Annotated in this window: 42 protein-coding genes and 1 riboswitch (1 of these 43 only partly in view); of the genes, 30 read left to right on the plus strand and 12 right to left on the minus strand. The window is 71.5% G+C overall.

From position 1 onward, the window contains the following. From ACFVYA_RS15665 to ACFVYA_RS15700, 8 genes are all read right to left on the minus strand, one after another. Positions 1-993, minus strand: partial view of an MCE family protein gene (locus tag ACFVYA_RS15665; RefSeq protein WP_285989077.1) — the 5' portion only. 42 nt of this gene lie to the left of the window's left edge; 993 of the gene's 1,035 nt are visible here — the first part of the coding sequence; it begins with the start codon at positions 991-993; the stop codon falls past the left edge of the window. Beyond that, on the minus strand, positions 990-1,982 hold the full coding sequence (locus tag ACFVYA_RS15670) for an MCE family protein (protein ID WP_285989078.1): 993 nt from the start codon (positions 1,980-1,982) through the stop codon (positions 990-992). The genes ACFVYA_RS15665 and ACFVYA_RS15670 overlap by 4 nt, the downstream gene beginning before the upstream one ends. Continuing rightward, positions 1,979-2,983, minus strand: a complete 1,005-nt coding sequence (locus ACFVYA_RS15675; protein ID WP_387045507.1) for an MCE family protein — start codon at positions 2,981-2,983, stop codon at positions 1,979-1,981. Before ACFVYA_RS15675 ends, ACFVYA_RS15670 begins: the two co-directional genes overlap by 4 nt. Continuing rightward, positions 2,980-4,254 carry an MCE family protein gene (locus tag ACFVYA_RS15680; protein ID WP_387045510.1) on the minus strand — a complete coding sequence of 425 codons (1,275 nt, stop codon included), beginning with the start codon at positions 4,252-4,254 and terminating at the stop codon, positions 2,980-2,982. The genes ACFVYA_RS15675 and ACFVYA_RS15680 overlap by 4 nt, the downstream gene beginning before the upstream one ends. Further along, entirely contained in the window at positions 4,251-5,102 is an 852-nt protein-coding gene (locus ACFVYA_RS15685; RefSeq protein ID WP_387045512.1) for an MlaE family ABC transporter permease, read from the minus strand. The genes ACFVYA_RS15680 and ACFVYA_RS15685 overlap by 4 nt, the downstream gene beginning before the upstream one ends. Before the next feature lies 1 nt (position 5,103). After that, on the minus strand, positions 5,104-5,898 hold the full coding sequence (locus tag ACFVYA_RS15690) for an ABC transporter permease (RefSeq protein ID WP_285989082.1): 795 nt from the start codon (positions 5,896-5,898) through the stop codon (positions 5,104-5,106). A gap of 475 nt (positions 5,899-6,373) precedes the next feature. After that, a complete protein-coding gene (locus tag ACFVYA_RS15695) occupies positions 6,374-7,366 on the minus strand; it encodes an LLM class flavin-dependent oxidoreductase (protein WP_387045515.1) in 993 nt (330 codons plus the stop codon). Between the two features lie 8 nt (positions 7,367-7,374). Next, positions 7,375-8,754: an FAD-dependent monooxygenase gene (locus tag ACFVYA_RS15700; RefSeq protein ID WP_387045517.1), complete on the minus strand. Its 1,380-nt coding sequence runs from the start codon at positions 8,752-8,754 to the stop codon at positions 7,375-7,377. 57 nt (positions 8,755-8,811) lie between these two features. Here ACFVYA_RS15700 and ACFVYA_RS15705 point away from each other — a divergent pair, with 57 nt between their 5' ends. From ACFVYA_RS15705 to ACFVYA_RS15715, 3 genes are all read left to right on the plus strand, one after another. Then, positions 8,812-9,015, plus strand: a complete 204-nt coding sequence (locus ACFVYA_RS15705) for a helix-turn-helix domain-containing protein (protein WP_013223678.1) — start codon at positions 8,812-8,814, stop codon at positions 9,013-9,015. Beyond that, positions 9,012-9,488: a Clp protease N-terminal domain-containing protein gene (locus tag ACFVYA_RS15710; protein ID WP_387045520.1), complete on the plus strand. Its 477-nt coding sequence runs from the start codon at positions 9,012-9,014 to the stop codon at positions 9,486-9,488. The genes ACFVYA_RS15705 and ACFVYA_RS15710 overlap by 4 nt, the downstream gene beginning before the upstream one ends. 76 nt (positions 9,489-9,564) lie before the next feature. Beyond that, positions 9,565-13,353 carry a hypothetical protein gene (locus ACFVYA_RS15715; RefSeq protein WP_387045579.1) on the plus strand — a complete coding sequence of 1,263 codons (3,789 nt, stop codon included), beginning with the start codon at positions 9,565-9,567 and terminating at the stop codon, positions 13,351-13,353. A gap of 192 nt (positions 13,354-13,545) precedes the next feature. Here the strand turns inward: ACFVYA_RS15715 and ACFVYA_RS15720 are convergent, their stop codons facing one another. Continuing rightward, positions 13,546-15,660 (minus strand): HelD family protein, encoded by a 2,115-nt coding sequence (locus ACFVYA_RS15720; protein WP_387045523.1) that lies wholly within the window; start codon positions 15,658-15,660, stop codon positions 13,546-13,548. Positions 15,661-15,784: 124 nt separating this feature from the next. On the opposite strand from ACFVYA_RS15720, the gene rsmD reads away from it, so the two are divergent. The 14 genes from rsmD (at position 15,785) to ACFVYA_RS15790 (ending at position 26,504) form a co-directional block, all read left to right on the plus strand. Further along, positions 15,785-16,345: a 16S rRNA (guanine(966)-N(2))-methyltransferase RsmD gene (gene rsmD, locus ACFVYA_RS15725; RefSeq protein WP_387045526.1), complete on the plus strand. Its 561-nt coding sequence runs from the start codon at positions 15,785-15,787 to the stop codon at positions 16,343-16,345. Positions 16,346-16,388: 43 nt separating this feature from the next. Further along, positions 16,389-16,874 carry a pantetheine-phosphate adenylyltransferase gene (gene coaD / locus ACFVYA_RS15730; protein ID WP_285989086.1) on the plus strand — a complete coding sequence of 162 codons (486 nt, stop codon included), beginning with the start codon at positions 16,389-16,391 and terminating at the stop codon, positions 16,872-16,874. A gap of 142 nt (positions 16,875-17,016) precedes the next feature. Further along, on the plus strand, positions 17,017-17,718 hold the full coding sequence (locus ACFVYA_RS15735) for a ribonuclease domain-containing protein (protein WP_285989087.1): 702 nt from the start codon (positions 17,017-17,019) through the stop codon (positions 17,716-17,718). A 63-nt stretch (positions 17,719-17,781) separates the two neighbouring features. After that, the gene (locus tag ACFVYA_RS15740; RefSeq protein WP_285989088.1) at positions 17,782-18,282 is read left to right on the plus strand and encodes a SigE family RNA polymerase sigma factor; all 501 of its coding nucleotides are present in this window, start codon (positions 17,782-17,784) and stop codon (positions 18,280-18,282) included. Further along, a complete protein-coding gene (locus tag ACFVYA_RS15745) occupies positions 18,282-18,995 on the plus strand; it encodes a hypothetical protein (protein WP_387045530.1) in 714 nt (237 codons plus the stop codon). Before ACFVYA_RS15740 ends, ACFVYA_RS15745 begins: the two co-directional genes overlap by 1 nt. Before the next feature lie 109 nt (positions 18,996-19,104). Beyond that, on the plus strand, positions 19,105-19,833 hold the full coding sequence (locus tag ACFVYA_RS15750) for a DivIVA domain-containing protein (RefSeq protein WP_013223687.1): 729 nt from the start codon (positions 19,105-19,107) through the stop codon (positions 19,831-19,833). Between the two features lie 248 nt (positions 19,834-20,081). Continuing rightward, on the plus strand, positions 20,082-20,675 hold the full coding sequence (locus tag ACFVYA_RS15755) for a YceD family protein (RefSeq protein WP_387045533.1): 594 nt from the start codon (positions 20,082-20,084) through the stop codon (positions 20,673-20,675). An 87-nt stretch (positions 20,676-20,762) separates the two neighbouring features. Further along, positions 20,763-20,945: a 50S ribosomal protein L32 gene (gene rpmF, locus ACFVYA_RS15760; protein ID WP_013223689.1), complete on the plus strand. Its 183-nt coding sequence runs from the start codon at positions 20,763-20,765 to the stop codon at positions 20,943-20,945. Between the two features lie 13 nt (positions 20,946-20,958). Next, on the plus strand, positions 20,959-21,708 hold the full coding sequence (gene rnc / locus ACFVYA_RS15765) for a ribonuclease III (RefSeq protein WP_285989091.1): 750 nt from the start codon (positions 20,959-20,961) through the stop codon (positions 21,706-21,708). A gap of 88 nt (positions 21,709-21,796) precedes the next feature. Continuing rightward, positions 21,797-23,152, plus strand: a complete 1,356-nt coding sequence (locus tag ACFVYA_RS15770; RefSeq protein ID WP_387045537.1) for a polysaccharide lyase 6 family protein — start codon at positions 21,797-21,799, stop codon at positions 23,150-23,152. 44 nt (positions 23,153-23,196) lie between these two features. Continuing rightward, positions 23,197-24,069, plus strand: a complete 873-nt coding sequence (gene mutM, locus ACFVYA_RS15775) for a bifunctional DNA-formamidopyrimidine glycosylase/DNA-(apurinic or apyrimidinic site) lyase (RefSeq protein WP_387045539.1) — start codon at positions 23,197-23,199, stop codon at positions 24,067-24,069. Between the two features lie 55 nt (positions 24,070-24,124). After that, on the plus strand, positions 24,125-24,559 hold the full coding sequence (locus ACFVYA_RS15780; RefSeq protein ID WP_285989094.1) for a helix-turn-helix domain-containing protein: 435 nt from the start codon (positions 24,125-24,127) through the stop codon (positions 24,557-24,559). Positions 24,560-24,762: 203 nt separating this feature from the next. Next, on the plus strand, positions 24,763-25,329 hold the full coding sequence (locus tag ACFVYA_RS15785; RefSeq protein WP_387045543.1) for a hypothetical protein: 567 nt from the start codon (positions 24,763-24,765) through the stop codon (positions 25,327-25,329). After that, on the plus strand, positions 25,326-26,504 hold the full coding sequence (locus ACFVYA_RS15790; protein ID WP_387045546.1) for an MAB_1171c family putative transporter: 1,179 nt from the start codon (positions 25,326-25,328) through the stop codon (positions 26,502-26,504). The genes ACFVYA_RS15785 and ACFVYA_RS15790 overlap by 4 nt, the downstream gene beginning before the upstream one ends. A 103-nt stretch (positions 26,505-26,607) precedes the next feature. Here the strand turns inward: ACFVYA_RS15790 and ACFVYA_RS15795 are convergent, their stop codons facing one another. Continuing rightward, positions 26,608-27,510: an SMP-30/gluconolactonase/LRE family protein gene (locus ACFVYA_RS15795; protein WP_387045549.1), complete on the minus strand. Its 903-nt coding sequence runs from the start codon at positions 27,508-27,510 to the stop codon at positions 26,608-26,610. 61 nt (positions 27,511-27,571) lie between these two features. Here ACFVYA_RS15795 and ACFVYA_RS15800 point away from each other — a divergent pair, with 61 nt between their 5' ends. The 4 genes from ACFVYA_RS15800 (at position 27,572) to ACFVYA_RS15815 (ending at position 30,693) form a co-directional block, all read left to right on the plus strand. Continuing rightward, complete coding sequence (locus ACFVYA_RS15800; protein WP_285989098.1) at positions 27,572-28,018, plus strand: Lrp/AsnC family transcriptional regulator; 447 nt, start codon at positions 27,572-27,574, stop codon at positions 28,016-28,018. A gap of 86 nt (positions 28,019-28,104) precedes the next feature. Further along, entirely contained in the window at positions 28,105-28,428 is a 324-nt protein-coding gene (locus tag ACFVYA_RS15805) for a PadR family transcriptional regulator (RefSeq protein WP_285989099.1), read from the plus strand. Then, on the plus strand, positions 28,425-29,627 hold the full coding sequence (locus tag ACFVYA_RS15810) for a DUF1700 domain-containing protein (RefSeq protein WP_387045554.1): 1,203 nt from the start codon (positions 28,425-28,427) through the stop codon (positions 29,625-29,627). Before ACFVYA_RS15805 ends, ACFVYA_RS15810 begins: the two co-directional genes overlap by 4 nt. 103 nt (positions 29,628-29,730) lie before the next feature. Beyond that, positions 29,731-30,693 carry an alpha/beta fold hydrolase gene (locus ACFVYA_RS15815; RefSeq protein WP_387045556.1) on the plus strand — a complete coding sequence of 321 codons (963 nt, stop codon included), beginning with the start codon at positions 29,731-29,733 and terminating at the stop codon, positions 30,691-30,693. A 144-nt stretch (positions 30,694-30,837) separates the two neighbouring features. On the opposite strand, the gene ACFVYA_RS15820 is transcribed toward ACFVYA_RS15815, so the two are convergent. After that, on the minus strand, positions 30,838-31,362 hold the full coding sequence (locus tag ACFVYA_RS15820; protein WP_285989102.1) for a general stress protein: 525 nt from the start codon (positions 31,360-31,362) through the stop codon (positions 30,838-30,840). Between the two features lie 210 nt (positions 31,363-31,572). On the opposite strand from ACFVYA_RS15820, the gene ACFVYA_RS15825 reads away from it, so the two are divergent. From ACFVYA_RS15825 to ACFVYA_RS15840, 4 genes are read left to right on the plus strand one after another with little or no spacing between them, the layout of a single operon-like run. Next, positions 31,573-32,937, plus strand: coding sequence for a glutamine synthetase family protein (locus tag ACFVYA_RS15825; protein WP_285989103.1), 1,365 nt, complete (start codon positions 31,573-31,575; stop codon positions 32,935-32,937). Next, complete coding sequence (locus tag ACFVYA_RS15830; protein ID WP_387045559.1) at positions 32,918-33,631, plus strand: gamma-glutamyl-gamma-aminobutyrate hydrolase family protein; 714 nt, start codon at positions 32,918-32,920, stop codon at positions 33,629-33,631. Before ACFVYA_RS15825 ends, ACFVYA_RS15830 begins: the two co-directional genes overlap by 20 nt. Further along, a complete protein-coding gene (locus ACFVYA_RS15835) occupies positions 33,631-34,995 on the plus strand; it encodes an aldehyde dehydrogenase family protein (RefSeq protein WP_387045562.1) in 1,365 nt (454 codons plus the stop codon). The genes ACFVYA_RS15830 and ACFVYA_RS15835 overlap by 1 nt, the downstream gene beginning before the upstream one ends. After that, positions 34,995-35,762, plus strand: coding sequence for a 3-oxoacyl-ACP reductase (locus ACFVYA_RS15840; RefSeq protein WP_285989106.1), 768 nt, complete (start codon positions 34,995-34,997; stop codon positions 35,760-35,762). Before ACFVYA_RS15835 ends, ACFVYA_RS15840 begins: the two co-directional genes overlap by 1 nt. On the opposite strand, the gene ACFVYA_RS15845 is transcribed toward ACFVYA_RS15840, so the two are convergent. Next, positions 35,759-35,956, minus strand: coding sequence for a hypothetical protein (locus ACFVYA_RS15845; RefSeq protein WP_387045565.1), 198 nt, complete (start codon positions 35,954-35,956; stop codon positions 35,759-35,761). The two genes, ACFVYA_RS15840 and ACFVYA_RS15845, sit on opposite strands and share 4 nt — an antisense overlap. Before the next feature lie 72 nt (positions 35,957-36,028). Here ACFVYA_RS15845 and ACFVYA_RS15850 point away from each other — a divergent pair, with 72 nt between their 5' ends. The 5 genes from ACFVYA_RS15850 (at position 36,029) to glyA (ending at position 43,226) form a co-directional block, all read left to right on the plus strand. Further along, positions 36,029-37,345 (plus strand): helix-turn-helix domain-containing protein, encoded by a 1,317-nt coding sequence (locus tag ACFVYA_RS15850; RefSeq protein ID WP_387045568.1) that lies wholly within the window; start codon positions 36,029-36,031, stop codon positions 37,343-37,345. 145 nt (positions 37,346-37,490) lie between these two features. Next, positions 37,491-37,589: riboswitch (glycine riboswitch) on the plus strand. 44 nt (positions 37,590-37,633) lie between these two features. After that, positions 37,634-40,465, plus strand: a complete 2,832-nt coding sequence (gene gcvP / locus ACFVYA_RS15855; protein WP_387045581.1) for an aminomethyl-transferring glycine dehydrogenase — start codon at positions 37,634-37,636, stop codon at positions 40,463-40,465. Positions 40,466-40,467: 2 nt separating this feature from the next. Then, positions 40,468-41,559, plus strand: a complete 1,092-nt coding sequence (gene gcvT / locus ACFVYA_RS15860) for a glycine cleavage system aminomethyltransferase GcvT (RefSeq protein ID WP_387045570.1) — start codon at positions 40,468-40,470, stop codon at positions 41,557-41,559. Between the two features lie 15 nt (positions 41,560-41,574). Further along, positions 41,575-41,952, plus strand: coding sequence for a glycine cleavage system protein GcvH (gcvH, locus tag ACFVYA_RS15865; protein WP_387045572.1), 378 nt, complete (start codon positions 41,575-41,577; stop codon positions 41,950-41,952). After that, on the plus strand, positions 41,952-43,226 hold the full coding sequence (glyA, locus tag ACFVYA_RS15870; protein ID WP_387045575.1) for a serine hydroxymethyltransferase: 1,275 nt from the start codon (positions 41,952-41,954) through the stop codon (positions 43,224-43,226). Before gcvH ends, glyA begins: the two co-directional genes overlap by 1 nt. Positions 43,227-43,295 lie beyond the last annotated feature (69 nt).

Below are 43,295 nucleotides of genomic sequence, written 5' to 3' on the forward strand. Positions count from 1 at the left end.
CAACGGCAGTGGCTGGAGGTAGTAGTCGAAGTTGCCGCGGCCGCGCAGCTGCCCGGTGGCCGGGTCGACCGCGTTGAGCACGTTGGTCACCGCGAGCGGGACGTCGTCGAGCGTTTCGGCCAGCGACGCGCGCTGCTCGACGAGGGTCCGCGTCGTCGTCACCAGGTTGTCCACATTGGCCTTGAGCGCGCCGCGGTTGTCGCGGATGAAGCCCTGGACGTCCGCGAGCGCGCGGCCGAGGCCGTCGAGGGCCTGCGCCAGCTCGCCGCTGTTGGCGGCGAGGGTGCCGGAGATCTGGGCCAGCTGCTGGTTGACGTTGCTCACCTGGCTGTCGTTGGTGGCCAGCATGGTGGTGAACTGCTGCAGTTCGCTGACCGTGCCGAAGAGGTCGCTCGAGTTGCCGGCCAGCGTGCGGGCCAGCTGGGCGAAGTTGCGGATGCTGTCGTTGACCGTGCGGCCGTTGCCCTGCAGGTTCTGCGCGCCGGTCTTCAGCAGGTCCGACAGCGCGCCCTGGGAGTTGGCGCCGTTCGGGCCGAGCGCCTTCGAGATCGTGTCGAGGCTGGCGTAGAGCTGGTCGAGCTCCACCGGGGTGGCCGTCCGCTGGATCGGGATCGTCGCGCCGTCCGGCAGCCGCGGCCCGCCGCGGGCCGGCTTGGCGAACTGCAGGTAGCGGTCGGCGACGACGCTGGGCGCGATCACCAGGAGCGTGGTGTCCTCGGCGACGCCGACCGAGCCGTCGATGCTCATGTCCACCTGCACCTGCTCGCCGCGCGGGGCGACCTGGTCGACCTGGCCGATCCGGACGCCGAGCACGCGCACGTCCGAACCGGGGTAGACGCCGACCGCGCGGCTGAAGAACGCCGTGACGTGGTGCTGCCCCGAGCCGGAGAACACCCACCACAGGGCGGCCGTGACGACGAGGGCGAGCAGCAGGGCGGCGGCGACGAAACGGCTCGCCAGTACGCCGGCGCGGGTTGTGGTCAGCACGCTCACTTGGCCCCTCCCGGGTTCTTCGGCGGGGTGCAGGGGTCGTGGTTCTCGGGCAGCAGCCCGCAGAGGTAGGCGTCGATCCAGCGGCCGTTGCCGGTCGTGTTGGTGAGCACCCGGAAGTACGGGCCGGCCAGCTGCAGGCCCCTGCTGAGGTTGTCGTTCTGCCGCTTGAGCAGGTCGGTGACCTGGTTGAGCGACTGCAGGGCCGGCTTGAGCGCGTCGGTGTTGTCCCGCACCAGCCCGCTGAGCTGGCCGGCCAGCCGCGCCGAGCCGTCCAGCAGGTCCCGGATCGCGTCGCGGCGGCTGTTCAGCTCGGTGAGCAGCAGGTTGCCGTCGCCGATCAGCTTCTCGAAGTCCTCGTTGGAGTTCGCCAGCGTCGTGGTCAGCTTCCGGGCGTTGGCCAGCAGCTCGGCGATCTGGCTGTCGCGGCTGGAGACCGTCTTGGACAGCTGGGACAGCCCGTCGAGCGCGCTGCGGACGTGTTCGGGGGAGTTGCGGAAGGTGTCCGACAACGTGGTGAAGCTGTCCGCGAGCTGCTTGGTGTCGATCGCGCCCACGGTGTCGGCGAGGCCGTTGAAGGCGTCGGTGACGTCGTAGGGCGTGACCGTCCGGGTCCGCGGGATGGGCCGGTCCGGGTCCTGGACGGCGTCGCCCGTGGGGTTCAGCGCGAGGAACTTGCGGCCCAGCAACGTCTTGATCTTGATCTCGGCGGACGTGCGGTCGCCGATCCAGGCGTTCTTGACCCGGAAGGAGACGAGGACGTGGTCGTCGGCCAGCTGCACACGGCGGACCTCGCCGACCTTGATGCCGGCGATCCGGACCTCGTCGTCGGACTGCAGGCCGGCGGCTTCGGAGAACTCGGCCTCGTACGTGGTGCCGCCGCCGACGATCGGGAGGTTGTCGTAGTTGAACGTGACGGTGAGCAGCGCGGCCAGCGCGACACTGCCGAGCACGCCGAGGACGAGCGGGTTGCGCTCCTTGAAGGACTTCACGATTCGCACCTCGGCGTGGTGGTCCGCACTCCGCGCGGGGGCGTGGCTTCGAGCGTGGCGCGGCAGAGGAAGAAGTTCATCCACGAGCCGTAGGTGGCGGCCCGGCCGATCTCGTTGAACTTCACCGGCAGGTTGGTCAGGAAACTGTCCACATCGGACTGGTTCTGGGCCAGTGTCCCGGCGACGTCCTTCAGGCCGGCGATGCTGTCCTTCAGCGGCGGGCGGGCCTGCTCGAACAGCCCGGCGGTGGACTCGGTCAGCGCGCCGATCCCGCTGATCGCGTCGCCGATCGCGGCCCGGTCGCCCGCCAGCCCGGACACCAGCTGCCGCAGGGTCGAGACGAGGTTCGCCAGCGCGTCGCCCTTGCCGTTGACGGTCTTGAGCACGTCGTTGAGGTTGCCGATCACCTCGCCGATCACCTTGTCGCGCCCGGCGAGGGTGGTGGTCAGCGAACCGGTGTGCTGCAGCAGGCTCTCGACGGTGCCGCCTTCGCCCTGCAGCACCTGGACGATCTCGCCGGAGAGCTCGTTGACGTCCTTCGGCGACAGCGCCTGGAACAGCGGTTTGAAGCCGTTGAAGAGGTCGGTGAGGTCCAGGGCGGGAGTCGTGCGGTCCAGCGGGATCTCCGCGCCTACGGGCAGTTGCTCCCGGGTGGCGGTGTTCCCCCGTTCGAGGGCGACGTACCGCTGCCCGACCATGTTGCGGTACTTGATGACCGCGCGGACGTCGGCCGGCAGCCGCCGGCCCTGGTCGAGGGAGAACCCGACCACCGCCCGGTTGCGGTCGCCGATCTCCAGGGACTCGACCTGGCCAACGCGGACCCCGGAGATGCGCACGTCGTCGCCGACGTTGAGCGAGGTGGCGTCGAGGAACTTGGCCGTGTAGCGCTCGGCGGAGCCGACGCCGGAGTTCGTGATGGAGATGGCCAGCAGCATCGTCGCCAGCGCCGTGACGGCGATGAAGACGAGGCTCTTGATCAGCGGGGCGGCGATGTTCCTCACTTGAGCGTCACCTCCGTGCCGCGGTAGAGCGGCCCGACGAGCACGCTGCTCCAGGCCGGGACCTCGGCCGTCGGCACCCCGATCGACGGGGCGACCAGCGTGGACAGCAGTTGCTGCTCCTGCGGCGAGTTCGCGACCCCGAGGTCACCCTGGCCGCCGGTGAGCAGCGGGTGCCCGGTGGTCCCCGGGGCGGCCGCGGCGGTGCCGATCGTCGGCGAGACGCCGGAGGGGTAGCACCGCGGCTCGCCGCCGCCGGTGAAGCGCGGGTCGTCCCGGCCGGGCAGGTACTTGCCGCTGTCGGGGACGATCGCGACCTCGGCGTGGAAGCCCGGTTCGTGCGTGCCCGCGCCGAGCACCTTGTCCATGGATTTCCTCAGTGCGTTGAGCGAGCCGATCGTGCAGGCGAAGCTGGGGGAGTACTTCGCCGCGACCTCCAGCGGCGCGCGGCTGTCGGCGGCCAGGGAGATGAGGTTGTCCCGGTTGTTGGCCAGGAAGGTGGCGACCTCCTGGGACGACGACGTCACCTGCTGGTACACCCCGGCCAGGTCGGCCTGCTTCTCCTTGACCGTGCCGAGCGTGACCGCGGAGTCGGTGAGGGCGTCCAGGAGGTCGGGCGCGATGTCGCCGTAGAGCCGGGAAACCCCGGCGAGGTCCCGGAGGTCCGAGGTCAGTTGCGGGAGGTCGGGGTTGAAGTCCTTCAGGTAGTCCGCGGCGGTGTCGATCGTCTTCCCGAGCTGCTCGCCGCGTCCCTCCAGGGCCGTCGAAACCGCGGTCAGCGTCGTCGCCAGCTTCTGCGGCTGGACCGCCTGGAGCACCGGCAGCAGGTTGTCGAAGACCCGTTCCAGCTCGACCGCGTTCGCCGAATGGTCCTGCTCGATGACGTCGCCGGCGACCAGGTGCGGGGCCCGCCCGCCGTCCGGGATGGACAGCTGGACGTACCGCTCGCCGAACAGCGTCTTCGGGACGAGCAGCGCGGAGACGTTGCGGGGCAGCATGTCGACCTTGCCCGGTTCGAGAGCAAGCGCTATCTCGGCGCCCTGCGGCGTCGCCCGGACGTCGCGGATCTCCCCGACGAGCACGCCGCGGGCCTTGACCTGGCCGCCCGGCGAGAGCTGGTTGCCGATGCGGCTCGCCTTGAGCGTCACCGGGACCGTGGTGACGAAGTCCTTGTCGTACACCTTGATGGAGAGGGTCACCAGCACGCCCATCACCACGAGGAACAGCACCCCGGCGGTGCGGACCCCGGCCTTGCGGCGGGTATCGCGTCTCATCCGGCCACCTGCACGGTCGTCGTCGCGCCCCAGATCGCCAGGGACAGGAAGAAGTCGATGACGCTGATCGCGACGATCGCGGTGCGCACCGCGCGGCCCACCGCGACGCCGACGCCGGCCGGGCCGCCGCTCGCGCGGAAGCCGTAGTAGCAGTGCGCCAGGACCACCACGACGCTGAACACCAGGACCTTCCCGAACGACCACAGCACGTCGCCGGGGGGCAGGAACAGCAGGAAGTAGTGGTCGTAGGTGCCCGCGGACTGGCCGAAGAACAGCACGGTGACCTCGCGCGAGGCGAGGTAGCTCGACAGCAGCCCGATCGCGTACAGCGGGATGACGGCGAGGAAGCCGGCGATCACCCGGGTCGTCACCAGGTACGGGACGCTGGGGATGCCCATGACCTCGAGGGCGTCGATCTCCTCGGAGATCCGCATCGCACCCAGTTGCGCGGTGAAGCCGCAGCCGACGGTCGCGCTCAGCGCGAGCCCGCTCACCAGCGGCGCGATCTCGCGCGTGTTGAAGTAGGCGGAAACGAACCCGGCGAACGCCGACGTCCCGACCTGGTTCAGCGCGGAGTAGCCCTGGAGCCCGACGACCGTGCCGGTGGCCACGGTCATCCCGATCATCACGCCGATCGTGCCGCCGATGACGGCCAGCGCGCCGCTGCCGAAGCTGACCTCGGCCAGCAGGCGGACGACCTCGCGCAGGTAGCGGCGCAGGGCCCGCGGCGTCCACGCGATCGCGCGGATGAAGAAGAGGATCTGGTCGCCGAGGGTGTCGAGGAACCCGAACCGGCGGTCGACGGCCTCGCGTACCCGTGCTGTTCTCGGGACTTCCGTGGTCGTCACTTCAGCTCCCCTTGGGCGGAACGAGTTGCAGGTAGACGGTGGTGAGGATCAGGTTCAGCACGAACAGCAGCAGGAACGTGATGACCACGGACTGGTTGACCGCGTCGCCGACGCCCTTCGGGCCGCCCTTGGGGTTGAGGCCGCGGTAGGAGGCGACCACCCCGGCGACGAAGCCGAAGATGAGGGCCTTGATCTCGCTGATCCACAGGTCGGGCAGCTGGGCCAGGGCCGAGAAGCTGGCCAGGTAGGCGCCCGGGGTGCCGTGCTGCATGATCACGTTGAAGAAGTAGCCGCCGAGCACGCCGACGACGCTGACCATGCCGTTGAGGAAGACCGCGACGCCCATCGCGGCGAGCACCCGCGGCACGATGAGCCGCTGGACCGGCGAGACGCCGAGCACCTCCATCGCGTCGATCTCTTCGCGGATGGTGCGGGAACCGAGGTCGGCGCACATCGCGCTGCCGCCGGCGCCGGCGATGAGCAGTGCCGTGACGATCGGGCTGGCCTGCTGGATGATCGCGAGCACGCTCGCCGCGCCGGTGAACGACTGCGCGCCGATCTGCGTGGTCAGCGAGCCGATGTGCAGCGCGATCACCGCGCCGAACGGGATCGAGACCAGCGCCGTCGGCAGGATCGACACGCTCGCGATGAACCAGAACTGCTGGATGAACTCCCGGACCTGGAACGGGCGGCGGAAGGTCAGCCGGACGACGTCGAGACCGAGTCCGTAGAGCCGGCCGGTCTGCCGCAGTGCGGCCGCCCCCGGGAACGACGCCGTCGTCGTCCGTTCGGCCATTAGTGTGCCTCCAGCGGTTTCGGCGGCACGCCGAATACACCCGAGATGACCAAGGGGAAATGGACCGAACGGACTAATTATTGTCGGCCATTCACGGTCTCGGGAGCACCGTGCCGTTTCCTACTGGTCGGTACGCTAACGACGGCCTTGCTGGGAGACAAGAACTTGAGCAAGATCACGGGGTCACGGGCTGGTAACCGCGCATTTCTTGTCCGGTGCTGACAAACGGACCCGATCTTGTTATCAGCGAAGGAAAAGAAACTCGCCTCCCGCCCCCGGCGACGCTTGACGATCCACCCCGGTTTGTCAATTCCCGCGCACGCTTGTCGTGCGGGACGGGTCGACACGCGTGATCAGGAAGCCGACACGCGTGATCAGGAAGCCGACACGCGTGATCAGGGAGACGACACGCCGCGGGAACCCGGGCGGTGCCGTGTCGACCCTGCAATCACGCGTGTCGACCCTTCGGGCACGGTCAGGACTTGAGGGCGGCGAGGAGTTCGTAGGAGCGGACGCGGTCGGCGTGGCCGTGGACCATCGTGGTGACCATCAGCTCGTCCGCGCCGGTGTCGGCCAGCAGCTGCTCGAGTCCCTTTTGGACGGTTTCCGGCGAGCCGACGACGCTGGAGCCGAAGCGCTCGGCCAGGAACGCGCGGTCCATCTCGGTGTACGGGTACTCCGCGGCCTCTTCCGGCGTCGGCAGCGCGATCGGGCGGCCGCGGCGGAGGCTGAGGAACGTCAGCCCGGACGGCCCGGCCAGGAAGCGGGCGCGCTCGTCGGTCTCGGCGGCGACCACGGACACGCCGAGCATCACGTACGGCTCGTCGAGCACCCCCGGCCGGAAGTTCTCGCGGTAGAGCTGGACGGCCGGCACGGTGTTCTCGGCGGCGAAGTGGTGGGCGAAGGAGAACGGTAGCCCGAGCCGACCGGCGAGCTGGGCGCTGAAGCCGCTCGAGCCGAGCAGCCACACCGGCGGCTGGTTGCCCTCGGCCACCACGGCGTTGACCCCGCGCGCCTCCGAATGGGTGAAGTAGCCGATCAGTTCCTGCAGGTGCTCCGGGAAGTTTTCCGCGGACAGCCCGCCCGGGCCGCGCAGGGCCAGCGCCGTGCGCTGGTCGGTGCCGGGCGCGCGGCCGATGCCGAGGTCGATGCGGCCCGGGTGGAACGCCTCCAGGGTGCCGAACTGCTCGGCGACGACCAGCGGCGCGTGGTTGGGCAGCATGATCCCGCCCGAGCCGACGCGGATGCGCTCGGTGGCGTCGGCGACGTGCCCGATCAGCACGACGGTGGCCGAGCTGGCGATGCCGGGCATGTTGTGGTGCTCGGCCAGCCAGTAGCGGTGGTAGCCCAGCCGTTCCGCGGCGCGGGCGAGGTCCAGGGTGTTGCGCAGCGTCTCGCCGACGGTGTTCCCCTCCGAAACGGGGGACAGGTCGAGCACGGACAGCGGCACGTCAGGCAGTGAGCTCACAACCGGGGTCAACGCCCCGGTGCCGCCATTGCTTCCCGAAGTGCCGCCGGATCACCGCCGCGGAAGGTCACGACGCCGTCCGGCCGCACGAGCAGCGCGTCGGCCGGGGCGTCCGGGCAGGCGGCTGTGACGATCTTCACGCCCGGACCGGCGGTTTCCCGCAGGTCGGCGCGGTCGGCGAAGTCGAACAGCACGGTCCGCGCGGCGCGCATGACTTCCGCCACCCGGGTCGGCTCGCCACCGACGGTCAGCGGCAGGTCGGGGACGTACGGGAGCTCGTCGGCGTCCCGCAGGAGCCCGGCCAGGTGCCGGGTCGCGTCGGGAAACGCGGCCAGTTCGCCGAAGAGCGTCCGCAGGGCGTCGCCGTCCTCGCCGGTCAGGCGGTCGAGCAGGGCCTGGACGCGGGTCTGCGTCAACGTCCGCGCGGCCACCGGGTGCCGCTCGGCGTGGTAGCTGTCGAGCAGCGCCTCCCCGGCGGTTCCACGGACGACGGCGGCGAGCTTCCAGCCGAGGTTGACCGCGTCCAGCAGCCCGACGTTGAGCGAGGAACCGCCGGCGGGGAAGAGGTGCGCGGCGTCGCCGGCCAGGAACACGCGGCCGGCCCGGTACTGCGAGGCGAGCCTCGCCGAGCTCGCCGTTCGCGACAACCACAGCGGTTCGCCCAGCGGTAGGTCGATGCCGAGGACCCGCCGGACGGCGGCGCGGAACTCGTCGAGCGTCGGCTCGCCGGGCGGCTCCGGCGTCACTTCGCGGACGCCGGCGATCACGACGCCCGGCGTCAGCGAGGTCACCAGCACCCGGCCGCCGGGACGGCGGTTCCAGCCGCGCTCCAGTCCTGTCACCGTGGCGAAGAGGTCCACGTCCGCCCGGAAATGCCCGAGGCGCATCAGCTCGTCGCCGGTGGTGCCGGGGAAGCCGATACCGGCCAGCTCGCGGACGCGGCTGCGCGCGCCGTCGCAGCCGACGATGTACCGAGGCTCGATGCGGTACTCCCCGTCCGGGCCGCGGACGGTGCCGAGGTCCACCAGTTCGTGGCCGCGCCGGAGTTCGACGCCGAGCTCGGTCGCGCGCTCTGCCAGCAGGGCCTCCATCCGTGGCTGCTGCAGCATGAGCCCGCGCAGTGGCGTGTCCGGCCCGGACAAGTCGAGGGGGACCGGACCGAAGGGGAAGCCGGGCAAGGGGCCGGCGAACGTCGCCTCGGCCCGGAACCGGTCGAGGAGTCCCCGGTGGTCCAGCTGCTCGACGATCCGGCCGCCGAGCCCGTTCGCACGCGGCCGCCGGTCCGGTTCGGTCCGCCGGTCCAGGACCACCACCTTCGCGCCGCCGAGCCGCAGCTCCGCCGCCAGCATCAGGCCCACCGGGCCCGCTCCGATCACCGCTACGTCCATCACGCCCTCCAGATTGTCAGTTCAAACTGACGCGAGTGTCAGGCTAGACTGACATCCGTGGAAGCGGAAGAGCTTTCGGGACGCGTCTCGGAAACGGACCCGGCGGTGGCGTTGCGGGCGGTGGGCGCCCTGCACCGGCTCGCCGAGCAGGTCGAAGCGGCGGCCGTCGCGCACGCGCGGGAGCGGGGCTGGTCGTGGGAGCAGATCGGGGACGCGCTCGGCGTCGCCCGGCAGTCCGTGCACGCCAAGTACGGGAAGTGAGGTGGCTCGTGCTCGACCGGCTGATCGCCAAGAGCCCGTTCGCCGTGGTGGTGACGGCGGCCCTGGAGGAGTCCCGCCGCCGCGGCGACCGGCGGCTCGGCACCGAACACCTGCTGCTGGGCCTGTTGCACGACCCGGACAGCGCGCTCGCGCTCGGCATCGGCCTGGCCGAGGCTCGCGCGGCCCTGGACCGCCTGGACCGGGCGGCCTTGGCGGCGCTCGGCATCGAGGTCGAAGGCCTCCGCCCGGCCGAAGTCCCGGCGCGGCGCGGAAAGCTGACGCTGGGAGCGCTCACCTCCGGTGCGCGCGCGGTCGTCAACGAGGCGATCGGCGGGACGCCGCGGCCGCGCGATCCGGCGCGGCTGCTGCGGGTGCTGGTGAAGCTGACCCCGCCCGACCCGGCGGCCGATTTGCTGGCGGAACTCGGCGTCGACCGGGAAGCGGTTCACCGGTCGCTGGATTCGCGCACCTGATCGCGCGCTTTTGGCTACGGTGGGCGAACCGGAAAATGAACAACAGGAGGACCGGGTGCCGCGTCCCGAGCGACCCTTGGATGCCGGGGACGATCTGCTGATCGAATTCGCCGCCGATCTCCGGCGGTTGCGCGAGAGCGCCGGAAATCCGACCTACCGCGAGCTCGGGCGGCGCGCGCACTACTCGGCGGGGACGCTGTCGGAAGCCGCCGGCGGGCGGAAACTCCCCAGCTTGGCGGTCACCCTGGCCTACGTCCGGGCCTGTGGCGGGGTGCCGGGGGAATGGGAGGAACGCTGGCACGCCGTCGCCGAAGAGTCGCGCGCGGAGGGTACCGGTTCACCGCTCGAGCCGGAACCAGGGGAAATTCCGCCGTACGTCGGGCTGGCCGCTTTCACGCCCGCCGACTCGGACCGATTCTTCGGCCGGGAACGACTTGTCGAAAAAGTTGTCGAACGGCTCGGGAGACAACGTTTTCTCGCTGTCCTCGGCGCGTCCGGCTCGGGGAAGTCGTCCCTGCTGCGGGCCGGTCTGCTGCCTTCGGTGAAGGGCCCGGCCCTGCTGCTCACCCCGGGGCACCGCCCGCTGCAGGAGTGCGCGGTCAAGTTCGGCGCCGCGCTCGGCGTCGCGCCCGGGGCCCTGCTCGACGACTTCGCCGCGCACCCGCGCAACCTCGGCCTCGCCGCCCGTCAGCTGGCCGACGGCGAGGACGAAGACCTCGTGCTGGTCGTCGACCAGTTCGAGGAGGTCTTCACCCTCTGCCAGGACGACCAGGAGCGGGCCCGGTTCCTCGACGCCCTCGTCACCGCGACCACCGAACCCGGCAGCCGCACCCGGGTCGTGCTCGGCATCCGCACCGACTTCTACACCCACTGCGCGCGGCACGCCGAGCTCGCCGAGGCCATGCAGGACGCCCAGGTCCTGGTCGGCCCGATGACGACCGAGGAGCTCCGGCAGGCGATCTCGCGGCCCGCCGTCGACACCGGGTACCGCGTCGAGAACGCCCTGGTCTCCCGGCTCGTCGCCGATGCCACCGGCCAGCCCGGGGTGCTGCCGCTGCTTTCGCACGCGCTGCTGGAGACGTGGCGGCGGCGCCGCGGCACCACGCTGACCCTGGCCGGCTACGAGTCGACCGGCGGCATCGAGCGGGCCATCGCGCAGACGTCCGAAGGCACCTTCGCGAAGCTTTCCCCGCGTCAGCAGGGGCTGGCGCGGCAGGTCTTCCTCCGCATGACCGCGCTCGGCGAAGGCACCGAAGACACCAAGCGGCGCATCGGCCGCGCCGAGCTCGACGCCGACGACACCGACGACACCGACGACACCGACACCGCCGTGGTTCTCGCCGAGCTGGCCGCGGCCCGGCTGGTCACCCTCGACGACACCGGCATCGAGATCGCCCACGAAGCCCTCATCCGCGGCTGGCCGCGCCTGCGCGAGTGGCTCACCGAAGACCGCGAAGGCCTGCGCGTCCACCGGCAGCTCACCGAGGCGACCGGCGCCTGGGAAGCCGTCGACGAGGACCCGGGCTGGCTCTACCGCGGCACCCGGCTGGCCATCGCCCGGGAGTGGGCCGCGCGCCAGGACGCCGCGCTGTCGCGGCGCGAACGGCGGTTCCTCGACGCCAGCCTCGCCGTCGAACACGCCGAGCGGGACCGCGACCGCCGCCGCACCCGGCGGCTTCGCCAGCTGGTCGCGCTCCTCGCGGTGCTGCTGGTCGTCGCCGTGACCGCCACCGTCTACGCCGTGCGCGCCGAGACCACGGCCACCGAGCAGCGCAACGACGCGCTCGCGTACAAGGTCGCCGGTCAGGCGCTGGCCATGCGCGCCACCAACCCGGCGCTGGCCGCGCAGCTCGCGCTCGCCGCGTACCGCCTCGATCCCGGGGCCGACGAGCGCAGCGGCCTGCTCGGCATGTTCGGTTCGCCGTACGCGACGCGGCTCACCGGGCACACCGGCCGGGTCAACACCGTCGCCCTCCGCCCGGACGGGCGGGTCATCGCCACGGCCAGCTGGGACGGCACGGCCCGGCTCTGGGACGTCCACGACCCGCACCACCCGGTGCCGCTGGGCGTGCTCACCGGGCACGAAGGCAACGTGAACAACATCGCCTTCGCGGCCGACGGCCGGACCGTCGCCACCGCGGGCTTCGACGGCACCGTCCGCGTCTGGGACGTCTCCGACCCGGCGCGGCCGGGGCCCGGCACGACGATCGAGCGGCACGAGGGCAAGGCCTACGCCGTGGCGTTCAGCCCCACCGCGCCGCTGCTGGCGACCGCCGACGTCAAGGGCACGATCCGGCTCTACGACACCACCGACGCCGCCCACCCGAGGCCGTCCGGGGAACTGACCGGGCACACCTCCTACGTCAACAACCTGGCCTTCAGCGGCGACGGCCGGCTGCTCGCCTCGGCGTCGGCCGACAAGACCGCGCGCGTCTGGGACGTCGCTTCACGGACCCAGCTCGGCGTCGTGGCCGGGCACACCGACGTCGTGCACTCGGTCGCGTTCAGCCCCGGCGGGCCCGTGCTCGCCACGGCGAGCCAGGACCAGACCGCGCGGCTGTGGGACATCGCCGACCCGGCCCACCCGGCGCCGCTGGCGTCGCTCACCACCCACAAGGCGATCGTGCGCTCGGTGGCCTTCACCGCGGACGGGCGCACGCTCGCCACCACCGGCTTCGACCGCACGGCCCGGCTGTGGGACGTCGCCGACCCGAGGCAGCCGCGTGAGCTGCCGTCGCTGCCCGGGCACACCAGCGCCGTCGTCTCGGCGGTGTTCACCCGCGACGGCCGCACCCTCGCCACGGCCAGCGACGACCAGTCCGCCCGGCTCTGGGACCTGCCCGGGCCCGGCATCGCCGCGCACACGGCCCAGGCGTGCCACGTGACCTTCGGCCCCGGGGGCAAGCTGCTGGCTTCCGGCGGCTACGACCAGACCGTGCGGCTGTACGACCGCACCGACCCGCGCGCGCCGCGGGAGCTGGCCACGATCGGCGGGTTCGGCGACGCGGTCTGCGGCATCGCCGTCAGCCCGGACGGCCGGACACTGGCCACCGGCAGCTGGGACCACACGATGGCCTTGCGGGACATCACCGATCCGGCCCGCCCCGGGCCGCCGGTGGTGTTCAACCGGCTCCACGACGACGTCGACGCCGTCGTCTTCAGCCCGGACGGCCGGCTGCTCGCCACCGCGGGCGACGGCCACACGGCCCGGCTCTGGGACCTGGCTGACCGCACCCGGCCGGTCGAGATCGCGAAGCTCGAGGGCCACGACGACGACGTCCACACGATCGCCTTCAGCCCCGACGGCCGGACGCTCGCCACCGCCGGCTGGGACCACACCGCGCGGCTCTGGGACATCTCGTCGCCCCGGGCCCCGCGGCCGCTCGCGAAGCTGACGGGGCACACCGACACGATCTTCTCGATCGCCTACAGTCCCGACGGCCGGCACGTCGCCACGGCGAGCGCCGACCGGATGGTGCGCCTCTGGGACGTCACGGACCCGGCGCGCGTGCCGCCCCCGGTGGTGCTGGACGGCCACGCGGACGTCGTCATGTCCGTGTCGTTCAGCGGTGACGGCCGGACGCTGGCGTCCGGCAGCTACGACCGGACGATCCGGCTGTGGGACGTCGCCACGGCGACGCCGTACGCGGTGCTGCCCGAGCAACGCGACCGCGTCTACGCCGCGCAGTACGCGCCGGACGGCCACACGCTGGCGGGCGGGGGAGCGGACGGCACCGTGCGGTTCTGGGAGGCCGATCCGGACCGCGCGGCCGAGCGGATCTGCGCGGCGGTGTCACCGCGGATCACCGAAGCCGAGTGGAGCGAAAGCTTCCCGGACCTCGGTTACGCGCCGCCCTGCCCCTGACCGGGTTGTTCGGCGTTGTTGTTCGGTGGGTGAGCGCGGACACCGAACAACCCGGATCGGCTAGACATGGCGTTGGACGAGCTCGTCCCACGACGTTCATTTCACCGGGGGTCTGAAGGGCTCCTTCGAGGGCACGGGAACCCGCCTCCCGCCCCCCGAAGGGGCCCTTCAGCGTCTCCCCGGGCGCTCGGGTCAGGCGGCCGGGATCCAGTCGGGGTTCGAGGCCAGCACGATCAGCTGCTGCGTCGCGCGGGTCAGCGCCACGTACAGCACCCGGCGGCCGGTCGTCGATTCCGTGATCAGGTCGACCGGTTCCACCAGCACCACCGCGTCGTACTCCAGGCCCTTCGAATCCAGGCTGCCCACGACCTTCAGCCGCTCGTCCGCCAGCCCCGGCAGCCAGCCCGCGACCTCCGGCACCCGGTCCATCGCGGTGATGACGCCGACCGTGCCCTCGACCGCGCCCAGCAGCTCCTTCACCGCCGCCTGCGTCGCCGCGGCCAGGCCGGCCGCCTCCACCGGGCGGACCTCCGGCTCCACCCCGGTGCGGCGGACCGCCACCGGCAGCTCGCCGGACTCCGCGTGCCCGGCCACCACCTTCGCCGCCAGGTCGAAGATCTCCGCCGAGTTCCGGTAGTTCGTGCGCAGCGTGAACCGCCGCCGGGCCGTCTTGACGCCGAACGCCTGGTCCCGCGCCGAAGCCGCTTCCGCCGGGTCCGGCCACGAGCTCTGCACCGGGTCGCCGACCACCGTCCAGCTCGCGTACTTGCCGCGCCGGCCGACCATCCGCCACTGCATCGGCGAAAGGTCCTGCGACTCGTCGACGACCACGTGCGAGTACTCGTCGTAGTGCTCCGGCCGCGTCGGCGCGCCGCCCGAGCGCTGCGGCTCCACCTCGATCACCTGGCGCCGCTTGCGCTTCGGCTCCGGCCCGGTCAGGACGCGCAGCTCGTCCAGCAGCGCCACGTCCGCGATCGACCAGCCCCGCGACCGGTCCGCGAAGTCCGCGGCCAGCATCGAGATCTCGTGGCGGTTCAGGACGCCCTTCGCCGCCGAGGCCAGCCGCTTCTCGTCGCCCAGCCACTTGAGGATCTGCGCCGGGTACAGCACCGGCCACCACACGACGAGGAAGCGGTGGAAGTCGATCCGCTCGCCCAGGTCGGTGATCAGCTCGGCGCGGTCGAACTGCTTGCCGTCGTCCTTCGCGTGCTCCTCGGCCTTCGCCGCCAGCGCGTCCAGCAGCATCTCGGCCGCCCGGATCCGCGACCGGTTCGGCGGCGCGCCCTGCGTGTGGGCCTTGCGGCGGACCTTCTCCAGCTCGCGCGCGTTCAGCTTGAGGACCTCGCCGCGGTAGACGATCCGCATCTCCTCCGGCGCCTCGGGCGGCGTGTCGCGCAGCGCCCGCAGCAGCACCTTCCGCATCCGCAGCGACCCCTTGACCGCGGCGAGCGGCGCCGCGTCCTGCCGCGTCGCCTCCAGGCCGTCGAGGACTTCGCCGAGCGCGCGCAGTTCGACGTTCGTTTCACCCATGGAGGGGAGGACCCGCGAGATGTAGCTGGTGAACACCCCCGACGGCCCGATGACCAGCACCCCGGCCCCGCCGAGCTGACGCCGGTAGCGGTAGAGCAGGTAGGCGGCGCGGTGCAGGGCGACCGCGGTCTTGCCGGTGCCCGGCCCGCCGGTGATCTCGGTGACGCCCCGCCAGGGCGCCCGGATGACCTCGTCCTGCTCCTTCTGGATGGTCGCGACGATGTCGCGCATCTTCTCGCCGCGCGAGCGCCCCAGCGCGGCCATCAGCGCGCCTTCGCCGACGATCTGCATGTCCTCGGGGACGGCGTCGGCGATCAGGACGTCGTCGTCGACGTCGAGGACGTTCTGGCCGGAGCAGCGGATCACGCGCCGCCGCACGACGTCCATCGGCTCTTCGGCCGTGGCCTGGTAGAACGCGGCCGCGGCCGGCGCGCGCCAGTCCGTGACGAGGTTGTCGAACTCCGCGTCGCGGATGCCGAGGCGGCCGACGTAGGTGCGTTCACCCTCGCGGTCGTCGAGCCGGCCGAAGACGAGCCCTTCGTACTCGGCGTCGAGCGTCTGCAGCGTCTGGTTGGCGTGGTGGACCATCATGTCGCGCTCGAACAGCATCGACGCCTGCTCGAAGATCGCCTCGCGCTGCGCTCCCTGGCCGATCTCATAGCCCTTCGTGCGCATCGCCTCGGCCTGGGCCTTCAGTTCGTCCAGACGGGTGTACACGCGATCGACGTGGGCTTGTTCGATGGCGATCTCGGCCCGTCTGACCCGAGGTTCGGACACGCATGGCTCCTTGACAGCTTTGGGATCGCCTCCGAGGGCGAAGAACGACTCTACGCGGTGGCCCGGGCGGGGACACCCGTGTCCCGGTCATCCGCGCCGCGCGTCGTCCCCCCACAATCGGGGGGTGACCAGGATCGTGGCCGGGACGGCGGGCGGGCGGCGGCTGAAGGTGCCGCCGAAGGGCACCCGGCCGACGTCGGAGCGCGTGCGGGAAGCCCTGTTCAACGCCCTCGGGACGGCCGGCGAGCTGGACGGCGCCCACGTCCTCGACCTCTACGCCGGGTCCGGCGCGCTCGGCCTGGAAGCCCTCTCCCGCGGCGCGGCGGACGCGCTGTTCGTGGAGTCCGACCGGCGCGCGGTGGACGTCCTGCGCGGCAACGTCGCGGCGCTCGGCCTGGGCGGCACGGTCCGGGCCGCGCAGGTCGAGGCGGTGGTCGCCGCGCCCGCGCCCCGGTCTTACGACCTGGTGCTGGCCGACCCGCCGTACGCGGTGGACGCCGCCGCGCTCGGCAAGGTGCTGGGCTCGCTGGCGGCGGGCGGCTGGCTGGGGTCGTCGGCCCTGGTGGTGATCGAGCGCGCCGCCCGTGACGGCGAGCCGGACTGGCCGCCGGGCTTCGAGCCGACGCGCGCGAAGAAGTACGGCGACACGGCCGTCTTCTGGGCGGAGTACACAGCTGTGGCGTGAGCCACGCGGCGGAGACCGGGCCCGGCACGGTAGCGTCCGCGCCATGCGGCGTGCGGTCTGTCCCGGTTCCTACGATCCGGCCACCAACGGGCACCTCGACATCATCGAACGGGCGAGCGTGCTGTTCGACGAGGTCGTCGTCGCGGTCGGGGTGAACCGGTCGAAGAAGGGGCTCTTCGAGGTCTCCGAACGGCTCGACATGCTCCGCGAAATCACCGCGAAGCTGCCGAACGTGCGGGTCGACTCCTGGGAGGGCCTGCTGGTCGACTACTGCCGCGACCACGACATCGCGGCGGTCGCCAAGGGCCTGCGCTCGGTCAGCGACTTCGACTACGAGCTGCAGATGGCGCAGATGAACCGCGAGCTCACCGGCGTCGAGACGCTGCTGATGGCGAACAACCCGGCGTACGGCTTCGTGTCCAGCTCGCTGGTCAAGGAGGTCGCGGCGCTCGGCGGTGACATCGAGCACCTCGTGCCGCCGATCGTCTACGAGCGGCTCTCGGAGAAGTTCCCGAAGCTCGGGCGCTGACCCTCCACCGAGTCCACATCGGACCCCGGGGTGTCCGGTTCCCGTCGTTCGGCCCCCTCCGTTCGTCGGGACTTGGGCGCGGTGGTGCGGGAGTTCACGTCGACGTCTCCTGACGATCATCCGATCGAGTTACGGTCCGAAAATGACCAACTACCGATCACGCCTGGTCGCGGTCCTCTTCGCGCTCCTGGCCACACTGTTCGCCGGGGTCACCGCCGCCGCGGCGTCCTCCCCGGCCTCGCCGGCCGTCGTCGCGCAGAACGCCTGCGGGAACCTCTCCGGCTTCTCGCACACGACGCTTTCGGCGCTGCCGGCCGAAGCGACGACGACGTACCACCTGATCCAGACGGACGGGCCGTTCCCGTACCCGAAGAACGACGGCGTCGTCTTCGACAACCGCGAAGGCGTGCTCCCGGCCTGCGCGTCGGGCTACTACCACGAGTACACGGTGCCCACGCCGGGCTCGAGCACCCGCGGCACCCGCCGCATCGTGACCGGCAGCGCCGGCGAGTACTTCTACACCGGCGACCACTACGCGACCTTCAAGGTCATCGACATCGGCGGCGGCACGACGCACGCCTGCGGTGACCTCTCGGGTCTGGCGAAGACCGGCTACTCGCAGCTGTCGGCGGCGGCTCGCACGGTCGTCGACAACGTCCGGAACGGCACCTCGGCCGGCACCACCTACGAGAACCGCGAAGGCGTGCTCCCGGCCTGCGCGTCCGGCTACTACAAGCTCTTCGCCGTCGGCACGAACGACCGCGTGATCTCCGGCAAGGCGGGCGAGCTGGCCTACACCCCGGACCGCTACGCGACCTTCAAGCGGATCGACCTGAATTCCTGAACCGTGCAACGCGCCGCGCCCCCTCGTCCGTGAGGTACACCGAAACGAGGACGAGGAGGCGCGATGCGGGCTGCGGACGACGCGGACTTCCGGGAGTTCGCCCGGGCGCGGTCGGGTGCACTGAGACGGACGGCGTACCTGCTGTGCGGCGACTGGCACCTCGCGGAGGATCTGGTCCAGGTCACGCTGATCAAGCTGTACCGGGTCTGGCCGAAGGTCGCCCGGCGGGGGCCCGTCGACAACTACGCCCGGCAGGTCCTGCTGCGCTGCTGGCTCGACGAGCAGCGGCGGCCGTGGCGGCGTCGCGAACGCCGTGACGGCGTCGTGCCGGACCAGCCTTCTTCCCCGCCCGAGGCCGGGATTTCCGATCCGCTCCTGCGCGCCCTCGCCGAGGTGCCGCCGAAGCAGCGCGCCGCCGTCGTCCTCCGCTACTGCGCCGACCTCCCGGCGGCGCAGGTCGCGGACGTGCTGCGCTGCTCGGAAGGAACCGTCCGGAGCCAGGCCGCCCGCGGGCTCGAGACGCTGCGGGGCGTGCTCGAGCACAGCTCGGAGAGGAGCGCGTGATGCACGAACTCGAAACCCGCCTGCGCGAGGTGGACGTCCCGGAACCGCCGCTCGGCTTCGACCCGGACGAGGTCGCCGACCGCGCGGCCCGGCACGTCCGCCGTCGCCGGGCGGCGACCACCGGCACCTTCGCCGTGGCCGCGGCCGTCGCGGCCGTGGCGGTGTTCGCCCCGGGCACGCCCGCGGTTCCGCCCGCCGCGCCGCCGTCCCCGCCGTCGCTCGCCGACCAGGCGCGGATCCGGCAGGCCCTCACCGACGCGGTCACGGAGCTGTTCCCCGGGCTGCGGAGCCTGACGGTCGGCGCGTCCTCGGCCGACGCCATCGGCCCCGGCAAGATGGCGGTGACCGCCACCTTCGCCGACGCGTCCGGACGGCCGGGGGACTTCCAGCTGACGGTGTACGGCCGGCACGCGCCGGATGATCACCTGCCCTGGATCCGGTCCTGTTCGGAGCCGGCGTCGATCGGGCTGCGCTGCGACCGGATCCCGCAGCCCGGCGGGGCCGAGCTGCTGGTGTCCGAAGCCGCCTCCGTCGGGGAGGGGACGTCGACGACGTTGACGACGCTGCGCGGTTTCGACGGCGTCCTGCGCCGGGCCGACGGCTCGGCGGTGGTTTTGGTGGATGCCGCCCGCGACGCCGCCGACTCGGTGCAGCTGAGCGAGGAGCAGCTCACGAAGGTGATCACCGATCCGGCCTTCGTGCTGCCGTGGTGACTCCGGCGCCGGGCGTGGTCCAGGGGGACACGCCCGGCGCCGGTCGCGTTCACCGCTTCGGCGCCCGATGCGGGCAGACTGGACACAGCGACAGGGGATTGGAGTTGCCGTGTACCGGGTTTTCGAGGCGCTCGACGAGCTCGTCACGATCGTCGAGGAGGCGCGCGGCGTCCCGATGACGGCCAGCTGCGTGGTGCCCCGGGGAGACGTGCTCGAGCTCCTCGACGACGTCCGCGACGCACTGCCGGCGGAGATCGACGACGCCCAGGACGTCCTCGACAAGCGCGACGACCTGATCCACGCGGCCCGCAAGGAAGCGGGCGAAACGGTGGCGGGCGCGAACGCCGAGGCCGAGCGCGCGATCGCCGACGCGACGGACGAAGCGGAGCGCATCCTCGCCGACGCGCGGGCCCGGGCGGAGCAGATGCTCGCCGACGCGCACGACCAGGCCGACCGCACGGTGGCGGCGGGCCAGGCGGAGTACCAGAACCTCACGGACCGTTCCCGCGCCGAGTCCGAGCGCATGATCCAGGCGGGCCGTGACGCCTACGACCGGGCCATCGAAGACGGCCGGGCCGAGCAGGCCCGCCTGGTGGCCCAGACCGAAGTGGTCCAGGCGGCGCACGCGGAGTCGGCCCGCATCGTGGACGAGGCCCACGCGGAGGCCGACCGCCAGCGAGCGGACTGCGACGCGTACGTGGACGGCAAGCTGGCGGAGTTCTCGGAGCTGCTGGCGACGACGCTGCGGACGGTCGATTCGGGCCGCAACCACCTGCGGTCACCGGCGAACCTGCCGAGCTCGGGTGGGCGGCCGACGCTCTACGACTACCAGGTGTGACGAGCTTCTCAGCCGGCTTTCGGGTGGCTTTCTCGCCGGGCGGCTGGCTTGTCCACATCGCGGCCGGGGTGGGGACAACCGGCCTCCAGCTGCGGCTTTCCCGGCTTTTCGCCGGGCGCCCCCGATAAGACTGGACCCGGGGGCGGCCCCAGAGGGAGGGCGGGCGCGCGCGGAAGTGGCCCGCTCGCCGCGTGACGGGCAGGGTGCCAGCTCAAAAGGGGTGGCGACCCGTGCGTACTCTGGACTGGATGTCCGAGAACAAGACCCCCCAGCTCGACGACCGCAGCCCGTGGGTGATCGATACCCGTGAGCTCGGCCGTCACGCCGGCCTCAGCCGCGCCGTCCGGCGCAGCGTGCCGGTGGAGACGCCGCTCGGCGTCCCCGATGTCATCACCATCGAAGCCGGCTCCGAGCTGGAACTCGACCTGCTCCTCGAGTCCGTCGTCGAAGGCGTCCTCGTCAGCGGCACCGCGAAAGCACTGGCCAAGGGCGCCTGCGCCCGCTGCCTCGACCCGCTGACCGAAGAGGTCGAGGTCGAGGTCCAGGAGCTGTTCGCCTACCCGGGGTCGGCCACCGAGGAGACCACGGACGAGGACGAGATCCCCCGGCTGGTCGACGACCGGATCGACCTCGAACCCATCGTCCGCGACGCCGTCGTGCTGGCCCTGCCGCTGGCGCCGCTGTGCACCGAAGACTGCGCCGGGCTCTGCATCGAGTGCGGCGTCAAGTGGGCCGATCTCGAGCCCGGACACGGGCATGAGAAGATAGACCCTCGGTGGGCCGCACTGGTCGAGCGCTTCGACGAGAACGCGGGCGAAAAGCCTGCGCAAGGGCCCAGCTGAACAAGAGCAAGCCTGACGAGCGTCCAGCTCGATCCGGTGAGAAAGTTCGCTCGCACCGCGAGCAGACCGTCATAAGGAGATCTACTCGTGGCCGTCCCGAAGCGGAAGATGTCGCGATCCAACACGCGCTCCCGCCGCAGCCAGTGGAAGGCGGCTCCGGTGCAGCTGGTGCCCTGCTCCAACCGCGCCTGCAAGCAGCCGAAGCTCCAGCACATCGCGTGCCCGTCGTGCGGCCAGCACAACGGCCGCCAGGTCGTCGAGCCCGCCTGATCGGGTAGCCGATATGGGGGGCAAGACGCCCGGGGGACCACCAGCCGATCCGGCGCCGTTGCTCGAAGCGCTCGGGGTCATCCTCGACCCCGAGCTGCTTCGGCTGTCGCTGACCCACCGTTCGTACGCGTACGAAAACGGGGGGCTGCCGCCGAACGAGCGGCTGGAATTCCTCGGTGACGCCGTGCTCGGCCTCGTCGTCACCGATCACCTGTACAACACGCATCCCGACCTGCCCGAAGGTCAGCTCGCGAAGCTCCGCGCCAGCGTCGTCAACATGCACGCACTGGCGCGGGTGGCGCGCGGGCTCGGCGAGGGCGGGCTCGGGGCGCACCTGCTGCTCGGCAAGGGCGAAGAGCTCACCGGCGGGCGGGACAAGGCGAGCATCCTCGCCGACGGGCTGGAGGCCGTGATCGGCGCCGTGTACCTCGAACACGGCATCGAGATCGCGCGCAAGCTCGTCCACCACCTCTTCGACGGCCTGCTCGCCGAAGCGCCCCTGCGCGGGGCCGGGCTCGACTGGAAGACGAGCCTGCAGGAGCTGACCGCGTCGGCCGGCCTCGGCGTGCCCGAGTACAAGGTCGAGGACACCGGACCGGACCACCGCAAGGAGTTCACGGCCACGGTGCTCGTCGCGGGCCGTCCCCTCGGCCACGGGGCCGGGTCGACGAAGAAGGAAGCCGAGCAGAAGGCCGCCGAGACGGCCTGGCGCTCGCTGTCCGCCGAACTCGAGGCGCAGAAGAAAGCCGAACCGGAGTCCTGATCAGCGGGAACTCCCGTTGACGGCGCCGCCCTCCTCTCCGTAGCGTGGTGATCATCCGCCGCGCGTACTCGATGGAGAGGTTGGGCGGATGCGTCTGTTCTTCGTACCCCTGGTCGCCGCGGCGCTCGTCGTCCTGCCCGGCCCGGCGGCCTCGGCCGCGCAGGTCCGCGTCACTTCGCTGGCGGCGCTGCAGTCCGCAATGGACAAGGCGAACCCCGGTGACACGATCGCACTCGCCGACGGGAGCTACTCCGCGGGCTCGACGCTGTCGATCAAGCGGTCCGGCACCGCCTCGGCGCCCGTGACGATCGCCGCCGAGCACACCGGGCAGGCCACCATCACCGGCTCGAAGACCTTCGCCTTCGCCGGCGGTGTCTCGAACGTCGTGCTGCGCGGGTTCAAGTTCCGCGGCGGCGCCTCGCTGAGCGTCCCGGCCGGCGCGTCGGGCAACCGCCTGACCCGCAACGACTTCCAGCTCACGACCGACGGCAACTGGGTCACGGTCGGCGGCGACGACACCGTCGTCGACCGCAACGTCTTCCAGAACCGCACCAGCCAGGGCGTGTTCCTGCAGATCCTCGGGCCGTCCGGCGCCATGGCGAAGCACGTCCACGTGCACCACAACTACTTCTACAACCACCAGTTCGCCGGCTCGAACGGCGGCGAGTCGATCCGGCTCGGGCTGAGCGACCGCCAGTCGTACACCGCGAACGCGCTGATCGAGAACAACCTCTTCGAGAAGGCCGACGGCGACAGCGAAGCGATTTCCGTCAAGTCGTCCGGCAACGTGGTGCGGTACAACACGATCCGCGACAGCAGGGGCTACATCGTGCTGCGCCACGGCAACCGCAGCACCGTCGAGGGCAACGTCCTGTTCGGTTCCGGTATCCGGTTCCACGGCAACGACCACAGGATCGTCGGCAACTACGTGGCGAATTCCGGTGACCGCGCCATCGTCTTCGGCTCCGGCGACGAAGCCGACAGCGGCCCGGCGAGCAAGCTCCACGACCGGCCGGACCGGGTCACGGTCGCGTACAACACGGTGCTGGGCAGCTCGTCGGTGATCGACGGCGACGGCGGGAACTTCAAGCCGAAGGACTGTGTGGTCGCGGACAACATCGTCAAGGGCACCTCGGGGACGCTGGTGACGCTGCCGAGCGGGTCGACGGTCAAGTACGAGGGCAACATCACCTTCGGCGGGACGGCGGGGGTTCCGTCGCGCAACGTCGACCCGAAGCTGGCCGAGGACGCCGCCGGGCTCTTCCGGCTGACGTCGGCGAGCCCGGCGATCGACGCGGGGGTGGGGTCGTATCCGTACGCGGCGAAGGACTTCGACCTGCAGGCCCGCACGGGCACGTTCGACGTCGGCGCCGACGAGTACTTCGCGTCGGGTGCGACGCGGGTTCCGCTGACGAAGGTGGACGTCGGACCCACCGCCCCGTAGGTGCCTTTCCGGAAAGTGTCGTACCCGCCGGGCACAATGGCCGCATGCCCGAACTTCCCGAGGTCGAAGTCGTCCGCCTGGGCCTGCAGGCGCACGTCGCGGGGCGGACCATCCGCGAGGCGGAGGTCCTGCACCCGCGCGCCATCCGCCGGCACGCCCTGGGGGCGGAGGACTTCACGCAGCGGCTCGCCGGCACCCGCGTCGAGGCGGCGCGGCGCCGGGGCAAGTACCTGTGGCTGGAGCTGTCGGACAAGGAGGCGCTGCTGGCCCACCTCGGCATGAGCGGGCAGATGCTCGTCCAGCCGGAGGGCGCGCCGGACGAGAAGCACCTGCGGGTGCGCCTGCGCTTCGCCGACGACGGGCCGGAGCTGCGGTTCGTCGACCAGCGGACGTTCGGCGGCCTGGCGCTCGACGACCTCAGTGATATCGGCAGCGACGTCCTGCTCCCGGACACGATCGCGCACATCGCCCGCGACCCGATGGACCCGGAGTTCGACCTCGACGCGGCGGTGCGCGCGCTGCGGTCGCGGCGCACCGAGGTCAAGCGGGCGCTGCTCGACCAGACGCTCGTCTCGGGCATCGGCAACATCTACGCGGACGAAGCCTTGTGGCGCGCTCGCCTGCACTGGGCTCGCCCGACCGAAAAGTTGACCCTCGCGAAAGGGCGAGAGCTGCTGTCCGCGGCGTCGGACGTGATGAACGCGGCGCTGGGCGCGGGCGGAACGTCGTTCGACGCGCTGTACGTGAACGTCAACGGGCAGTCGGGGTACTTCGACCGGTCGCTGGACGCGTACGGCCAGGAGGGGATGCCGTGCCACCGGTGCGGCACGGCGATCCGGCGGGAGCCGTTCATGAACCGTTCGTCGTTCTCGTGCCCGCGGTGCCAGCCGCGGCCGAGGGCGAACTCGGGTAGATAACGGAGGTTTGCCTTTCAGCTAGGATGAATATGCCTGGTAGCTGAGGGAGTGCATCGTGGTCAAGGAGCCCGGAAAGTCGACGCTGGCCGACAAGGTCGACCGGCTGTTCCACGTGGTCCGCAGGCCCGATCGGGAGCCGTACAGCAACGAAGAGGTCGCCAAGGCCTGCCGCGAAGCGACGGGCGAGAGCTTTTCGACGACGTACTTGTGGCAGCTGCGCACGGGCCGCCGCGACAACCCGACCAAGCGGCACCTCGAGGCACTGGCCCAGTTCTTCGGGGTCCCCCCGGCGTACTTCTTCGACGACGAGCAGAGCCGGAAGATCGCGGAGGAGCTGGCCCTGCTGGGCGCACTGCGTGACGCGGGGGTCAGGGATCTGGCGTTGCGCGCGGTGACGTTGTCCTCGGACGGCCTGGACACGATCAGCGACATGATCGACGCGATCGCCCGGCGCGAGGCCGGCCGCGGCGGCCCGAAGAAGGAGAGCTGAAGGAGGCGGAATTGCCTCACCTCCGCGGGCCGTGGCCCGGGCGTGCCGGGTATCGTCGCGAATCGTCGTTCCGGCCGCCGAGCCGTCTGCGGGGCAGCTCCTTCCGCGTCCGCGCGGGGGATTTTCGACGCTCGCGCAACCACGGGCGCTCTGCCGCGTTGATCCGGCTGGAACCGTCCGCGGCGTGGTGAAGGAGGGCTGAGGTGGCGCGACCATGGTGGCGGCGGCGACCGGCCCGCTCGCTGTGGCAGCGGGCCCGTCAGGTCGCCGACGGCGTCACCCTGCCCGAACCGTTCGATGCCGAGGACTTCGTCGCGGGCCTGGCCGCCGAGCGGGGACGCCCCATCGAACTCATGCCGGTCAGCGCTCCCGAAGGCGCGCCGTGCGGGTTGCTGATGAGCACCGAACGCGCCGACTACATCCTCTACCCGACCAACACGACCGCGCTGCACCGGCGGCACATCCTGCTGCACGAGGTCGGGCACCTGCTGTGCGGTCACGTCGGCTCCGATGGCCACACTGCCGGTGCCGACAGCGTCGCCATCGACGCCGCCGCCGGACGGCAGCTCATGCCGAACCTCTCGCCCGAGCTCGTCCGGCGCGTGCTCGGGCGCACCACCTACTCGGAGGTCGAGGAGCGCGAAGCCGAACTCGTCGCGAGCCTGCTCGCCCAGCGCGTCGTCCGGCCCGCGGAGCCGCGCGAACCCGCGCCCGCCCTCCCGGAAGGCGTGCGGCGCTTCGATTCCCTGTTCGGCCGCCGCACGCCGTGATCGAAACCCTCGCCTACTACCTCTGCACGGCGGGCTTCGCCGGGTTCGGCTACAAGCTGATCGAGGCACGCCGCAGCCAGCCGGTGCGCACGATGTGGTTCCTCGCCGGCTTCGGCATCTGCATCGCCGGCGGCATCCTCGTGCTGACGCCGGCGATGTCGGCCCTCGCCGGCCCGGGCCCGGTGGCCGAGTGGATCCTGAGCCTGGCCGGCGACGAGCTGAAGCTGGGCGCGATCGGGTTCGCCGTCGCCTTCACGCAGTCGGTGTGGCGTGGCGACGGCGCCCGGCTCGCACCGCACGCGCTGTTCACCGCGGCGACGATGGTGCTGCTCGCGGCGTGCTTCGCGCTTTCCGGACCGCGGCGCGTGGGCGACGACACGGTCTTTTCGGACGCCGGCCTGCCGTTCGCCGTGGGCGACAAGGTGCTGTTCCTGGTGTACAGCCTGATCAGCCTCGGCCTGCTGTTCGCGGTGTTCGTCCGCAGCGCGTGGCAAGCCGAGCCGGGACCGCTGCGCACCGGGCTGTGGCTGCTGGTCGTCGGCGTGGGCGCGGCGGCGGCGTGGACGTTCTGGGACGTCGACGACGTCCTGCAGCTGGCGTGGACGGGGCGGATCGGTGCCCGTGAGGACCTGCCGTCATCGGTGCTCGCGGCCGTGACGATCGGGTTCGTGACGGCGGGGGCAACGCTCAGCGCGTGGTCGCCGGCGGTGTCGTCGGTGGTCGGCCGGGTCCGGGCGTACCGGGCGTACCGCCGCATCGAGCCGCTGTGGACGGCGTTGCGCACGGCGGTCCCGGGCATCGCCCTCGACCCGGGCCGCAAACTGGCGGGCGGCGCGGAGTTCGCGCTGTACCGCAGGGTCATCGAAATCCGCGACGGCCACCTGGCGCTCCGGGCCCACTTCGACCCGGACCTCCCGGCCCGGGCGGAGGCGGCGGCGCGCCGCGCGGGAGTCCGCGAGGCAGAGGTGGCGGCGACGGTGGAAGCGGTGACCCTGGCCGCGGCGATCGAGGCGGGCCGCGCGGGCCGCCGCTTCGCCCGCGAGCCCGACCAGCCGGCCGGACCGGACACGGAAGCGGACGTGGCCACCGAGGCGGCCTGGCTGGTCCAGGTGAGCCGAGCCTGGCGCCGCCGCGACGCGGTGGTGGAGCGGGTCGAGGCGGCCACGCCCGGCTGAACCGCCGCCGGCCACAGGATCGGGGCACCGCGCGGCGATCGCCCCCCACGTGTCCGCGCCCGGCAACGCTCGCCACGCCCGGCCCGCAGGCGGCGCGCCCGGCTCAGCGCGGGTAGCGGGCGCCGTTCACCGTCACCCTCAGGGTGTACAGCGAGCTCGATGCCGTGATGAACAGCTCGTTCCCCCTGGCTCCGCCGAACGTGAAGTTCGAACACACCTCCGGGATCCGCAGCTTGCCGATCCTCGTTCCGTCCGCGGCAAAACAGTGCAGACCGTCGTGTGCCGCCGCCCAGACCTGGCCCTCGCTGTCCACCCTCACTCCGTCGAAGCCGCCGCTGTCGCTCGTGGCGAAGATCTCGCCGCCGGTCAGCTTTTCGTTGCCGGCGACGGAAAACACCCTGATGTGGCTCGGGTCCTGGCGCGTGTCCGCGATGTACAACCGCGACTCGTCCGCCGAAAACGCCAGGCCGTTCGGCCGGCTGAAGTCGTCCGCGACGATCGTCACCGAGCCGTCCGGGGCCGCCCGGTACACGTGGCAGGCACCGATCTCGCTCTCGGCCCGGTACCCCTCGTAATCGCTGTCGATTCCGTAACTCGGGTCGGTGAACCAGATTGACCCGTCGGAGTGCTCGACCACGTCGTTCGGGCTGTTCAGCCGCTTTCCCCGGTACTCCGACGCCAGCACCGTGACCGAGCCGTCGTGCTCGGTGCGCGTCACGCGGCGGGGACCCTGCTCGCAGCTGATCAGCCGGCCCTGGCGGTCCACCGTGTGGCCGTTCGCGTACCCGGACGGCTGACGGAACACGCCGACCCGGCCCGTCGTCTCGTCCCAGCGCAGCGTGCGGTCGTTCGGGATGTCGCTGAACACCAGGTAGCGGCCGGCCGGGAAGTACGCCGGCCCCTCCGTCCAGCGGCAGCCGGTGTGCAGGCGCTGCGTCCACTCGTCGCCGTTGACGCGCGCGAACCGCTCGTCGAGCAGCTGGAAGTCCGTCTTGATCAGGTCCATCACTCACTCCTCATGAAATTCTGCCAAAAGCATGGATTACCGAACCTGATATGGTCAAGGCGTGGATGAAGTGGATCGCATTCTGCTCAATGAACTCCAGCGCGACGCCACGCAGGCGTACGCCGCCCTCGGCAAGGCCGTCGGGCTCTCCGCGGGCGCCGCCCACGAGCGGGTGCGCAAGCTCCGGGACCAGGACGTCATCCGCCGGACCACCGTGGACGTCGACCCGGCCGCCGTCGGCCGCGGCGTCGCGGCCTTCGTGCTCGTCGAAGCGAACGCCTGGATGGGTGACCGCCCGGTGCGCGAAGCCCTCGAAGCGCTGCCCGAAGTCGTCGAGGCCCACGTCATCGCCGGCCCGGCGTCGCTGCTGGTCAAGGTGCGCACGGCGACGACCGAGGACCTCCAGGCGTCGCTGCGCCGGCTCTTCGCGATCGACGGCGTCACCGGCACGCAGACGATCGTGGTCCTCGAATCCTTCTTCGAGCGGCCGGTGGACACCCGGGGCTGACCGGCACCGCCACGCCGAGGCCCCTCCGCCGTGCACACTACTACGCAATGCGTGGTACCTTCCCAAGCGTAAGACTGGAGGGTGCAGTGGAGATCAGTCAGCTGCTCAAGGGCGTGCTCGATCTCGCCGTCCTCGCGGTGCTCCGCGACGAAGACGGCTACGGGTACGACGTACTGAGAAGACTCCGGGCCGCCGGCCTGGACGAGGTGGGGGACGCGTCGGTGTACGGGACTTTGCGCAGGCTGTACAAGGCCGGCCTGCTGACCTCGTACGTCGTGCCCAGCGAAGAGGGTCCCCACCGCAAGTACTACAGCCTGAACGAGCCGGGCCGGGCGCGCCTCGCGGAGTCGGGCAAGACGTGGCAGAACTTCGCATCGACGATGAACGGGCTTTTGGGAGAGGCAGCATGAGCGACAAGCCGACCGCCGTGCGGGTGTATCTGGCGCGGGTCAGGACCGCGCTCGCCGACCTGCCCGCGAGCGAGATCGAAGAGATCCTCGAGGACGTCCGCCCGCACCTGGCGGAACTGGAGGCCGAGCTGGGGGAGGGCGCCCGCGTCGAGGCGCTGATCGAACGGCTCGGCTCACCGGAGAGCTACGCCGCCGAGCTGCGCGCGTCCGGCGGGTACCCGGCGCCGGGAGAGGGCGCCGGCACGCAGGTGCTCGCGACGGCCGCGCCCAGCCTGGTGAAGCCGCGGATCGCGGTGTGGGGCCTGGTGTTCTGCGCGCTGGCCTTCGCGCTGCTCGCGTTCGGCGCCGTCGTCACCGTGGACCCCGACGTGTTCGTCGGCCTGCTGCTGTTCGCGCCGGTGTTCGTGGTCAGTCTGGTGCTGCTGCTGCGCGGCGGGGTCGAGCCGGTGCTGGCGCTGCCGGAGGTCGCCTGGCTGCGCACCACCATGGCCAAGGGACGCGAGCAGGAGGACGCCGACAAGTTCCTGCGCTACCTCGGTTCGCTCAAGCCGGCGTGGTGGGTGCTGTGCGCGGTCGCGCTGGTCGCGTTCGGGCTGCTGTTCATGCTGCGGCACCGGAGCGCGGTTCTGCTGCTGCCGTTCCTGATCCTCGCGGCCGTCGCGGCCCTGTGGGCGGGCCCGCGGGTGCGCACCGACCGGCGGCTGCTGTGGGTGGCCGTGCCGATCTCGGCGTTCGTCATCGGTGGCGCGCTGGGCGGCTTCGGTGCCGCGATCGACCTCTTCGCCCGCGGGAGTTCCTCGAGCCCGCCGTCGTACTACCAGTCGTCGTCCGACCACTACGGCAACGACCAGCTGACCTACGGCGGCCACGAAATCGAAAACGTCTACGCCTTCGACGCCGAGGGTAAGCCGCTGACGGAGGTCTACCTCTACGACGAGGACGGAAGGCCGCTCACGCTGACCCGCTACGGCTGCGAGCGCGCGAGCGGCAGCAGGCAGAAGATCGGTGAGGACAACCGGTTCCCGCGGCCGAAGATCGAGCAGGGTGTCACCGACGACCAGGGCAACTACAACGGCTACAACGGTTACCGCGGCGCCTGCCGTGAACTCGGGGGCGTGCCGTTCAGTGCCGCGATCCCGAACGTGACGGTGCCGCCGACGTCTTCGTCCGCGCCGGCCTCGCCGACGCCGACGAGGTAGGGGGAACGAACGCCAGGAGCGGCGGTCGGGGCCGCTCCTGGTGTTCACCCGTTCCGAACGTGCCCGAAACGCCGGGCGAACGCGAGCGTGCTGAGCTGGGCGGATGACGCCACCCACGGACAGTTTCGCCCCGCGCACCCGGGTCGTCCACGGGTACGAGCGCGCCTACCGGATGGCCGGGCGCGGGCCGGCCCTGCTCTTCCTGCACGGTATCGGCGACGACTCGTCGACCTGGCTCGACCTGCTGGCGTCGCTTTCGGCCGACTTCACGGTGATCGCGCCCGACCTGCTCGGCCACGGCTCTTCGGCCAAGCCGCGCGCGGACTACTCGGTCGCGGCCTACGCGTGCGGCATGCGCGACCTGCTGACCACCCTCGACGTCGACCGGGTGACGGTGGTCGGGCACTCGCTCGGCGGCGGCGTCGCCATGCAGTTCGCCTACCAGTTCCCGGAACGGTGCGAACGCCTCGTGCTGGTCGGCTCGGGTGGGGTCGGGGCGGGTGTCCACCCGCTGCTGCGCCTGGCCGCGGCGCCGGGGGCGGGGCTGGTGCTGCCGCTGCTGGGGACGCCGCCCGCGGTGGCGGCGCTGCGCGGGTTCGCCGGGCTGCTGCGGGTCTTCGACGACGCGGACCTCGACTACGTGCTGACCCGGTACGCGCGGCTGGTCGAGCCGGGCACGCGCTCGGCGTTCCTGCGGACGCTGCGCTCGGTCGTCGACTGGCGCGGGCAGGTGGTCAACATGCTGGACCGGTGCTACCTGACCGAGGGCATCCCGACGCTGCTCGTGTGGGGCACGGAGGACAGCGTGGTGCCGAGCGGCCACGCGCTACGCGCGCACCGGGCGATGCCGGGCAGCAGGCTGGTCCTCTTCGAGGGCGCGGGCCACTTCCCGCACCGGTCGGATCCGGAGCGGTTCCTGGAGATCCTGCGGGACTTCCTGGCGGAGACCCCGCCGGCCCGGTACGACCGGGCGCGGTGGGGGGAGCTGCTGCGTGCGGGCCGTCCGGCGGAAGCGCCCGGGACGGCGGGGTTGCCGGACGTGCCGGCGGTGTCGTCGGGCACCTGAGCAGCCCCCGTTTTCCACGCTACCGGCGGGCACCGACAGTTTCCGGGGTGGCCGGCGGGGTTGTCCCCAGGCACGGCGACGGGGTTGTCCCCAGGCACGGCGAAGGCCGCCTCCCGGGGGAGACGGCCTTCCGGTCGACGGGCGTCAGCGGCCGAACGCGCTGCGCGCCGCGAGGTCGGCCAGCAGCGCGCGGCCCTTCTCGGCGTTGCGCGGCTGGGACAGGACGTCGTAGCGGCGGGCGACCAGCTGGCTCTGCGAGATGAACCCGCGCTTGTTCCGGTTCACCGCGTAGCCCAGCGCGCCGAAGAGCAGGTTGAACCCGAGCCCGGCGACCAGGCCGATCACGATCGGGACCAGGCCGGCACCCGGGTTGAGCAGGCTGAGCATCAGGCCGAGGAACAGACCGAACATCGCGCCGGACGTCGCCGCGCTGCCCAGGACCTTGCTCCACGACATCTTGCCGGCGACCCGCTCGACGAGCAGTGGCTCCACGCCCACGATCGTGACGTCGGTGACGGGGAAGTCGGTGCCCGCGAGGTGGTCGACCGCGCGCTGGGCCTGCTCGTAGGACTCGTACGAACCGATCGGCCAGCCGGTGGGCAGGGTCGGCAGCTGGGGCCGGGCCTGCTGCTGTCCGATCGTGCTCTGCTGCGTGAATGCTGTGGTCATCGATCTCACCTCTCTTGCCCCGTACAACGTGCGGGGACCCCGGTTTCCTCCCGGACGGGCGAATTCACAGGCTCTTCTCAGCCGGGCAACCCGGACAATCCAGCCACGAGTGCAATGGCTCAGAAAAATACCTTTTCTCGGGTTGACCCAGCCTACCTCACCGGGTAGGAAGGACCGGCAAAGGATTCATACCAAACCTTTGGGGCGACGATGGCACGCAGGCGAGGCATGCTCACGCTCGACGAACTCCGGGCGCGCGTGGACGCGGGCACGATCGACACGGTGCTCGTCGCGCTCACCGACATGCAGGGCAGGCTGCAGGGCAAGCGCTGCTCGGCCGAGTACTTCCTGGACGAGGTCGTCGGCCACGCCACCGAGGCCTGCAACTACCTGCTCGCCGTCGACGTCGACATGAACACCGTCGGCGGGTACGCGCTCTCCTCCTGGGACAGCGGGTACGGCGACTTCGTGCTGCGCCCCGACCTCGAGACGCTGCGGGAGATCCCCTGGCACGAGGGCACCGCGCTGGTCCTGGCCGACGTCGAACGCGTGCAGGGCGGCCCGGTTTCGGTGTCGCCGCGCCAGATCCTGCGCGGCCAGCTCGACCGCCTCGCCGAACGCGGGCTCGCCGCCTTCGTCGGCACCGAGCTCGAGTTCATCGTCTTCGACGACACCTACGAGGCCGCCTGGGACAAGCGCTACCACGGCCTCAAGCCCGCCAACCAGTACAACGTCGACTACTCGATGCTCGGCACCGCGCGGCTGGAGCCGCTGCTGCGCCGCATCCGCAACGACATGGCGGGTGCCGGGCTCTACCCCGAGTCGGCCAAGGGCGAGTGCAACCCCGGCCAGCAGGAGATCGCCTTCCGCTACACCGATGCCCTCAGCACGTGCGACAACCACAGCGTCTACAAGAACGGCGCCAAGGAGATCGCCGCGCAGGAGGGCAAGAGCCTCACCTTCATGGCGAAGTACAACGAGCGCGAGGGCAACTCCTGCCACATCCACATCAGCCTGCGCTCCACCGAGGGCCGCGCGGTGCTGGCCGGGGACAGCGAGCACGGCTTCTCGAAGCTGATGGAGCACTTCCTCGCCGGCCAGCTCGCCGGGCTGCACGAGCTGACCTACTTCTTCGCGCCGAACGTCAACTCTTACAAGCGGTTCGTGCCCGGCAGCTTCGCGCCGACCGCGATCGCCTGGGGCACCGACAACCGCACCTGCGCGCTGCGCGTCGTCGGGCACGGCGAGTCGCTGCGCGTGGAGAACCGGGTGCCGGGCGGGGACGTCAACCCGTACCTCGCCGTGGCCGCGCTCATCGCCGCCGGGCTCCACGGCATCGAGAACGAGCTGGAGCTCGAAGAGCCGTTCACCGGCAACGCCTACGACTCCGGCCTGGGCACCGTCCCGACCACGCTCCCCGAAGCCGCCGCCGCGCTCGCGGAGAGCGAGCTGGCGCGCGAGGCGTTCGGCGAAGACGTCGTCGAGCACTACCTGAACGCGGCGAAGATCGAGGTGGACGCCTACAACGCCGCCGTCACCGACTGGGAGCTGATCCGTGGCTTCGAGCGCCTCTGACCACCGGCCCGTCATCGGCCTCACCAGCTACCTCGAACCCGCGAAGTTCCTGGTCTGGGACACCGAGGCCGTGCTGCTGCACCGGGTCTACGTCGACTGCGTCGTCGCGGCGGGCGGCCTCCCGGTGCTGCTCCCGCCGGTGTCCGACGGGTACGGCCGGCTGATGTCCACTGTGGACGGCCTGGTGCTCACCGGTGGCGCCGACGTCGAGCCGGAGCGCTACGGCCGGGAGCCGCACCCGGCCACCTACGTCCGGCCGGAGCGGGACGCCTTCGAGTTCGGCCTGTTCGAAGCCGCGCGCAAGGCGGGCAAGCCGGTGCTCGGCGTGTGCCGCGGCCTGCAGGTGATGAGCGTCGCCCTCGGCGGCACCCTGGCCCAGCACCTGCCCGAAAGCGTGCACACAACCGAACACCAACCGGCGCCCGCGACCTTCGGCCGGGGCACGGTCACGCTGGCCGAAGGCAGCCGGGCGGCGGCGATCCTCGGGCCCGAGACCAAGACCCTGTGCTACCACCACCAGGCGATCGACCGGCTCGGCGCCGGCCTGGAGGCCGTCGGGTGGGCGGCCGACGGCACGATCGAAGCCGCGGAGGTGCCGGGCGAATTCACGCTGGGCGTCCAGTGGCACCCCGAGCAGGACAGCGACGACGTCCGGCTGTTCCAGGCTCTCGTCGACGCGAGCAAGGAGAAGTGATGACCACGTTCGACGTCCGGAACCCCGCCACCGAAGAGGTGGTGCGGACGGTCGCGCTGACCAGCGCCGAAGAGACCGACGCGGCGATCGCCCGCGCGCACGCGGCGTTCCCGGCGTGGCGCGACGTCACCCCCGGCGACCGCGCGCGGCTGCTGCGCCGCTTCGCCGACGCCGTCGAGGCCGACATCGAGCACCTCGCGCGGCTGGAGGTCGAGAACTCCGGGCACACCATCGGCAACGCCCGCTGGGAGGCGGGCAACGTCCGCGACGTCCTCAACTACTACTCCGCGGCGCCGGAACGCCTGATCGGCAAGCAGATCCCGGTTCCGGGCGGCATCAACGTCACCTTCCAGGAGCCACTGGGCGTGGTCGGGGTGATCGTGCCGTGGAACTTCCCGATGCCGATCGCCGGCTGGGGGTTCGCGCCCGCGCTCGCCGCCGGCAACACCGTCGTCCTCAAGCCCGCCGAGCTGACGCCGCTGACCGCCCTCCGGCTGGCCGAGCTGGCTCGCGAGGCCGGTGTCCCGGAGGACGTCTTCCAGGTGCTGCCCGGCAAGGGATCCGTGGTCGGGCAGCGGTTCGTCGAGCACACGGGCGTGCGCAAGGTCGTCTTCACGGGCTCGACCGAGGTCGGCAAGCAGGTCATGGCGGGCTGCGCGGCGCAGGTGAAGCGGGTGACGCTGGAGCTGGGCGGCAAGAACGCCAACATCGTCTTCGCCGACTCCGACCTGGAGAAGGCCGCGGCGACCGCGCCCTACGGCGTCTTCGACAACGCGGGCCAGGACTGCTGCGCGCGGTCGCTGATCCTGGTGCAGGCGAGCGCGTACGACCGGTTCATGGAACTGCTGGAGCCCGCGGTGCACGGCGTCGTCGTCGGCGACCCGGCCGACGAGAAGACCGAGATGGGCCCGCTGATCTCGGCCGCGCACCGGGAGAAGGTCGCTTCCTACGTGCCCGACGACGCGCCCGTGGCGATCCGCGGCACCGCGCCCGCGGGCCGCGGCTTCTGGTTCCCGCCGACCGTCCTCACCCCGCCGGACCTGCACCACCCGGTCGCGGCCGAGGAGGTCTTCGGCCCGGTCGTCGCCGTCGTGCCGTTCGAGGAGGAGGCCGACGCGATCCGGATGGCCAACGCGACCGAGTACGGCCTGTCCGGGTCGATCTGGACCCGCGACGCCGGCCGCGCGTTCCGGGTCGCGCGCGGTGTCGAAGCCGGCAACCTCTCGGTGAACTCGCACTCGTCGGTGCGCTACTGGACACCGTTCGGCGGCTTCAAGCAGTCCGGTCTCGGCCGCGAGCTCGGCCCGGACGCCGCCGCGGCGTTCACCGAAACCAAGAACGTCTTTCTGAGCACGGAGGAGTAATGGTCCAGCGTTTCGAAGGCCGCGTCGCGGTCATCACCGGCGGCGCGAGCGGCATCGGGCTCGCCTCGGCCCGGCGCCTGGCGAGCGAAGGCGCGAAGGTCGTCATCGCGGACCTCACGCCGGCCGAGGGCAAGGCGGCCGCCGACGAGATCGGCGGCGCGTTCATCCAGACCGACGTCACCGACGCCGAGCAGGTCGAGAACCTGTTCCACAGCACGGTGGAGCAGTTCGGCTCGGTCGACGTCGCCTTCAACAACGCCGGCATCTCGCCGCCGGAGGACGACTCGATCCTCACCACCGGCATCGAGGCGTGGGACCGCGTGCAGCGCGTCAACCTGACGTCGGTGTACCACTGCTGCAAGGCCGTCCTGCCGCACATGCAGCGCCAGGGCAAGGGCTCGATCATCAACACGGCGTCGTTCGTGGCGGTGATGGGCGCGGCGACCTCGCAGATCTCCTACACCGCGTCCAAGGGGGGCGTGCTCGCGATGAGCCGCGAGCTTGGGGTGCAGTTCGCGCGGGAGAACATCCGCGTCAACGCGCTGTGCCCGGGACCGGTGAACACGCCGCTGCTCAAGGAGCTGTTCGCCAAGGACCCGGAACGCGCGGCGCGGCGCCTGGTCCACGTGCCGGTGGGCCGCTTCGCCGAGCCGGAGGAGATCGCGGCCGCGGTCGCCTTCCTGGCCAGCGACGACGCCAGCTTCATCACGGCGTCGCAGTTCCTGGTCGACGGCGGCATCTCCGGCGCGTACGTCACCCCGATCTAACGCTTCGTCGGTTTCTTGACGCCGTAGACCTCCCGCAGGTAGCTCCAGGCGGCGTTGAGCTTCTTCCGCTCCTCGGAGACGAGCCGTTCGCGACGGCGCAGGACGCGAGTGGCGACCTGGGAGGCGAGGAAGGCCCCGGCGGCGAAGGTCAGCACGCCGACGATGAGCGTCAGGGCGACGATGGTGGTGGTCATGGTGACCAGCGTCGACGCCGGGTGGGCGATTCGTCCCTGCGCAAAGCTAGCCGGTTTCGTTAGCTTTGTGAGGTGACGCACTGGCGCGCCGACGAGTGGGCGGAAGCGGTCCGGGCCGGCATCCGCGGGCGGGGTCTTTCGCTGGACGAGGCCGCGCGGCGCATCGGCGTTCCGACGTCGACGCTGCGCAGCTGGCTCGAACACCGGCACGCGCCGAAGGTGACCGTCTTCGACCACTGGGCCGAGCTCGCCGAGGTCACCGGGCTCGGTGAGGCCGAGCTGCTGCGGGTCGCCGGGGTGCTGCCCGACAGCCTCGCGAGCCCGGTGCACGTCGCGCAGGCGGCGAAGGCGCTGCGGGAGGGCATCGACCGGGCCGGGCAGTTCCTCCGCCAAGCCACCGCGCTGGTGTACTCCTCGCCCGGCACGCAGGTGGCCAACGCCATCGCGGCGTCGCCGATCGACTGGGAGATGCGGATCCGCTCGGCCACCCGCGGCGACGAGGTCCGCGTGACCTACCACCACTACGTCGGGATCGTGCCGCCGCGGGACTTCCCCCACGACGACGCCGAGGTGCGCCGCATCATCGAGCACGAGGTCCTCGGCGAGCTTTGGCGGCCGCTCGGGCTGTACTGGCGGGTCGCCGAGGTGCACGACTGGCACGAGCCGCCCCGGCTGGTCATCCAGGTGCCCGAGCAGGAGGCGACCCGCCCGCCCGTGCCGTCGCCGGTCGTCGCCGCGCCGCCGGTGGTCGTGCTGTCGCCGATCTGGGGCTACGGCGAGCTGCTGGCCTCGCTGGTGGCCGACGGCCTCGGGTTCGGCAACGTCGACTTCCGCTACTTCGGCCTCCCCGACGCGATGGAAGACCGGGTCCGGATCACCGCCCGCGAGCTGGCCGGACCCGCACCCCGGCTGGTGCAGTCGGTACCGCCGATCATGCTGCTGCACGGCCTGGCCGTGCCGGACCTGACCGGACGGCTCCCGGTCGTGGTCCGCTACGGCCCCCGCATGCGCGAGCGGGCAGCGCGTATTTACCGCGAGCCGCTGCTCGAAGCAGGGTTCGCGGACCCTCTCGAGGGCGCCCGCGCGATCGAGGAGGCGATCGCGGTCCCGCCGGGCTGCGCGTACTTCGAGGTGACCCTGGACGACGCCGACGTCTTCGACGGCGACCGCCCCTGCATGGACCGGCTCAACGACTCGGTGGCGTGGCACGCCGAGCAGATCGTCGAGCAGGTCCTGCTGGGCGCGGGCCTGCCCCCGGTCCCGCTCGGCGGGCCGTTGAAACGCCTGGTCCTGCCCTCGGGGAGGGTGCGGCGCCCACCGGCCCTTGCCGGGAAGGTGGTGCACCGGGGCGGCGGTCGAGATCACTGTGGTGTTGGCCGGGTGAAGTAGACGTCTCCCGGAAGCGCCGGGTACCGTAGCCGCCACAACTGCAGATCGGGCCGTCGAGCCGAGGCGGGAGAGCCCTCACGAACTCAGTGGGGCACCGAAGGAGCAAACTCCCCGGAATCTCTCAGGTATCCGCTACCGCTTCGTGCGAGGCCACTCTGGAAAGCAGGCGCACCCGCGCCTCACCCAAGGTGAAAGCCGTGTCGCACACGGTGAAACTCTCAGGTGCCATGACAGAGGGGGAGTTCCCAGCGCACCGTTCTGTCCGGTGCCCGGCCCGAGGAGCTCCCGATCACTTCCACGCAGTTCGACGCCCGCCACATCGGCCCGTCCGAGGCCGAACGCGCGAAGATGCTCGCCGAGTGCGGTTACGGCAGCCTGGACGCCCTGGTCGGCGCCGCCGTCCCGAGCGCCATCCGCGCCACCGCCGACCTGCGGCTGCCGCCCGCCGCGTCCGAAGAGGACGCCACCGCGGAGCTGCGCGCCCTCGCCGCGCGCAACCGGCCGATGACGCAGATGATCGGCCTCGGCTACTCCGACACGGTCACCCCCGGCGTGATCCGCCGCAACGTCCTCGAGAACCCGGCCTGGTACACCGCGTACACGCCCTACCAGCCGGAGATCTCCCAGGGCCGCCTCGAAGCGCTGCTCAACTTCCAGACCATGGTCGCCGACCTGACCGGCCTGGCCACCGCGAACGCGTCCCTGCTGGACGAGTCGACCGCCGTCGCCGAAGCCGTCACGCTGATGCGCCGCGCGTCGAAGTCCAAGTCGAACAAGGTCGTGCTCGACGCCGAGTGCCTGCCGCAGACCATCGCCGTCGTGCGGACCCGGGTCGAGGCCCTGGGCATCGAGGTCGAGGTCCGCGACCTGCTGACCGGCCTGCCGGAGGAGTTCTTCGGCGTCGTCGTCCAGTACCCCGGCGCGTCCGGCGTGCTGCGCGGCCGCGGCTTCCACCACGCGATTTCCGAGTCGGCGAAGGCCGCGGGCGCGCTGTTCACCGTCGCCGCCGACCTCCTCGCGCTCACCCTGATCACCGCGCCCGGCGAGTTCGGCGCCGACGTCGCCGCGGGCTCGACCCAGCGCTTCGGCGTCCCGCTCGGCTACGGCGGCCCGCACGCCGGGTACATGTCGGTCCGCTCCGGCCTCGAGCGGTCGCTGCCCGGGCGCCTGGTCGGCGTCTCGGTCGACGCCGACGGCAACTCCGCTTACCGACTCGCGCTGCAGACCCGTGAGCAGCACATCCGCCGCGAGAAGGCGACGTCGAACATCTGCACCGCGCAGGTCCTGCCGGCCGTGCTGGCCGCGATGTACGCGGTCTACCACGGCCCGGACGGCCTGAAGAAGATCGCCCAGCGCGTCCACGGCCTCGCCGCGGGCTTCGCCGGGGCCCTGCGCAAGACCGGCGTCGAGGTCGTGCACGAGTCCTTCTTCGACACCGTCGTCGCGCGCGTGCCGGGCCGGGCCGCCGAGGTCCACGCGGCCGCCCGCGAGGCCGGGATCAACCTCGGTCACGTCGACGCCGACCACGTCCGCGTCGCCTTCGACGAGGTCAGCACCCCGGCGATCACCGCGAAGGTGCTGCGTGCGTTCGGCATCGAGGCGGACGTCGAAGACGGCGTCGCCCTGCCGAACGGCCTGGCCCGCGAGAGCGGCTTCATGGGCCACGAGGTCTTCGGCACCCACCGCTCCGAGACGGCGATGCTGCGCTACCTGCGCCGGCTGTCCGACCAGGACTACGCGCTCGACCGCGGCATGATCCCGCTCGGCTCCTGCACGATGAAGCTCAACGCCACCACCGAGATGGAGCCGATCAGCTGGCGAGAGTTCGCCGGCATCCACCCGTTCGCGCCCGCCGAGGACGCTTCGGGGTACCACACGCTCGTGGGGCAGCTCGCGGACTGGCTGGCCGAGGTCACCGGCTACGACAAGGTGTCGCTCCAGCCGAACGCGGGCAGCCAGGGCGAGCTCGCCGGCCTCCTCGCGATCCGCGCTTACCACCGCGCGAACGGCGACGAGGCACGTGACGTCTGCCTGATCCCGTCGTCGGCGCACGGCACCAACGCCGCGTCCGCGGTGCTCGCCGGGATGCGCGTGGTCGTCGTCAAGTGCACCGACGAGGGCAACGTCGACCTGGCCGACCTGCGCTCCAAGGTGGACGCGCACAAGGACACGCTCGCCGCGATCATGGTCACCTACCCGTCCACGCACGGCGTGTACGAGCACGACATCGACGAGCTGGCGAAGATCGTCCACGACGGAGGCGGCCAGGTGTACGTGGACGGCGCGAACCTCAACGCCCTGCTCGGCCTGGCCAAGCCGGGCGAGTTCGGCGGCGACGTCTCGCACCTGAACCTGCACAAGACCTTCTGCATCCCGCACGGCGGCGGTGGCCCCGGTGTCGGCCCGGTCGCGGTGCGCGCGCACCTCGCGCCGTACCTGCCCAACCATCCGCTGCTCGATGCTGCGGGCCCGGAGACCGGCGTCGGCCCGATCAGCGGCGCGCCGTACGGCTCGGCGTCGATCCTGCCGATCTCCTGGGCCTACGTCCGGATGATGGGCGCGCCCGGCCTGACCGCGGCCACGAAGGTCGCCGTGCTCGCCGCGAACTACGTCGCCTCGCGCCTCGCGCCGCACTACCCGGTGCTCTACACGGGCCAGGACGGCCTGGTGGCGCACGAGTGCATCCTCGACCTGCGCCAGCTCACCAAAGAGACCGGCGTGACGGTCGACGACGTCGCCAAGCGGCTCATCGACTACGGCTTCCACGCGCCGACGATGTCGTTCCCGGTCGCGGGCACGCTGATGGTCGAGCCGACCGAGTCCGAGGACCTGGGTGAGATCGACCGGTTCATCGCCGCGATGATCGCCATCCGCGCCGAGATCGACGAGGTGGCTGCCGGTCGCTGGACCGCCGAGGAGTCGCCGCTGCGGGGCGCTCCGCACACCGCCGAGACGCTGGTCGGGGAGTGGGACAAGGCCTACGACCGCGAACTCGCCGTGTACCCGGCGGGTGTTTCGCGGAAGAACAAGTACTGGCCCCCGGTGCGCCGCATCGACGGCGCCCGCGGCGACCGCAACCTCGTGTGCTCCTGCCCGCCCCTCAACGCTTACGAAGGCTGACAGTGTCCAAAGAGACCTCCCTGCACGGAGTCCACAAGGGACTCGGCGCGCTGTTCACCGACTTCGCCGGCTGGTCGATGCCGGTCCGCTACGCCAGCGAACTGGCCGAGCACAAGGCCGTCCGCGAGGCGGCCGGGCTGTTCGACCTTTCGCACATGGCCGAAATCCACGTCACCGACAAGCAGGCGGCGGACGTCCTGGACTTCGCGCTGGTCGGCAACCTGACCGGGGTCAAGCCGGGCCGGGCGCGGTACACGATGATCTGCAACGCCGAGGGCGGTGTCCTGGACGACCTGGTCGTCTACCGGCTGGCCGACGAGCACTACCTGGTCGTCGCGAACGCGGGCAACGCGCAGGTCGTCGCGGACGCCCTGCAAGAGCGGGTCGCGGGCTTCGACGCCGTGGTGGACGACCGCAGCGAGACGACCGCGCTGATCGCCGTCCAGGGCCCGAAGGCCGTCGAGATCCTGGGCGCCGTGACCGACGCCGACCTGGACGCCCTGAAGTACTACGCCAGCGTCCCGGCCTCGGTGAAGGGCCACGACGTCCTGCTCGCCCGCACCGGCTACACCGGCGAAGACGGCTTCGAGCTGTTCGTCGACGCGGACGAGGCACCGGCGTTGTGGCGGCTGCTGCTGGAGGCGGGGGAGCCGCACGGCCTGGTCCCGGCGGGTCTGGCCTGCCGCGACACGCTGCGGCTGGAAGCCGGGATGCCGTTGTACGGCAACGAACTCACCGTCGGGCAGAGCCCGTTCGAGGCCGGGCTCGGCCGGGTCGTCAAGTTCGAGAAGCCCGGCGACTTCGTCGGCCGCGCGGCCCTGGAAGAGCGGTCCGAGGCGGACGTCCCGCGCGTGCGCGTCGGGCTCAAGGGCGCCGGTCGCCGCGCGCCGCGGCACGGCTACGCGGTGCTGGCCGACGGCACCGAGATCGGCGAGGTCACCAGCGGCGCGCTGTCGCCGACGCTGGGTTACCCGATCGCCATGGCGTACGTCGATCGGGCGTACGCCGAGCCCGGCACCGAGCTCTCCGTCGACATCCGGGGCAGGATCGAGCCTGTCGAGGTCGTCGCCCTGCCTTTCTACTCCCGCGCGTAAAGGACTGTCTGAACTGTGAGCATCCCCGAGAACCTGCAGTACACGAAGGAACACGAGTGGCTGAAGGTCGAGGACGGCGTCGCCACCGTCGGCATCACCGCCTTCGCCGCCGAATCGCTCGGTGACATCGTGTTCGTCCAGCTGCCCGAGGCCGGCTCGAACGTCACCGCGGGCGAGGTGTTCGGCGAGGTCGAGTCGACCAAGTCGGTCAGCGAGCTGTACGCGCCGGTCTCCGGCGAGGTCGTCGAGGTGAACGGCACCACATCGGACACCCCCGAGGTCATCAACTCCGACCCGTACACCGAAGGATGGCTCCTGAAGGTGCGTCTGACCGGGGACGTGCCGGACCTGCTCGACGCCGCCGCGTACGCCCAGCTCACCCAGGAGAACTGATGTCGACGTTCGACCAGCACCTGTCCGAAGTCGACCCCGAGGTCGCCGCGGCCGTCGCGGACGAGCTCACCCGCCAGCAGTCCACCCTGGAGATGATCGCCTCCGAGAACTTCGCCCCGGTGGGCGTGCTCGAGGCGCAGGGCTCGGTGCTGACCAACAAGTACGCCGAGGGCTACCCGGGCCGCCGCTACTACGGCGGCTGTGAGCACGTCGACGTCGTCGAGCAGCTCGCGATCGACCGCGCGAAGGCCCTCTTCGGCGCCGAGCACGCCAACGTCCAGCCGCACTCGGGCGCGCAGGCCAACGCGGCCGCGATGTTCGCCGTGCTCAAGCCGGGCGACACGATCCTCGGCCTCGACCTGGCGCACGGCGGTCACCTGACGCACGGGATGAAGATCAACTTCTCGGGCAAGCTCTACAACGTCGTCGCCTACCACGTCGACAAAGAGACCGGGATCGTCGACCTCGCCGAGATCGAACGCCTGGCCGTCGAGCACGAGCCGAAGCTGATCATCGCCGGCTGGTCCGCGTACCCGCGTCAGCTCGACTTCGCCGAGTTCCGCCGCATCGCGGACCAGGTCGGCGCGAAGCTGATGGTGGACATGGCGCACTTCGCCGGGCTGGTCGCGGCCGGGCTGCACCCGTCGCCGGTGCCGCACGCCGACATCGTCACCACGACCACGCACAAGACCCTCGGCGGCCCCCGCGGCGGGCTCATCCTCTGCCGCGAGGAGCTGGCGAAGAAGATCAACTCGGCGGTGTTCCCCGGCCAGCAGGGCGGGCCCCTTGAACACGTCATCGCGGCCAAGGCCGTCGCGCTGAAGATCGCCGCGAGCGAGGAGTTCAAGGAGCGCCAGCAGCGCACCCTGGAGGGCTCGCGGATCCTGGCGTCCCGGCTGTCGCAGGAGGACTGCGCTTCGGCGGGCGTGCGGGTGCTGACCGGTGGCACCGACGTCCACCTGGTGCTGGTCGACCTCGTCCAGTCCGCGCTGGACGGCCAGCAGGCCGAGGACCGGCTGCACGAGGTCGGCATCACGGTCAACCGCAACGCCGTCCCGTTCGACCCGCGGCCGCCGATGATCACGTCGGGCCTGCGGATCGGCACGCCGGCGCTGGCCACCCGCGGTTTCCAGGCGGACGACTTCGCCGAGGTCGCCGACGTCATCGCCGAGGCGCTCAAGCCGGACTTCGACGACGCCGTGCGTGCGAAGCTCCGCGACCGCGTCGAGACGCTGGCGAAGAAGCACCCGCTGTACGCGGACCTCGCGCGATGAGCGCGCTGCCCGAGGGCCGGAAGCTGTTGCGTCTTGAGGTTCGCAACAGTGAGACGCCGATCGAGAAGA

The organism is Amycolatopsis sp. NPDC058278 (genome assembly GCF_042881395.1).
Classification (GTDB): domain Bacteria; phylum Actinomycetota; class Actinomycetes; order Mycobacteriales; family Pseudonocardiaceae; genus Amycolatopsis.

Excerpts from the sequence above, each read along its gene's own strand:
- ACFVYA_RS15680 (WP_387045510.1), bottom strand. The coding sequence starts at position 4,254 with ATGAGACGCGATACCCGCCGCAAGGCCGGGGTCCGCACCGCCGGGGTG.
- ACFVYA_RS15690 (WP_285989082.1), bottom strand. The coding sequence starts at position 5,898 with ATGGCCGAACGGACGACGACGGCGTCGTTCCCGGGGGCGGCCGCACTG.
- ACFVYA_RS15700 (WP_387045517.1), bottom strand. The coding sequence starts at position 8,754 with ATGGACGTAGCGGTGATCGGAGCGGGCCCGGTGGGCCTGATGCTGGCG.
- coaD (WP_285989086.1), top strand. The coding sequence starts at position 16,389 with ATGCGGCGTGCGGTCTGTCCCGGTTCCTACGATCCGGCCACCAACGGG.
- ACFVYA_RS15735 (WP_285989087.1), top strand. The coding sequence starts at position 17,017 with ATGACCAACTACCGATCACGCCTGGTCGCGGTCCTCTTCGCGCTCCTG.
- ACFVYA_RS15740 (WP_285989088.1), top strand. The coding sequence starts at position 17,782 with ATGCGGGCTGCGGACGACGCGGACTTCCGGGAGTTCGCCCGGGCGCGG.
- ACFVYA_RS15745 (WP_387045530.1), top strand. The coding sequence starts at position 18,282 with ATGCACGAACTCGAAACCCGCCTGCGCGAGGTGGACGTCCCGGAACCG.
- ACFVYA_RS15755 (WP_387045533.1), top strand. The coding sequence starts at position 20,082 with ATGTCCGAGAACAAGACCCCCCAGCTCGACGACCGCAGCCCGTGGGTG.
- rnc (WP_285989091.1), top strand. The coding sequence starts at position 20,959 with ATGGGGGGCAAGACGCCCGGGGGACCACCAGCCGATCCGGCGCCGTTG.
- ACFVYA_RS15770 (WP_387045537.1), top strand. The coding sequence starts at position 21,797 with ATGCGTCTGTTCTTCGTACCCCTGGTCGCCGCGGCGCTCGTCGTCCTG.
- mutM (WP_387045539.1), top strand. The coding sequence starts at position 23,197 with ATGCCCGAACTTCCCGAGGTCGAAGTCGTCCGCCTGGGCCTGCAGGCG.
- ACFVYA_RS15795 (WP_387045549.1), bottom strand. The coding sequence starts at position 27,510 with ATGGACCTGATCAAGACGGACTTCCAGCTGCTCGACGAGCGGTTCGCG.
- ACFVYA_RS15810 (WP_387045554.1), top strand. The coding sequence starts at position 28,425 with ATGAGCGACAAGCCGACCGCCGTGCGGGTGTATCTGGCGCGGGTCAGG.
- ACFVYA_RS15815 (WP_387045556.1), top strand. The coding sequence starts at position 29,731 with ATGACGCCACCCACGGACAGTTTCGCCCCGCGCACCCGGGTCGTCCAC.
- ACFVYA_RS15820 (WP_285989102.1), bottom strand. The coding sequence starts at position 31,362 with ATGACCACAGCATTCACGCAGCAGAGCACGATCGGACAGCAGCAGGCC.
- ACFVYA_RS15825 (WP_285989103.1), top strand. The coding sequence starts at position 31,573 with ATGGCACGCAGGCGAGGCATGCTCACGCTCGACGAACTCCGGGCGCGC.
- ACFVYA_RS15835 (WP_387045562.1), top strand. The coding sequence starts at position 33,631 with ATGACCACGTTCGACGTCCGGAACCCCGCCACCGAAGAGGTGGTGCGG.
- ACFVYA_RS15840 (WP_285989106.1), top strand. The coding sequence starts at position 34,995 with ATGGTCCAGCGTTTCGAAGGCCGCGTCGCGGTCATCACCGGCGGCGCG.
- ACFVYA_RS15845 (WP_387045565.1), bottom strand. The coding sequence starts at position 35,956 with ATGACCACCACCATCGTCGCCCTGACGCTCATCGTCGGCGTGCTGACC.
- glyA (WP_387045575.1), top strand. The coding sequence starts at position 41,952 with ATGTCGACGTTCGACCAGCACCTGTCCGAAGTCGACCCCGAGGTCGCC.